48 protein-coding genes and 1 other RNA gene are annotated in these 57,671 nt (G+C 60.0%); 20 read left to right on the top strand and 29 right to left on the bottom strand.

Annotation, left to right across the window (positions count from 1 at the left end; genetic code table 11):
* Window positions 1–268: 268 nt before the first annotated feature.
* Window positions 269–1,453: a lytic murein transglycosylase B gene (mltB, locus tag GSQ93_RS25000; protein WP_158938330.1), complete on the top strand. Its 1,185-nt coding sequence runs from the start codon at window positions 269–271 to the stop codon at window positions 1,451–1,453.
* Window positions 1,454–1,552: 99 nt separating this feature from the next.
* On the opposite strand, the gene cysM is transcribed toward mltB, so the two are convergent.
* From cysM to gyrA, 17 genes are all read right to left on the bottom strand, one after another.
* A complete protein-coding gene (gene cysM / locus GSQ93_RS24995; RefSeq protein WP_158938329.1) occupies window positions 1,553–2,455 on the bottom strand; it encodes a cysteine synthase CysM in 903 nt (300 codons plus the stop codon).
* A gap of 180 nt (window positions 2,456–2,635) precedes the next feature.
* Window positions 2,636–2,959: a helix-hairpin-helix domain-containing protein gene (locus GSQ93_RS24990; protein ID WP_158938328.1), complete on the bottom strand. Its 324-nt coding sequence runs from the start codon at window positions 2,957–2,959 to the stop codon at window positions 2,636–2,638.
* Between the two features lie 74 nt (window positions 2,960–3,033).
* A complete protein-coding gene (gene rfaD / locus GSQ93_RS24985) occupies window positions 3,034–4,026 on the bottom strand; it encodes an ADP-glyceromanno-heptose 6-epimerase (RefSeq protein ID WP_158938327.1) in 993 nt (330 codons plus the stop codon).
* A gap of 19 nt (window positions 4,027–4,045) precedes the next feature.
* A complete protein-coding gene (rfaE1, locus tag GSQ93_RS24980) occupies window positions 4,046–5,035 on the bottom strand; it encodes a D-glycero-beta-D-manno-heptose-7-phosphate kinase (protein WP_158938326.1) in 990 nt (329 codons plus the stop codon).
* Window positions 5,013–6,404 carry a UDP-glucose/GDP-mannose dehydrogenase family protein gene (locus tag GSQ93_RS24975; RefSeq protein ID WP_158938325.1) on the bottom strand — a complete coding sequence of 464 codons (1,392 nt, stop codon included), beginning with the start codon at window positions 6,402–6,404 and terminating at the stop codon, window positions 5,013–5,015. Before GSQ93_RS24975 ends, rfaE1 begins: the two co-directional genes overlap by 23 nt.
* Before the next feature lie 153 nt (window positions 6,405–6,557).
* The gene (gene lapB, locus GSQ93_RS24970) at window positions 6,558–7,733 is read right to left on the bottom strand and encodes a lipopolysaccharide assembly protein LapB (protein WP_158938324.1); all 1,176 of its coding nucleotides are present in this window, start codon (window positions 7,731–7,733) and stop codon (window positions 6,558–6,560) included.
* A gap of 87 nt (window positions 7,734–7,820) precedes the next feature.
* Window positions 7,821–8,114 (bottom strand): lipopolysaccharide assembly LapA domain-containing protein, encoded by a 294-nt coding sequence (locus GSQ93_RS24965; RefSeq protein ID WP_158938323.1) that lies wholly within the window; start codon window positions 8,112–8,114, stop codon window positions 7,821–7,823.
* Between the two features lie 368 nt (window positions 8,115–8,482).
* Window positions 8,483–8,821, bottom strand: a complete 339-nt coding sequence (locus GSQ93_RS24960; RefSeq protein WP_158938322.1) for an integration host factor subunit beta — start codon at window positions 8,819–8,821, stop codon at window positions 8,483–8,485.
* A gap of 18 nt (window positions 8,822–8,839) precedes the next feature.
* Entirely contained in the window at window positions 8,840–10,555 is a 1,716-nt protein-coding gene (rpsA, locus tag GSQ93_RS24955; RefSeq protein ID WP_031361047.1) for a 30S ribosomal protein S1, read from the bottom strand.
* A 193-nt stretch (window positions 10,556–10,748) separates the two neighbouring features.
* The gene (cmk, locus tag GSQ93_RS24950; protein ID WP_158938321.1) at window positions 10,749–11,429 is read right to left on the bottom strand and encodes a (d)CMP kinase; all 681 of its coding nucleotides are present in this window, start codon (window positions 11,427–11,429) and stop codon (window positions 10,749–10,751) included.
* Between the two features lie 76 nt (window positions 11,430–11,505).
* A complete protein-coding gene (aroA, locus tag GSQ93_RS24945; RefSeq protein WP_158938320.1) occupies window positions 11,506–12,810 on the bottom strand; it encodes a 3-phosphoshikimate 1-carboxyvinyltransferase in 1,305 nt (434 codons plus the stop codon).
* Between the two features lie 16 nt (window positions 12,811–12,826).
* Complete coding sequence (locus GSQ93_RS24940; protein WP_158938319.1) at window positions 12,827–13,750, bottom strand: prephenate dehydrogenase/arogenate dehydrogenase family protein; 924 nt, start codon at window positions 13,748–13,750, stop codon at window positions 12,827–12,829.
* A gap of 87 nt (window positions 13,751–13,837) precedes the next feature.
* Window positions 13,838–14,953 carry a histidinol-phosphate transaminase gene (hisC, locus tag GSQ93_RS24935; protein ID WP_158938318.1) on the bottom strand — a complete coding sequence of 372 codons (1,116 nt, stop codon included), beginning with the start codon at window positions 14,951–14,953 and terminating at the stop codon, window positions 13,838–13,840.
* Between the two features lie 26 nt (window positions 14,954–14,979).
* Window positions 14,980–16,062 carry a prephenate dehydratase gene (gene pheA / locus GSQ93_RS24930; RefSeq protein WP_158938317.1) on the bottom strand — a complete coding sequence of 361 codons (1,083 nt, stop codon included), beginning with the start codon at window positions 16,060–16,062 and terminating at the stop codon, window positions 14,980–14,982.
* A 63-nt stretch (window positions 16,063–16,125) separates the two neighbouring features.
* Complete coding sequence (gene serC / locus GSQ93_RS24925; RefSeq protein WP_158938316.1) at window positions 16,126–17,208, bottom strand: 3-phosphoserine/phosphohydroxythreonine transaminase; 1,083 nt, start codon at window positions 17,206–17,208, stop codon at window positions 16,126–16,128.
* Window positions 17,209–17,410: 202 nt separating this feature from the next.
* Window positions 17,411–18,013 carry a DUF2059 domain-containing protein gene (locus tag GSQ93_RS24920; protein WP_089163319.1) on the bottom strand — a complete coding sequence of 201 codons (603 nt, stop codon included), beginning with the start codon at window positions 18,011–18,013 and terminating at the stop codon, window positions 17,411–17,413.
* A gap of 119 nt (window positions 18,014–18,132) precedes the next feature.
* Window positions 18,133–20,850, bottom strand: a complete 2,718-nt coding sequence (gene gyrA, locus GSQ93_RS24915; RefSeq protein ID WP_158938315.1) for a DNA gyrase subunit A — start codon at window positions 20,848–20,850, stop codon at window positions 18,133–18,135.
* Window positions 20,851–21,565: 715 nt separating this feature from the next.
* On the opposite strand from gyrA, the gene ompA reads away from it, so the two are divergent.
* From ompA to ssrA, 4 genes are all read left to right on the top strand, one after another.
* The gene (gene ompA, locus GSQ93_RS24910; RefSeq protein ID WP_158938314.1) at window positions 21,566–22,219 is read left to right on the top strand and encodes an outer membrane protein OmpA; all 654 of its coding nucleotides are present in this window, start codon (window positions 21,566–21,568) and stop codon (window positions 22,217–22,219) included.
* 227 nt (window positions 22,220–22,446) lie between these two features.
* Window positions 22,447–23,145, top strand: coding sequence for a bifunctional 2-polyprenyl-6-hydroxyphenol methylase/3-demethylubiquinol 3-O-methyltransferase UbiG (ubiG, locus tag GSQ93_RS24905; RefSeq protein ID WP_158938313.1), 699 nt, complete (start codon window positions 22,447–22,449; stop codon window positions 23,143–23,145).
* Between the two features lie 77 nt (window positions 23,146–23,222).
* Window positions 23,223–23,939, top strand: coding sequence for a phosphoglycolate phosphatase (gene gph / locus GSQ93_RS24900; RefSeq protein ID WP_158938354.1), 717 nt, complete (start codon window positions 23,223–23,225; stop codon window positions 23,937–23,939).
* 91 nt (window positions 23,940–24,030) lie between these two features.
* Window positions 24,031–24,399: a transfer-messenger RNA gene (gene ssrA / locus GSQ93_RS24895) on the top strand.
* 433 nt (window positions 24,400–24,832) lie between these two features.
* On the opposite strand, the gene GSQ93_RS24890 is transcribed toward ssrA, so the two are convergent.
* Both GSQ93_RS24890 and GSQ93_RS24885 read right to left on the bottom strand, forming a co-directional pair.
* On the bottom strand, window positions 24,833–25,096 hold the full coding sequence (locus tag GSQ93_RS24890) for a hypothetical protein (protein ID WP_158938312.1): 264 nt from the start codon (window positions 25,094–25,096) through the stop codon (window positions 24,833–24,835).
* Between the two features lie 180 nt (window positions 25,097–25,276).
* Window positions 25,277–26,365: a substrate-binding domain-containing protein gene (locus GSQ93_RS24885; RefSeq protein ID WP_158938311.1), complete on the bottom strand. Its 1,089-nt coding sequence runs from the start codon at window positions 26,363–26,365 to the stop codon at window positions 25,277–25,279.
* 139 nt (window positions 26,366–26,504) lie between these two features.
* Here GSQ93_RS24885 and GSQ93_RS24880 point away from each other — a divergent pair, with 139 nt between their 5' ends.
* The 4 genes from GSQ93_RS24880 to GSQ93_RS24865 are packed head-to-tail and all read left to right on the top strand — an operon-like array spanning window position 26,505 to window position 31,760.
* On the top strand, window positions 26,505–27,002 hold the full coding sequence (locus GSQ93_RS24880) for an NAD(P)H-dependent oxidoreductase subunit E (protein WP_158938353.1): 498 nt from the start codon (window positions 26,505–26,507) through the stop codon (window positions 27,000–27,002).
* Window positions 26,999–28,555 (top strand): NADH-quinone oxidoreductase subunit NuoF, encoded by a 1,557-nt coding sequence (locus GSQ93_RS24875; RefSeq protein ID WP_158938310.1) that lies wholly within the window; start codon window positions 26,999–27,001, stop codon window positions 28,553–28,555. Before GSQ93_RS24880 ends, GSQ93_RS24875 begins: the two co-directional genes overlap by 4 nt.
* Before the next feature lie 15 nt (window positions 28,556–28,570).
* The gene (gene fdhF, locus GSQ93_RS24870; RefSeq protein WP_158938309.1) at window positions 28,571–31,492 is read left to right on the top strand and encodes a formate dehydrogenase subunit alpha; all 2,922 of its coding nucleotides are present in this window, start codon (window positions 28,571–28,573) and stop codon (window positions 31,490–31,492) included.
* Between the two features lie 19 nt (window positions 31,493–31,511).
* Window positions 31,512–31,760 (top strand): formate dehydrogenase subunit delta, encoded by a 249-nt coding sequence (locus GSQ93_RS24865; RefSeq protein WP_158938308.1) that lies wholly within the window; start codon window positions 31,512–31,514, stop codon window positions 31,758–31,760.
* A gap of 4 nt (window positions 31,761–31,764) precedes the next feature.
* Here the strand turns inward: GSQ93_RS24865 and GSQ93_RS24860 are convergent, their stop codons facing one another.
* From GSQ93_RS24860 to GSQ93_RS24850, 3 genes are all read right to left on the bottom strand, one after another.
* A complete protein-coding gene (locus GSQ93_RS24860) occupies window positions 31,765–33,498 on the bottom strand; it encodes an FAD-dependent monooxygenase (RefSeq protein WP_158938307.1) in 1,734 nt (577 codons plus the stop codon).
* A gap of 64 nt (window positions 33,499–33,562) precedes the next feature.
* Complete coding sequence (locus GSQ93_RS24855; RefSeq protein ID WP_158938306.1) at window positions 33,563–34,582, bottom strand: cation diffusion facilitator family transporter; 1,020 nt, start codon at window positions 34,580–34,582, stop codon at window positions 33,563–33,565.
* Window positions 34,583–34,912, bottom strand: coding sequence for a helix-turn-helix transcriptional regulator (locus GSQ93_RS24850; protein ID WP_158938305.1), 330 nt, complete (start codon window positions 34,910–34,912; stop codon window positions 34,583–34,585).
* Window positions 34,913–35,049: 137 nt separating this feature from the next.
* Here GSQ93_RS24850 and GSQ93_RS24845 point away from each other — a divergent pair, with 137 nt between their 5' ends.
* On the top strand, window positions 35,050–36,918 hold the full coding sequence (locus GSQ93_RS24845) for a tetratricopeptide repeat protein (RefSeq protein ID WP_158938304.1): 1,869 nt from the start codon (window positions 35,050–35,052) through the stop codon (window positions 36,916–36,918).
* Window positions 36,919–36,995: 77 nt separating this feature from the next.
* Here GSQ93_RS24845 and GSQ93_RS24840 read toward each other — a convergent pair whose 3' ends face one another.
* Window positions 36,996–38,294 (bottom strand): MFS transporter, encoded by a 1,299-nt coding sequence (locus GSQ93_RS24840; RefSeq protein WP_158938303.1) that lies wholly within the window; start codon window positions 38,292–38,294, stop codon window positions 36,996–36,998.
* A gap of 336 nt (window positions 38,295–38,630) precedes the next feature.
* Here GSQ93_RS24840 and GSQ93_RS24835 point away from each other — a divergent pair, with 336 nt between their 5' ends.
* From GSQ93_RS24835 to GSQ93_RS24825, 3 genes are all read left to right on the top strand, one after another.
* Window positions 38,631–39,128: a GNAT family N-acetyltransferase gene (locus tag GSQ93_RS24835; RefSeq protein ID WP_254074044.1), complete on the top strand. Its 498-nt coding sequence runs from the start codon at window positions 38,631–38,633 to the stop codon at window positions 39,126–39,128.
* Between the two features lie 358 nt (window positions 39,129–39,486).
* Entirely contained in the window at window positions 39,487–40,779 is a 1,293-nt protein-coding gene (locus tag GSQ93_RS24830) for a hypothetical protein (protein WP_158938301.1), read from the top strand.
* Between the two features lie 106 nt (window positions 40,780–40,885).
* Window positions 40,886–41,590, top strand: coding sequence for a DUF2968 domain-containing protein (locus GSQ93_RS24825; protein ID WP_158938300.1), 705 nt, complete (start codon window positions 40,886–40,888; stop codon window positions 41,588–41,590).
* A gap of 148 nt (window positions 41,591–41,738) precedes the next feature.
* On the opposite strand, the gene GSQ93_RS24820 is transcribed toward GSQ93_RS24825, so the two are convergent.
* From GSQ93_RS24820 to GSQ93_RS24800, 5 genes are all read right to left on the bottom strand, one after another.
* Entirely contained in the window at window positions 41,739–43,223 is a 1,485-nt protein-coding gene (locus GSQ93_RS24820; protein ID WP_158938299.1) for a gamma-glutamyl-gamma-aminobutyrate hydrolase family protein, read from the bottom strand.
* A 119-nt stretch (window positions 43,224–43,342) separates the two neighbouring features.
* The gene (locus GSQ93_RS24815) at window positions 43,343–45,103 is read right to left on the bottom strand and encodes a cation:proton antiporter (RefSeq protein ID WP_158938298.1); all 1,761 of its coding nucleotides are present in this window, start codon (window positions 45,101–45,103) and stop codon (window positions 43,343–43,345) included.
* Between the two features lie 209 nt (window positions 45,104–45,312).
* Window positions 45,313–45,651, bottom strand: coding sequence for a P-II family nitrogen regulator (locus GSQ93_RS24810; RefSeq protein ID WP_031361078.1), 339 nt, complete (start codon window positions 45,649–45,651; stop codon window positions 45,313–45,315).
* Window positions 45,652–45,815: 164 nt separating this feature from the next.
* Window positions 45,816–47,867: an NAD(+) synthase gene (locus GSQ93_RS24805; RefSeq protein WP_158938297.1), complete on the bottom strand. Its 2,052-nt coding sequence runs from the start codon at window positions 47,865–47,867 to the stop codon at window positions 45,816–45,818.
* A gap of 196 nt (window positions 47,868–48,063) precedes the next feature.
* Entirely contained in the window at window positions 48,064–49,212 is a 1,149-nt protein-coding gene (locus tag GSQ93_RS24800; RefSeq protein WP_158938296.1) for a GNAT family N-acetyltransferase, read from the bottom strand.
* A gap of 176 nt (window positions 49,213–49,388) precedes the next feature.
* Between GSQ93_RS24800 and GSQ93_RS24795 the strand changes: the two genes are divergently transcribed.
* A complete protein-coding gene (locus GSQ93_RS24795; RefSeq protein WP_158938352.1) occupies window positions 49,389–49,748 on the top strand; it encodes a GIY-YIG nuclease family protein in 360 nt (119 codons plus the stop codon).
* Window positions 49,749–49,907: 159 nt separating this feature from the next.
* On the opposite strand, the gene ppa is transcribed toward GSQ93_RS24795, so the two are convergent.
* Window positions 49,908–50,435 (bottom strand): inorganic diphosphatase, encoded by a 528-nt coding sequence (ppa, locus tag GSQ93_RS24790; RefSeq protein ID WP_047844889.1) that lies wholly within the window; start codon window positions 50,433–50,435, stop codon window positions 49,908–49,910.
* Window positions 50,436–50,786: 351 nt separating this feature from the next.
* On the opposite strand from ppa, the gene GSQ93_RS24785 reads away from it, so the two are divergent.
* The 6 genes from GSQ93_RS24785 to GSQ93_RS24760 all read left to right on the top strand — a co-directional run.
* On the top strand, window positions 50,787–52,226 hold the full coding sequence (locus GSQ93_RS24785; RefSeq protein ID WP_158938295.1) for an aldehyde dehydrogenase family protein: 1,440 nt from the start codon (window positions 50,787–50,789) through the stop codon (window positions 52,224–52,226).
* Window positions 52,227–52,247: 21 nt separating this feature from the next.
* A complete protein-coding gene (locus tag GSQ93_RS24780; protein ID WP_158938294.1) occupies window positions 52,248–53,006 on the top strand; it encodes an SDR family oxidoreductase in 759 nt (252 codons plus the stop codon).
* Between the two features lie 192 nt (window positions 53,007–53,198).
* Window positions 53,199–54,518, top strand: a complete 1,320-nt coding sequence (locus GSQ93_RS24775) for an MFS transporter (RefSeq protein WP_158938293.1) — start codon at window positions 53,199–53,201, stop codon at window positions 54,516–54,518.
* A 217-nt stretch (window positions 54,519–54,735) separates the two neighbouring features.
* Complete coding sequence (locus GSQ93_RS24770) at window positions 54,736–56,250, top strand: Ig-like domain-containing protein (RefSeq protein ID WP_158938292.1); 1,515 nt, start codon at window positions 54,736–54,738, stop codon at window positions 56,248–56,250.
* Complete coding sequence (locus GSQ93_RS24765; protein ID WP_158938291.1) at window positions 56,251–56,601, top strand: hypothetical protein; 351 nt, start codon at window positions 56,251–56,253, stop codon at window positions 56,599–56,601.
* A 468-nt stretch (window positions 56,602–57,069) separates the two neighbouring features.
* Window positions 57,070–57,671 (top strand): transporter substrate-binding protein (locus tag GSQ93_RS24760; protein ID WP_158938290.1); only part of this gene is annotated, 602 nt, incomplete at its 3' end.

Genomic DNA, 57,671 nt, shown 5'->3' with positions numbered 1-57,671 from the left:
CTCGTATCGTTCAGATGTTTTTGTCGGTTGCGGTGCCACCTTCCTGCCGCCCGACTGTCAGCGGCCGAACGCCGCACCGCGCGGGTTCTTGTTAAGTTACCACACTGGAAATGACGCAGCCGCGCGGCACCGCTTTTGAGCGTCCGCACGCGCTCTGAAGGCTTTCGGGATGGTCCCGAAAACGCGTCGGTTATACTGATCCGACTCTCGTATGCCCTGCGCGCATTTCCCGCGCGCCTCGCGTTACACCGCCACAATTACGCACACTATGAACTTCAAGTTTGCTTCGACCGTCTTGCCTCTTTCGGCGCGAACCGCGCGCCTCGCCTCAGTCGCCGCCCTCGTTTGCGCACTTGGCACATTCGGTATAGGTCAGGCAGTCGCTCAGTCATTCGCGCAATCGCAACCCCAGCAGCCGACGCCGCAAGGGCAGATGTTCGAAGAAGAGATCGTGCCGCAACGCTACGCGAACAATCCCAATGTGGACGCGTTCATTAACGATCTTGTTGCGCGTTACGACTTCGATTCCGCCGCCTTGCACGACCTGTTCAATCGCGTGAGCTATTCGGCAACGGCCGTGAAACTGGTGCTGCCTTCGCCTACGCCGGCCACCAAGAACTGGCGCGCGTATCAGGGGCGTTTCGTAGAGCCGGTGCGGATTGCCGCCGGCGTCAAATTCTGGCGCGCGAACCAGGCTGCCCTGCAACGTGCATCGGATCAGTACGGCGTGCCGCCCGAAGCGATCGTCGGGATCATTGGCGTGGAGACCATCTATGGCAAGTACATGGGTAACTTCCGTGCACTCGATGCGCTGACCACGCTCACCTTCGATTATCCCAACACGCCGAACCGCGCAGAACGGCAAGCGACGTTCCGCAAGAATCTTGAAGACCTGCTGGTGTGGACGCACGACCAGCAAATCGATCCAACCACCGTGCTCGGTTCGTACACGGGCGCAATCGGCATTCCGCAATTCCTGCCGAGCAGCATCGTGCAGTACGCGGTGGATTTCGACGGTAACGGCCACATCGACTTGCGGAACAGTCCCGCCGATGCCATCGGCAGTGTCGCCAACTATTTGAAGCAGCACGGCTGGGAATCGGGACGGCCGGTGGTCTGGAAAATTGCCGGCGACACAGGCAGTCAAGGCATTGCGCAAGCCGCCGCCGATGGTCAGCCCGAGCCGCACTGGTCGCTCGCGCAGCTCACGAAAGCCGGCATGCTGATAAGCGAGCCGGGGCTCAACTCCGAAGCGGAAGCGGGCACGCCGGTAACGGTCGTCGACTTGCCGACGCCGGGCCGCCCAACCGAATACACGCTTGGCCTGAAGAACTTCTACGTGCTAACGCGTTACAACCGCAGCTTCTTCTATGCACTCGCCGTGTATCAGCTTGGCGAAGCGGTGAAGGCGCAGATGGCGGCGAGCAATGGTGGCGTTTCAGCATCGCAATGACGTAGCCGGAGGGCGTATTTGGTCTCGCGCACTATGCAAAAAGCCCGGTAGATGCCGGGCTTTTGTTTGTGCTCTGACTTAGCGAATGACCAAGCCGATTCAGGCCGGGAACACGCCCGTCGATAAGTACCGGTCACCACGATCACAGACGACGAACACGATAGTCGCGTTCTCCACCTGGCGCGCCACACGCAACGCTACTTCGCACGCGCCGGCAGCGGAAATTCCGCAGAAAATGCCTTCCACCGATGCCAGCCACCGCGCCATGGCTTCTGATGCGGCCTGACTGACGTTTTCCGTACGATCCACGCGGCTTCGATCAAAGATTTTCGGCAGATAGGCTTCGGGCCACTTGCGGATGCCGGGGATGCGCGAGCCTTCTTCCGGCTGGGCCCCAATGATCTCGATGTTCGCGTTCTGTTCTTTCAGATATTGCGACACGCCCATGATGGTGCCGGTCGTGCCCATAGCCGACACGAAATGCGTGATCTGGCCTTCGGTGTCGCGCCAGAGTTCCGGGCCGGTTGTCTCGTAGTGGGCGAGCGGATTATCCGGATTCGCGAACTGATCGAGGATGATGCCTTTGCCATCGCGCTGCATTTGCTCAGCGAGATCGCGGGCGTATTCCATGCCGCCAGTGACTGGCGTAAGTACGATTTCCGCTCCGTAGGCCGCCATGCTCTGGCGACGTTCGATCGACAGGTCTTCCGGCATGAGAAGCACCATCTTGTAGCCGCGAATGGCTGCGGCCATGGCGAGTGCGATACCGGTGTTGCCGCTTGTCGATTCGATCAGGGTGTCGCCGGGCTTGATGCGGCCGCGCTCTTCCGCCTTCTTGATCATCGAGAGTGCCGGACGGTCCTTCACTGAACCCGCCGGGTTGTTGCCCTCGAGCTTGCCGAGGATCACGTTGTTACGGCTGCGGATTTCGTCGTCCGGAATACGGACCAGTTGCACCAGCGGCGTATTGCCAATGGTGTCTTCGATTGTCTTGTAAGCCATAGCGGTCGTGGGGTTGCTGCGGTCGATAAGCTACTGATTGTAGCCCAGAGGGTTTCGGGGTGCCGGGCGGCCCTATTGGACGGAGGGGATGAGGTGCCGGCGCTCTGGAAAGCTCCAGGTTGCCGGCAAACGAAGGCGCATCAGGTCGACCGGCGCGCCGACCGATGCGCCACCACCGCGCTACTTCTTGACGACAACCGCGCCCGCAGCCGGCTTGGCACCGGTAACCGCCACTGGCGCCCCACCTGGTCCAATGGTCAGCCCTTCAGCCTGCAAGCGCTCAACCGTCTTGCCGCCCATACCCTTGACGCGTTTGCTCAACTCGGCCGCGTCCTTGAACGGACCGTGTGCTTCGCGCTCGTCGAGAATGGCTTTCGCCTTGGCCGGCCCAATGCCCTTGATGCCGCGTAACGCGTCGGAATTGGCGTTGTTGATATCCACGGCGGCGAACGCCGAACCGATTGATACAGCCAGCGTGAACGCCGCGAGAAGTTTCTTGATCATGTGAGTCTCCCTTGAAAACCGGTCCGCGATGATCGCTGACCGGGAGACCCAGTGTAGGAAAACGGCCAGTGCTTTTATAGCTGACCGAATAGCCAACGCACGTATCTGTCGACACCTTCCTGAACCGTCAGGAACGGTGCGTCATACCCGGCTTCGCGCAACTTCGACTGATTAGCCTGCGTGAAGCACTGGTACTTGCCGCGCAACGCGTCGGGGAACGGGATGTATTCGATCAAGCCACGCTGCACCAACTCCGCCAGCGACAACGGCGCTTCGCCATCCATTGCCCGCAGCGAGTTCACCACCGTTGACGCAATGTCGTTGAACGGCTGTGCGCGCCCCGTACCCAGGTTGAAAATACCCGACGTCTCCGGATGATCGAAGAAGTGCAGATTGACCTTCGTCACGTCTTCCACCGACACGAAATCACGCGTCTGCTCACCCGCGCCATAGCCGTTGTACTCGCCGAACAGCTTGACCTTGCCCTCGGCGCGGAACTGGTTGAAGTTGTGAAACGCGACAGACGCCATACGTCCCTTGTGATTCTCGCGCTGCCCATACACGTTGAAATAGCGGAAACCCGCAATCTGGGTACGTGCTTTCGGCAGGATCTGACGCACGATCTGATCGAAGAGAAATTTCGAATAGCCGTACACGTTCAACGGCTTTTCGACGTCGCGACGCTCCACGAATTCGCTCGATCCGCCATACACTGCCGCCGACGATGCATACAGGAATTGCACGCCCTGTTCCAGGCATGTGTCCAGCACGTCTCGGCTATAGCGGAAGTTGTTTTCCATCATGTAGCGGCCGTCGGTTTCCATCGTGTCCGAACACGCGCCTTCATGGAAAACAGCCTTGACCTTGCCGAAATCACCACGCTTGAAGCGCGTGACGAATTCGGTCTTGTCGAGGTAATCGTCGACTTCGCAATCGACCAGGTTCTTGAATTTGTCGGCGCGCGTGAGGTTATCGACGGCGATCACACGTTGCTCGCCACGCTCGTTGAGCGCCTTGACGATGTTGCTGCCGATAAACCCGGCCGCGCCGGTAACGATGATTGTCATGGTAGTTTTAGCCGCTAAGTCAGGCGAGAAGTTCGTTGTAGTCGACGGTCGCCGTACCCAGCTTCCCGACGACAATTCCTGCTGCCCGGTTGGCATAAGCGATGCAGTCGACCAGCGGCACACCCGCACCCAGCATAGTTGCAACGGTTGCAATGACTGTGTCGCCGGCACCCGAAACATCATACACTTCGCGCGCATCGGCCTGCGTGTGGACCACTTGGCCGGCGGTGAAGAGCGTCATGCCCTCCTCCGATCGCGTCAGCAGCAACGCACCGAGATCAAGCGATTCGCGCAGCGCCGTAACACGTGCAAGCAAATCTTCTTCCGAGCTCCAGCGCCCGACCACTTCGCGCAACTCCGCACGGTTCGGCGTGATCAGCGTGGCGCCGCGATAGCGATCCCAGTCATCGCCTTTCGGGTCAACCAGCACCGGTTTGCCGGCCCGCTTCGCGTCCGCGATCATTTGCGTCACATGCGTCAGACCGCCCTTCGCGTAATCCGACATCAGGATCACATCATGTTGCGGCAAGAGCGTTTCGAACCGGGCGAGGCATGCGCTCAGGACTTCGTGCGTCGGCGAATTCTCGAAGTCGACTCGCAGCAATTGCTGCTGCCGCGACAGCACGCGCAACTTGATGGTGGTGAGCAATTCGGGATCGCGTTCAAGGAACGCGGTGACCCGGCTCTCGCCCAGCAATGTCACGATGCGTTCGCCCGGCTCATCGTGACCGACCACGCACAGCAAGCCCGCCTGCGCGCCCAGCGCGGCTGCGTTGCGCGCCACGTTGGCCGCGCCGCCAAGCCGGTCTTCCTGGCGCTGAACGTGCACGACCGGCACAGGTGCTTCCGGGGAGATGCGGTTCACATCGCCGAACCAGTAGCGGTCGAGCATCACGTCGCCGACCACCAGCACACGTGCCGCCGCAATGCGCGCACGCGGAACCGGTGGGACGGGCGCGTGTGTAGCGACTGCGGGCACCGCTGCGTCAGGCGACAGGGAGTTCGACATGGGGACGTCCTATTGCAAAATAGTCGATGCCGAGTTCCGCCATCGCTTCGGGTTCGTACAGGTTGCGGCCATCGAAAATGACCGGCATTTTGAGCTCGCTCTTCAAATGCGCGAAGTCCGGGCTCTTGAATTCCTTCCACTCGGTCACGATCACGAGGGCGTCCGCGCCGGGCAACGCGTCCTTTTGTGAATCGACGAAATGCAGGCGTTCGAGTTGCTGGGGTTTATCGGCGAGATCGAGCGCAAATACGCGACGGCTTTCCGCCACCGCCACGGGGTCATAAGCGCGAACCGTCGCGCCGCGTTCGAGCAGCGCGCCAATCAACCGGCGGCTCGACGCTTCGCGCATGTCGTCGGTATTCGGCTTGAACGCCAGACCCCACACGGCAAACGTGCGGCCGCGCAAGTCTTCGCCCATGCGCTTCGTGATCTTGCCAACAAGCACTTCCTTTTGCAGATCGTTCACTTCTTCCACGGCTTCGAGAATCCGCAACCGATGCCCGTTCTCACGCGCCGTCTGCGCCAACGCCTGTACGTCCTTCGGGAAACACGAACCGCCGTAGCCGCAGCCGGCATACAGGAAGTGATAGCCAATACGCGGGTCCGAACCAATACCGCGACGCACCGCTTCGATATCCGCACCCACGGCATCGGCGAGATTGGACAGATCGTTCATGAACGAGATACGCGTGGCGAGCATGGCGTTCGCCGCGTACTTCGTGAACTCAGCCGAACGCACGTCCATATAAAGCGTGCGATCGTGATTGCGGTTGAACGGCGCGTAGAGGCGCTTGATCTTCTCGCGGGCAATCTGGCCGGCTTTGTCGTCGTCCACACCGAGCACGATACGGTCGGGACGCATGAAGTCGTCCACCGCCGCGCCTTCCTTCAGGAACTCCGGATTCGATAGAACCGAAAAGCCGTTCTTCCCCGTCGGCTCGATTCCGCGCGCCTTCAGTTCCTGCTCAACCACGTCGCGCACGTGCTGGGCTGTGCCGACCGGGACCGTCGATTTATCGACGATCACCTTGAAGCCGTTTGCGTAACGCCCGATGTTGCGCGCGGCCTCGAGCACGTACTGCAAGTCGGCGGAACCATCCTCGTCCGGCGGCGTTCCCACCGCGATGAACTGGATCTCGCCGTGCTCGACGCTTTCCTTGATATCTGTGGAAAAACGGATGCGGCCGGCAGCACGCGTACGTTTCAGTATCTCGTGCAAGCCCGGTTCGTGGATCGGCACGCCGCCGTTATTGAGGATGTCAATCTTGCGCGCATCGACGTCCAGGCACAGCACGTCGTTGCCAATTTCAGCAAGGCACGCGCCGGTCACTAGTCCGACGTAGCCCGTCCCGATGATGGATATTTTCATAAGCGTTCCGGAGAGACCGGTAATTGTCGAAGGATCAGGCCAAAACAGCCGCGGAGTCCGATCGTGTCAAACGTTGCGTGCCCTGAGCGGGCCGTGCCACCAAGAGCTGGGCCACGCGGGCCGCGCGTCAGTCCATGGTCACGCAACCCGCGTTCAGACGGACGCGGTGATCGGCTCGACGCGGCGTGGCGCATAGGTTTCCCAGCCGCTGCAGCCGGGACATTGCCAGTAAAAAAGTCGCGCGCGGAAACCGCAATTCTGGCACGTGTAGCGCGGCAGGTTCTTGGTCCGCTGCTTGACGAGCGTGCGCATCAGTTCAAGTTCGCTGCGACGCGGTTCCTCGGCCGTAGCCACTTGCGCTTCCAGCAGCCGCGTCATGCCGGCGACATTCGGCGATGTCTGCATCTGCTGCCGCGCAAGCGCGTGGGCCGCGTCCATGCCGCGCAATTGCGAGACGTGCTTGAACGCTACGTCGAGCAGATCGTTCGACGGGTAACGATTCACATAGTCGACCAACAAATCGACACCTTCAGCCGTACGGCCGAGTTGTTCGTAAGCCTGAACCAATTTTTCGGCCACTAGCGGCAAATAAGCCGCATTCTGCTCTTCCACGCGACGCCAGCACGCGATAGCCGCCTCCAGATCGCCACCGGCGGCATCCACGTCACCCACCAGAATGGTCGCGCGCACATTGTCGGGATTGGCCGCGAGCGCAAGCTTCAGTTCCGCCCGGGCGTCTGCCGGGTTCTTGCGCTGCAGCGCTTCCTGCGCGAGTTCGCAATGGAACTGGGCGACTTCCTTTTCAAGCGTCGCCGCGCCCATTTCCTGAATCCGGCCGGCGGTTGCAATCGACTTGTTCCAGTCTTTCTCGATCTCGTAGATGGTCAGCAACGCTCGTTGCGCACCGAGCGCATATTCGCCCGCTTCGAGCGACTTGAACGTCTCCTCGGCGCGATCCAGCAGACCCGCCTTCAAAAAATCCTGGCCGAGTTCGAACAGCGCGTGATCGCGTTCAGCGACTGGCAGGTCGGCGCGGCTCAGCAGGTTTTGATGCACGCGAATGGCCCGGTCCGTCTCACCGCGGCGGCGAAACAGGTTACCGAGCGCAAAGTGCAATTCGATAGTTTCAGGATCGAGCTTCGCAACTTCGATAAAGGCGTCGATGGCCTTGTCGTGCTGTTCGTTCAGCAGGAAATTGAGGCCGCGAAAATACGAGCGCGGCAGATTCGCGTTTTCGGACAGCAGCGTTTTCAGGTCATAGCGCGATGCCATCCAGCCGAGAGCGAACGCGACCGGAATGACAAGCAGCCACCAGAAGTCTAGATCCATGCGAATTCTTGGAAAGGGTTAAGGGCTAGCAAGGGCCGGAAGCAAGCGCCCGGCCGCAGCGGCACGGGGCCAGCAACGTGCGACCAGTCAGATCAGTGGCGGCATAGGCGGGTCCATCGGCACGACGGGGACATCGCGCGCCGTACGCAATTCACGCTTGAGCCGGGCATTTTCCATTCGCAGGCGAAACAGCGACGGCAGCGACGAGAGCAGTCCAGCAGCCAAGCCGACGATAAAAAACGCCAGGCCGATCAGGATCAGCGGTGCCTGCCAGAAGTAGCCGGCGAGAAAATTGAGCGTCGCACTTTGCGTATTGGCCAACGCGAGCACGAGCAGGAGCACGAAAACCAATACACGGATCAGCCAGACAAAAAATTTCATAAGGGTCTCTTTGACGGCAATAGCGGAACGCCGCACGAGGCAACGCAGACGGCGAGTACGAAACCGATATCCACGAGGGACGCAAAGCACGGGCCACGCTGCCCTTGGTCGTTGGCGTCCGGTATTGTAATTGAAGCCTATGAGGCAATGCGCAACGGCTTGGGCGATAGGCCGATCAACAGGACGTTTGCGGGAGTTTAGCGTCTTATGGTGAAGCGAAAAAAGACAGTGGCGAACGAGCGTGCAGAAACGTAGCGTCGTTGGCGTACGTTCGGCCGGGGCATAAAAAAAGCACCCTGGCGGGTGCTTTTTCCGGTCATTTGCCTCTGGCTGAAAGCGGCTTGAAGCTGGATGAACTCGGACGCGGGTCAAACATCGTCGTCTTCGTCACTATCCACCTCGTTCGACTGTTTCAGCGGCTCGCCCGCACGGCCGTCTACTCGTTCGCGCAACTCCTTGCCCGGCTTGAAGTGCGGTACGAATTTCTCCGGTACCAGCACCTTCTCCCCCGACTTGGGATTGCGGCCAACGCGCGACGGACGACGATTGAGGCCGAAACTGCCGAAGCCACGAATTTCGATACGATGGCCGTTGGCCAAAGCTTCCGACATCGCATCGAGCATCGTCTTCACCGCGAAATCCGCATCTTTAAGAACAAGTTGCGGAAATCGCAGCGCCAGTTGGGCGACCAATTCCGATTTGGTCATGCAGCAATGCCTTGCGGCTTAGCCGTTCTGGCCGTCGAGCTTGGCCTTCAACAGCGCGCCAAGGTTCGTCGTGCCGGTTGCAGCCGTGCTCGAGTCAGCCGAAGCCAGACCACGGATTGCTTCCTGCTGTTCAGCCGAATCCTTGGCCTTGATCGACAGGTTGATACCACGCGACTTGCGATCGATGTTGATAATCATCGCGTTGACCTTGTCGCCTTCCTTCAGCACGTTGCGAGCATCTTCCACGCGGTCCTGAGCGATTTCCGACGCGCGGAGATAACCTTCCACGTCTGCCGTCAACGTCACGACTGCGCCCTTCGCGTCAACCGACTTGACCACGCCGTCAACCGTCGCGCCCTTGTCGTTCATTGCCACGAAGTTGCTGAACGGATCGCCTTCGAGTTGCTTGATACCCAGCGAAATGCGTTCCTTCTCGACATCGATGCCCAACACGATAGCCTGGACTTCGTCGCCCTTCTTGTACTTGCGAACAGCTTCTTCGCCCGTTTCGCTCCACGACAGGTCCGAGAGGTGAACCAGACCGTCGATGCCGCCCGGCAAGCCGATGAACACGCCGAAGTCGGTGATCGACTTGATCGCGCCTTCCAGCTTGTCGCCCTTCTTGAAGTTGCGGCTGAAGTCGTCCCACGGGTTCGGCTTGCACTGCTTCATACCGAGGCTGATACGGCGGCGGTCTTCGTCGATTTCGAGAACCATGACTTCGACTTCGTCGCCGAGTTGCACAACCTTCGACGGTGCAACGTTCTTGTTCGTCCAGTCCATTTCCGACACGTGAACCAGGCCTTCGATGCCCGATTCCACTTCGACGAATGCGCCGTAGTCGGTGATGTTCGTAACCTTACCGAACAGGCGCGTGCCCGACGGGTAACGGCGGGAAATGCCTTCCCACGGATCGTCGCCGAGTTGCTTGATGCCCAGCGAAACGCGGTTCTTCTCTTGGTCGAACTTGAGGATCTTCGCGGTAACTTCCTGGCCAACCGACAGCACTTCGCTCGGGTGACGCACACGACGCCATGCGATGTCCGTGATGTGCAGCAGGCCGTCGATACCGCCGAGGTCCACGAATGCGCCGTAGTCCGTGATGTTCTTGACCACGCCTTCCACGATCGCGCCTTCCTTCAGCGTTTCGAGCAGCTTTGCGCGCTCTTCGCCTTGGGTCGCTTCGATCACAGCGCGGCGCGACAACACGACGTTGTTACGCTTGCGGTCAAGCTTGATCACGCGGAATTCGAGGGTCTTGCCTTCGTACGGAGTCGTGTCCTTGACCGGACGCGTATCAACCAGCGAACCCGGCAGGAACGCGCGGATGCCGTTGACCATGACGGTCATGCCGCCCTTGACCTTGCCCGTGATCGTGCCGGTCACGAGTTCGTTGTTGTCGAGCGCTTTTTCCAGCGACAGCCACGAAGCCAGACGCTTCGCCTTGTCGCGCGACAGGATCGTGTCGCCATAACCATTTTCCAGGGCGTCGATAGCCACTGAAACAAAGTCGCCCGCCTGCACTTCTACCTCGCCCGCGTCGTTCAGGAATTCTTCGAGCGGAATGTAGGCTTCGGACTTGAGACCCGCGTTGACAACCACGAAATTGTGGTCGACGCGCACGACTTCGGCGGAAATAACTTCACCCGCACGCATGTCCTGCTTGGTCAACGACTCTTCGAACAGAGCCGCAAAAGATTCGGTAATCGGGGTAGATGTTTGCAGGTCGGACATAAAAATCTATAGTTGCGCAGCTGCTTCGCGATGCCTGCCCGAACTGTTCGGGCCGATGGCAAAAAAGGCGAACGCCACACGGGGTTGAGGGGTTAAAACACGCTCCATGTTTCTCATGGAGCTCCAAAGCAAAGCCTTCGACATGTCGGCTTTTTCCAACAATTTCCTGCTTTTTACTGCTTCTTACTGATAACTACACGTGAATCGCATTAAACCAACCGATGATCTGATCGACCGCCTGGTCGATGGATAGTCCGGAGGTGTCCAGCGTCTTCGCGTCCACTGCAGGCTTGAGCGGCGCGGCTACACGGTTACTGTCCCGTGCGTCCCGCTCGCGCAAATCTCGCAGCAAGTCTTCCATATTAGCAGAAAAGCCTTTTTGTATCAATTGCTTATGCCGCCGCGCGGCCCGCGCTTCAACGCTGGCCGTGAGAAACACCTTGAGCGTTGCATCGGGGAAAATAACAGTGCCCATGTCGCGGCCGTCGGCTACCAGGCCCGGCGGCTTGCGGAACGCCCGCTGACGCGCAATCAGAGCGGTCCTAACCTGGCCGTGGACGGCAATCGCCGATGCACGGTTGCCGATTTCCTCGGCACGAATTTCCGTCGATACATCTACTCCGTCGAGCTGCGCGCAGCCTTCCCGGAACGTAATGTGGAGTTCTGCGACGAGTTCGGCGAGCGCGTCGCCGTCCTCGGGCTCGATGTTGTAGCGCGCGCTCGCGAGCGCGGTGAGCCGATACAGCGCGCCGCTATCGAGTAAATGGAAGCCGAGCGTGGCGGCGACTGACGCGGCGACAGTGCCTTTGCCCGACGCCGTCGGGCCGTCGATGGTGATAACCGGAGTCTGGTGAAACGGACGAGTGGGTTTCATCGAAGACGTCCGGATCGGCGAGCGGCTGCGCGCGGGGTCGGGGCTTTTATCGCGGTAGGTATATTGGTCATAGTCATCAGGCCTTCGCGAGCTTGGCGAACTGCTCGAAGTAATCCGGGAAGGTCTTGCCGACACATTTCGGGTCATTGATGCGCACCGGTACGCCCCCAAGGCTCACGAGCGAAAAACACATGGCCATGCGGTGGTCGTCATAAGTGTCGATAGCCGCGTTCGGCGTCAACGCGGCCGGCGGCGTGACAACCAGGTAATCCGCGCCCTCCTCGATCGTCGCGCCGACCTTGCGAAGCTCGGTGGCCATGGCAGCAATCCGGTCCGTCTCCTTCACGCGCCAGCTCGCAATATTGCGCAGCGTGGTCGTGCCGGTGGCGAACAGCGCGGCCACGGCAATGGTCATGGCGGCATCGGGGATCAGGTTGAAATCCATGTCGATAGCCATCAGCTTGCCGTCGTCGGATTCCACGCCGCGCACTTCGATCCAGTCGTCGCCCAGCATGACGTTCGCGCCCATGCGGATCAGCGCATCGGCGAAATTCACGTCGCCCTGAATGCTCGCGCGGCCCACACCCTCCACGCGCAGCGGACCACCGCCCAGCGCGCCGGCCGCGAGAAAATACGATGCGGACGACGCATCGCCTTCCACGGCAATCGTTCCCGGCGACGCGTAACGCGCGCCGGCCGGCAGCGTGAAACTCTTCCAACCGTCGCGTTCGACAGTCATCCCGAAACGCTCCATCAGCTTGATCGTGATGTCGATATACGGCTTCGAGATCAGCTCGCCATCCACTTCCACGACAATCGGACCACGCGTGTTCTGCGCCAATGGCAAGCTCATCAGCAACGCGGTCAGGAACTGGCTCGAAACGTCGCCACGCACGCGGATTGGCTGATCGACAGCGATTTCGGCCGGGTGAATCCGCAGCGGCGGGAAACCGTCGTTCGCTTCGTAATCGATTTTCGCGCCAATCTGACGCAAACCATCGACGAGATCGCCGATCGGCCGTTCGTGCATGCGCGGCACGCCATGCACGCGATATTCACCGCCGTTCAGCGCGAGCGCAGCCGTGAGCGGACGCACCGCGGTACCTGCGTTGCCGAGAAAAAGCTCCGCCGATTTCACAGGAAAGCGACCACCGGTGCCTTTTACGACGCAGCGCTCGGCATCGTTTTGCACGTCGACGCCCAACGTATTGAGCGCCGCGAGCATCACGCGGGTATCGTCGGAATCGAGCAGGTTCGTGATCACCGTTTCGCCCTCAGCCAGCGCGGCGAGCAGCAGGACACGGTTAGAAATGCTCTTCGATCCGGGCAGCCGGACCGTGCCGGACGCACGCGAAAAAGGTCCGAGATCGAGGTGTTCCATGATTAAGTCCAGTTAGCTATTGTGCAGATTCATCGGCGGCTTTGATCGCGCCGCCATGTTGCCATTCAGTTCGCGCCGTACGCGAGCGTTCGAAGGCCGCTTCGAGCGCGGCGCCGTCGGCGGTCTCGATGGCCTCTCGAAAACGCGCCAGCACGTTGGTATAAGCATCGATTTCAGTCAGCAGCGCCGCCCGGTTCGCGATGCATATGTCGCGCCACATTTCCGGACTCGACGCCGCGATGCGCGTGAAATCGCGGAACCCGCCGGCGGCGAACGAAAACTTGAGCGCGGCGTCGGGCGACTGCAGGATCATCTCGACCAGCGCGAACGACAACACGTGCGGTAAATGGCTCACCGACGCGAGCACGCCGTCATGCTGCTCGGCAGTCATTCGATGCACGCTGGCGCCGGTCGCAAGCCACATATCGGCGACACGCTCTACGGCTTCCGGCGGGTTCTCCGGCAACGGGCACAGCACAACGTTTCGATCGACGTAGAGATCGGGTATGGCGGCGTCCGGTCCACTTGATTCCCGGCCGGCGATCGGATGGCCCGGCACAAACTGCGCGATGCGGTCGCCCAACGCTGCACGCGCCGCCGCGACAACGTCATTTTTTGTGCTACCGGCATCGGTCACGATAGTGCGCGCATCCAGGAACGGCGCAATCCGCCGCAGCAGCGGCTCTGTCTGCGCCACCGGCGCGGCGACCAGCACGAAGTCGGCGTCACGCAGCGCGAGTTCGAGCGCGTGGTCGTCGTCGAGAAATACCGCCGAATCGATCACGCCGAGTTCCAGCGCACGCTCGACAGACTTGATCGAGCGCCCGACGCCGACGACTTCGCCCGATGCACCCGCGCGTTCGCGCAATGCGCGCGCGAGTGATCCGCCGATCAGGCCGACACCAAAAATGACGATTTTATTGAAAGAGAACGCGGCCACGGGACATCGATAAAAACGCGCCTTTCGGCGCGAGGGGTGAACAATCGGAACGACCCGTGCTTTTTTAGAAAAGCACGGGCGAAACAATCAAGCGGTCGCCGCCAACGACTTTTCGAGCGCCGCGATAAACGCGTCGTTCTCTTCCGGCAAGCCGATCGTGATACGCAGCCACGGCAACAAACCGTAGTTGGCGACCGGGCGCACGATCACGCCTTGCTTGAGCAACGCGAGATTTACGCGTTGCCCAGCGGCGTCGTCGTTACCTACGCGCACCATCACGAAATTGCCGTCGGACGGGACGTATTCCAGGCCGAGTTTGTCGAAGGCTTCCGTCAGCCGGCGATAACCCGCCGCGTTGATCTCAGCGCTCTTCGCGAGGAACGCCGTGTCCTTCAACGCGGCGATCGCGGCAGCTTGCGCCATCGAATTCACGTTGAACGGCTGGCGCAGGCGATTCAGCAGATCGGTTTGCTCGGGTTGCGCAATGGCGAAACCCACGCGCAGTCCAGCCAGCCCGAACGCCTTTGAAAACGTCCGCGACACGAGCAAGTTCGGATAACGGCGCACCCATTCGATGGAATCGTAGCGCTTGTCCTTCGACAAATATTCCGTGTACGCCTCGTCCAACACAACAGCCACATGACGCGGCACGCGTGCAATAAACGCCTCGAGCGTCCGGCCATCGATAAACGTGCCTGTCGGATTATTCGGATTCGCGACGAACACGAGGCGCGTGTCGTCGGCGATAGCAGCAAGCATGGCCTCGAGATCATGACCGTACTTCACGGCCGGCACGACAATCGCACGCGCGCCCAGACCTTGCGTGGCCAGCGCATAAACTGCGAACGAGTACTGCGAGTAGACAATCGACTGCCCCTTCTCGACGAACGCATGCGCCGCGATTTCGAGGATGTCGTTGCTGCCGTTGCCGAGCGTGATCCATTCCGGCGGCACGCCGTAACGTTCGCTCAACGCAGCCTTCAAATCGAAACCGTTCGCATCCGGATAACGGCCGAGTTCCGCGATTGCCTGCGCCATCGCAAGCTTCGCCGACTCAGGCATGCCGAGCGGATTTTCATTCGACGCGAGCTTCACGATGTCCGCTTCGTTCAGTCCGAATTCACGCGCCACTTCCGAGATCGGTTTGCCAGCAATATAAGGCGCGATCGCGCGCACGTAGGAAGGGCCGAATTGCGATGTCATGTTTTCTCCAACGAATTTTAAGAGGCTCAACGAGCGCGCGGGTACGAGCCAAGAATCTTGAGGAACTCGGCCTTTTCGCCCAGTTCCTTGAGCGCGGCGGCGACCGCTACGTCGTCGCGATGTCCTTCCACGTCGATATAAAAGTAGTATTCCCACGTGCCGACGCGCGCGGGACGCGACTCGAAGCGGGTCATCGATACCCCATGACGTGCCAGCGGTTCCAGCAATTTCAGCAACGCGCCGGGCTCGTTCGCCACCGACACGATCAGCGACGTCTGGTCATAGCCGCTCACGCCCGTGCGTTCCTTGCCAATCATCACGAAGCGCGTACGGTTGTGCGGGTCATCCTGGATCATCGTGCTAACCACGCCGAGTCCGTAATGCGTGGCCGCGCGGTCCCCCGCGATAGCCGCGATGGTCGGGTCACCCACCGCCAGCCGCGCCGCTTCAGCATTGCTCGATACCGCTTGGCGCGCGAGCGTGGGCGCATTTGCCGTCAGCCAGTGCTGGCATTGCGCGAGCGCTTGCGGATGCGCGAACACGCGCGTCACGCCATTGAGCGTGCCGGACGCCGTCAACAGATTGTGGTGAATCGGCAAAGCCAGTTCGCCGCCGATCACCAATGAGGTTTGCAGGAACAGATCGAGCGACCGCGAGACTGCGCCTTCCGCGGAATTCTCTACCGGCACCACGCCGAATTCGGCCGCGCCAGCTTCAACCGAGCGAAACACTTCGTCGATGGAAGGACACGGCACGCCTTCGATGGAATGTCCAAAATACTCGACCATCGCCTGCTCGCTGTAAGTCCCGACCGGACCGAGATAAGCCGCGCGCAGCGTTTTCTCGAGCGCACGGCTCGCGGCCATGATCTCGCGCCAGATCGAGCTGATGTGATCGTCGGCGAGCGGCCCTTCGCTCATTTCCTGGAGCCGCGCGATCACCTGCATCTCGCGCTCGGGGCGAAACACCGGCGCGTTGAAATGCTTCTTCACCTCGCCCACTTCAAGCGCCACGGCGGCGCGCTGGTTCAGGAGCGCGATGAGCTGCGCGTCGAGCGCGTCGATGCGTTCGCGCAGCGGTATGAGTCGTGAATTAAGGTCGTCGTCCATGCGTTGTATGAGATGAGTCGATCCGGCCTGGAGCCCCAAGCATCGGATGGGAGGCCAGGTCCCTTAGGCACCGGCCTGCTCGAATTCCTTCATATACTCGACGAGCGTCTTCACCGCTTCGAGCGGCACCGCGTTATAGATGGACGCGCGCATGCCGCCGACCGACTTGTGGCCTTTCAGCTGCAGCAGGCCGCGCGCTTTCGCGCCGGCCAGGAATGCTTCGTTACGGGATTCGTCGGCGAGAAAGAACGGTACGTTCATCCTCGAGCGCGACTGACGCTCGACTTTGTTCAGATAGAAACTGCTGGCGTCGATGGCGTTGTACAGCAGCGTCGACTTTTCGATACTGCGTGCTTCCATGGCTTCCAGCCCGCCCTGCTTTTTCAGCCACTTGAACACCAGGCCGGCAATGTAGATGGCGTAGGTGGGCGGCGTGTTGTACATGGAATTGTTCGCGGCGACCGTCTTCCATTCGAACGCCGACGGGCAGATCGCCAACGCGCGGTCGAGCAGATCCTCGCGCACGATCACGACCGTCACGCCCGCCATCCCGATGTTCTTCTGCGCGCCGCCGAACAGCACGCCATATTTCGCGATGTCCATCGGGCGGGAAAGAATGTGCGACGACGCGTCCGCAACCAGCGGCACCGAACCGAGATCGGGAATCTCAAAGGTCTCGACGCCGTCGATCGTTTCGTTCGTGCAGATATGAACGTAGGCCGGATCATCGGAGAGATGCCATTCGTCAATCTTCGGCACGTGCGTGAAACCCTGCTCCGTTTTGCCGTTGGCAGCAATGTGCGGCGTGCCGTACTTCTGCGCTTCCTTGAAAGACTTCTGCGACCACGAGCCGGTCACAACAAAGTCCGCGGTTTTACGCGCGCCCATCATGTTCAGCGGAACGATCGCGTTCTCGCCGATACCGCCGCCCTGCAGGAACAGGATCCTGTGCGACGCGGGTACTTTCAGCAGATCGCGGAGATCGGTCAGCGCGGCCTCATGAATGGACATGAACTCAGCGCCGCGATGACTCATTTCCATCACGCTCATGCCGCTACCGTGCCAATCGAGCATTTCGTCGGCGGCTTGACGGAGTACTTCTTCGGGCATTGCTGCAGGACCCGCGGAGAAATTGAAGACGCGCATCTGATAAACACCCCGAAAAACCGGACGCAATAAAGAGAACGCCAGCGGGAAAACGCCAGCCCGAAAGCTGGATAACGTCTAAACCACGCCGCGAAAAACAAATGGCTGTTTGCGTCTGAACGCAAACAGCCATTATCGCACCGTCCCGAAAACCCGCCAAACAACAGCCGCATGCGCGGCAGCGGGCTTTGGCAGCCTTAGCTTACTTCGGCTTGACGGCAGCCACTTCCTTGTCCGCTTGCGTGCGGGTGGCCTTGATCGATTGCGGCATGTACTTCTGCATCAGACCGTTCACCACGTCACGACCAACCTGGTCTTGAACCTGGATGAACTTGCGACCCGTCGGGCTCTTGTAGAACGTCGTCAGGTCTTTGATTTCAGCCGTCGTGTAGTACTTCGCGTAGGCGTCGTACTGAGCCTGCATAGCGTCTTGACGGAACGAGTCGGTCGCGAAGACCTGACCAGCGGAGTCCACCAGCTTCGGTACCGTGTCCTTCTGGAGCTGAGGAACAGCAGCTTGCTTCTGCTTGTCGTTCATCGTCTTGTTTTCGCTCAAAGCGTCAGACAAGATGGCCGGAACCAGTTGCTTCGACTGCATTTGTGCGCTGTTACCAATGGCGCCGACGAGCTTTTGCGCGTCGATTGCATCCAGCAGGTCCTTGATCGCAGCTTGCTTCGCCGGATCCGGTGCCGCTGTGGCTGCGTCTGCAGCCGGCGTCGTCGCTTGGCTCTGGAGTGATTGAGCCGATGCGAAAGCCGGTACCAAAGCAGCCAGCAACATCCATTGTTTAAACTGTTTTTGCATCATTACTCCCTTAAAAAATTTTCGCTTTCATCGCGGCGCGACTCGGCATTTGCTCAAGTCGCGCAGCTTATCCATTCAAGCTTTCAGAAACAGAACAGGCGCTCGCCGCGAACACTGGGTCAGGACGTGCTGTCCTCGTCGCCTTCCGACTTGTCGTCCGGCGTGTCGCCTGCGTCATTCGCTGCATCGGTTGAATCATCAGCCGCTGCGCTGGCCGACGGTTCGCCGGCGTCGTTTGCGTCGCCTGCATCACCTTCCAGATCGGCGTCGAGTTCGACTGCCACTTCCGCCTCGGCTATATGCTGCAAGCCGGACAGCTTCGTGCCGTCGTCAAGACTGATGAGTGTAACACCTTGGGTTGCACGGCCCATTTCACGGATCTCCGAGACCCGCGTGCGAATCAGCACGCCGGTATTGGTGATCAGCATGATCTCGCTTTCCGGTTCGACGAGCGTTGCGGCCACTACCTTGCCGTTACGTTCCGACGTCTGGATAGCGATCATGCCCTTCGTGCCACGGCCGTGACGCGTGTATTCCTCAATCGGCGTGCGCTTGCCGAAGCCGTTCTCGGTTGCGGTCAGCACCGACTGGTTTTCACCGCCGGCCACCAGCAACGCGATGACCTGCTGCCCTTCTTCCAGTTGCATGCCGCGCACGCCACGGGCTTCGCGGCCCATTCCACGCACGTCGTTCTCGTCGAAACGCACCGCCTTGCCCGAATCCGAGAACAGCATCACGTCATGCTGGCCGTCGGTAATCGCCGCGCCGATAAGGAAATCGCCGTCGTCCAGGCCGACTGCAATGATGCCCTTGCGCAGCGGCCGGCTGAAAGCTTCCAGCGGCGTCTTCTTGACCGTACCCAGCGAGGTCGCCATGAAGACATATTTGTCAGCGGAGAACTCCTTGATCGGCAGCACGACGTTGATCTTCTCGCCGTCCTGCAGCGGGAACATGTTCACGATCGGCCGGCCGCGCGAATTCCGCGAACCCTGCGGCACTTCGTAGACCTTGATCCAGTAAACGCGGCCACGGTTCGAGAAACACAGCATGTGGTCGTGCGTATTCGCGATGAAGAGCGTGTCGATCCAGTCGTCTTCCTTCATCTGCGTGGCCTGCTTGCCGCGGCCGCCACGCTTTTGCGCGCGATACTCGGACAGCGGCTGCGACTTCACATAGCCAGTGTGCGACATGGTCACGACCATTTCCTGCGGCGTGATCAGGTCTTCGGTGTTCAGTTCGGTCGCATTCAGTTCGATGCGCGAACGGCGGTCGTCGCCGAATTCGGCGCGAATGGACGCCAGTTCTTCGACGATGATCGCGCGAATCCGCTCCGGCCGCGCCAGGATGTCGAGCAAGTCGGCGATTTGCGCCATCACTTCCTTGTACTCGCCAACAATCTTGTCCTGCTCGAGCCCAGTCAGGCGTTGCAGGCGCATTTGCAGAATTTCCTGCGCCTGGACGTCGGACAGCTTGTACAAGCCATCGGCTTGCATGCCATACGCCGGATTCAGCCCTTCCGGCCGGTACGCCTGACGCCCGCCCGATTCCTCGGTTTCGGCGCGCGACAGCATTTCGCGCACGATTTCCGAGTCCCAGGCGTTGTTCATCAAGTCCTGCTTCGCGATCGGCGGAGTCGGCGCAGCCTTGATGATGCGGATGAATTCGTCGATATTCGCCAGCGCCACCGCCAGGCCTTCCAGCACGTGGCCACGATCCCGCGCCTTGCGCAGCTCGTATACAGTGCGCCGCGTCAGCACTTCCCGCCGATGCGACAGGAAGCACTCCAGCATCTGCTTCAGGTTCAGGAGGCGCGGCTGGCCGTCGACCAGCGCGACCATGTTGATGCCGAACGTGTCCTGGAGCTGCGTCATCTTGTACAGATTGTTCAGCACCACTTCCGGCACTTCGCCGCGCTTCAGCTCGACCACCACGCGCATGCCGCTCTTGTCGGATTCGTCGCGGATGTCCGAGATACCCTCGATCTTCTTCTCGTTCACCAGCTCGGCAATGCGCTCAAGCAACGTGCGCTTGTTCACCTGATACGGGATTTCGTCGACGATGATCGCCATCCGCTGGCCGCGGTCGATCTCTTCGAAGTGCGTGGTCGCGCGCATCACGACGCGCCCGCGACCCGTTCGATAGCCGTCCTTTACGCCCGAGACGCCGTAAATCACACCGTAGGTCGGAAAGTCCGGCCCCGGAACGATTTCCATCAGTTCGTCGATTGTGCTGTCGGGGTTGTTCAGCAGATGCATGCAGGCGTCGACGATTTCGCGCAGGTTATGCGGCGGAATGTTCGTCGCCATGCCCACGGCAATACCGGCCGAGCCATTGATCAGCAGATTGGGGATGCGCGCGGGCAGAACCAGCGGCTCGCTTTCGCTGCCGTCGTAGTTCGGGCCGAAGTCGACTGTTTCCTTGTCGATATCCGCCAGCAACTCATGACCGATCTTGGCCATGCGGATTTCGGTGTACCGCATGGCGGCGGCGTTGTCGCCGTCGACCGAACCGAAATTGCCTTGGCCGTCGACCAGCATGTAGCGCAGCGAGAACGGTTGCGCCATCCGCACGATGGTGTCGTAGACCGACTGGTCACCGTGGGGGTGATATTTACCGATGACGTCGCCCACAATACGCGCCGACTTCTTATAGGCGCGATTCCAGTCGTTGTTCAGTTCGTGCATGGAATACAACGCGCGACGGTGGACTGGCTTGAGGCCGTCGCGGACGTCGGGGAGCGCTCGCCCCACGATCACGCTCATCGCGTAATCGAGATATGAGCGGCGCATTTCCTCCTCAAGGGAGATTGGCAGGGTCTCTTTGGCGAATTGATCCATTTATCCGTGTCTTGAACTGTGCGGCGCCGGCGCGGAATAAAAGCCTCTTTTGCGGCGTTTAACCCGGATTCACCGTCGTTTAGCATCGGCATTGCGAACGCAACGCATCACGCGATTCTAACATGCGCGACATCCGCTCCCGGAGCCGCCGCGTATACATAGAGTCGGGATAGAGCGAATTGAGAAATCCAGGGCCAAAACAAGTCGGAACCGAAGCAAAGCGGAGGTATCGCGAGCCGATGACCAGCATGACGCGGGCCCGTTTAACCGAACAGTATCGAAAGCTTACAAATTGCTGCACGGAACAAAGTGAAAACGTCAGACTAACCCGCTATCATTCGCCCTCACGGGTTTTGTCGCCGCCAATTAATGCGCGAAAAACCGTCGAAAAAAATTGTATTGATGTTTTAGGGAAAAGTTCCGGGGTGGCACGCATTGTGCGCATGTTCGGCACGTATCAAACCCTGCGATTCCCATGCCCCGTCTTGTTGCGCATGCACCACATAAGGTTGCGGGCGTTAGGGCGCCAGGGATATTTTTATCGTTGCAAGGGAACGATATGGCAAAATGCGAACGCACAAAGTTAGACACTGCTCGAAGTCTACACACAGCGTTTTGTTCCGCGGTAATGTTATACTTCGAGCAATGTATGACTTGTCTTTGTCAACAAGGCTCGCAGTAAACCTGCGGTAATCTCAATTTCGAGAGGAGAAATATGAATAAACTTTCAAAGCTCGCGTTCATTGCAGCTACCGCAGTTATGGCTGCATCGGCTATGGCGCAATCGGTCCCGGCTTCGCGTCAGGCAGTGAACGACAACTGGGTTAACGGCACGGGCGAATACGTGTGGATGAACGGCACGAACGAGCTTTGCTGGCGTGACGCGTTCTGGACCCCGGCAACGGCCAACGCTAAGTGCGATGGCGCGCTGGTAGCCCAGGCACCGCAGCCGCCGGTCGCTCCTCCTGTCGCTCCGGTCATCCAGAGCCAGAAGGTTACGTACCAAGCTGACGCTCTGTTCGACTTCGACAAGGCCATCCTGAAGCCAGGCGGCAAGGCAAAGCTTGACGATCTCGCATCGAAGATTGGCGACCTGAACCTGGAAGTCGTGGTCGCAACGGGTTACACGGACCGTATCGGTTCGGACAAGTACAACGATCGCCTGTCCCTGCGTCGCGCACAAGCTGTCAAGGCATACTTGGTCAGCAAGGGCATCGAAGCCAACCGTATCTACACGGAAGGCAAGGGCAAGCGTAACCCGGTTACCACGGGTTGCAACCAGAAGAACCACAAGCAACTTATCGCCTGCCTCGCACCGGATCGTCGCGTGGAAGTCGAAGTTGTTGGAACCTCGCGTCAGCCGCAGTAATTCGCGACAGATTGCCGCAGGATCAAAGCCCCGCTTCGGCGGGGCTTTTTTTATGTGCGGCACATCTTGCTGAACCTTTGCTGAACTTTTGCCGCGCGCCTGCTAAACACCCGGATCATCCCCTTGCTTGGCCCGTCTGGGCTCGTGGCGCGTTTCACCGGCGCTCGCCACCGCCTATATACTGGTGCTTGACCGTTTCTGACCTTATGTTTCAAGGCTATCTGCACATGATCAATGCCGATCCCCACGAGCTTCAAAAATTCAGCGAGCTGGCTCATCGCTGGTGGGACCCGAATGCGGAGTTCAAGCCGCTGCACGAACTCAATCCCGTGCGGCTCGACTGGATTGACGCGCTTGCGCATCTGCCCGGCAAGCGCGCGCTGGATATCGGTTGCGGCGGCGGCATCCTGTCCGAATCGATGGCGGTGCGTGGCGCGAAGGTGAAAGGTGTGGATTTGTCATCAAGCGCGCTAGGCGTGGCCGACCTGCATAGCCTGGAAAGCGGCGTTGAGGTCGAATACGAAGAGATCGCCGCCGAGGCGCTGGCCGCGCGGGAACCCGGCAGCTATGACGTGGTGACCTGCATGGAGATGCTTGAGCATGTGCCAGATCCTTCGGGGATCGTGCAGGCGTGCGCCACGCTCGTCAAACCGGGCGGTTGGGTGTTCTTTTCTACGCTCAACCGCAATGCCAAGGCGTATTTGTTCGCGGTGATCGGCGCGGAATACATTGCCCGGATGCTGCCGCGCGGCACGCACGATTACGCGCGTTTTATCAAGCCGTCAGAACTTGCGCAATACGTGCGTTCTGCGCAACTTGATATCGTTGAAATCAAAGGGATTACGTACCGTCCGCTGAGCAAGCGCTTCGCACTCTCGGACGACTCCAGCATCAACTATCTGATGGCTTGCCGTCGCGTCGCCTGACGGGAACAGACATGAACGATCGCCCAAGTGATGCCGACCCCACGCCTCCGAGCGTCATCGAACCTGTACGGACTTTCATGAGCGACGACCCGACGCCCCTGCCCCAACATCAAACAGACAAGACCCGGCTGAAGCTCTGCCACGCGATTTTGTTCGACCTCGACGGTACGATCGCCGATACCGCGCCTGACCTCGTCGCCGCGGTCAACAAGATGCGGCACGACCGCGGGCTGGAAATGCGGCCGCTCGAAACCCTGAGGCCGCTGGCTTCGGCGGGTGCGCGCGGTTTGCTGGCCGGCGCGTTCGAGATCGAGCCGGAGCACCCCGATTACGCGTCCATGCGCGAGGAGTTTCTCGCCAACTATGAAGCGGATTTGTGCATCGAGACAACGCTGTTTCCGGGTATCGACGAATTGCTCGATCAACTCGATGCACGCGGCGTGCGCTGGGGCATCGTGACCAACAAAGCAACGCGGCTGGCCGAACCGCTGGTGGCGCTGCTTGGACTGGCTGAGCGCGCGGCCTGTGTTGTTTGCGGCGATACCACCCCGCATTCGAAGCCTCATCCGGCGCCGTTGCTGCATGCGGCTGAATTGATGGAAGAGAAGCCCGAGCGTGTGGTGTACGTGGGCGACGACCTGCGCGACGTCCAGGCCGGTTTCGCGGCCGGCATGGTCACGGTGGCGGCCGCCTACGGGTATTGCGGGACGGACTTGCCGCCAACCCGGTGGCACGCCGATCACGTGGTGGAAACGACAATTGAGTTGCAACATCTGCTACGCGACGTGCAGTAGCGTGCATCTGGGCGCCGTGGGCGATGCGTCAATCCGGACGGTCTTTCCGGCGAAAACGCGGACGAAACTGTGAGATAATGATCAATGCTTCGGGGGCGACCTGGTTTCGACAGGGGTTGCGAAGCGGCTAGGGCATACCGAGGACCCGTCACCTCGTAAATCAATGGGAAAAACGTAACTGCAAACGACGAAACGTTCGCACTGGCAGCCTAAGGGCCGCCTGCCTCTCCCTAGTTTACTGACGGACTAGAGTCGCAAGACCGGTAGCAATACCGCGAGAGGTCATATACGTCAGATAAGCCTTGGTGGCGTCATGACATCCGGGTCGAAAATTTAGTGAATCGCCGAAGCGAAGCGTGTTCGTCCGCGTCGCCAGGTTAAATCAAATGATAGAACTAAGTATGTAGAACTGGTCGTAGAGCGCTACTGGACGCGGGTTCGATTCCCGCCGCCTCCACCAAATAGCCTTCTGGTATCACTAAAGTTTGACCAAGAACCCCTGCCCGGCGTCAGCTGCGTGGGGGTTTTTGTTTGTGGGCGATAGCGGGTCTGACCGTCCACTGCGAGAGAGCAAACTGACCGCCCCGATCTGCCCTGGAGCTTTCCCATGCCCTTATTCGCGGGCGATCTGCATCATGCCGCGTGCGCGAGCGAAGTCGCAAAGGACCTTCGCGATAAAACTGGCATCGTCGCCGGCCTTCGAAAGCAGCCTTGATGTAGAGAAGTATTCCGTGCGCAGAAATAACCGGTAAAAACAAACCGTTCTGTCAGATGGCTGTTTCAAGCTGTGGGGCAGTGTAACGGTTTTAAGCCAAGGCACACAGCGAACCACCGGCTTCTTTACCAGCCGCCCTGTGCAAACCCTGGACTTCATCGGCAGCGGTCCTGCAGGCTTATTGGTCCTGCGGGCACTGCAAGTTACAGCCGTTCGGATCGCCCAGATCGCCGCGCTTGCGCTTCGCCGACACGCCATTCTGATATTTATCTGAAGGCGCTGACGCAGCAAACTGCAGCTGCGGATGTTCTTTCAGGCGAAACTGATCTTGCAGGATGCCACCGGGAACACCCGGGGAATTCTGGGCAAAAGCGACGGGCACAAAGGCAACAGCGCTAACAACGAACGCGATCAACGCGGCAACACTCAAAAGCAATTTCATGGCAGCAGTAACGGTGAGTAAAACGGTCGTCGGTTAAACGTTGGGGCAGCGGCATCTCCGGCGCGGTGAACGGCAACAAAACGTGCCACGCAACACCACCCGTATTCCCCGCTAACCATCAGGTTAACGTAATTCTAAACGTAAGGCTTCGGATCGGCCGGAGAGACCCAGTCTAAATGGTTACCGCACGTTTCCGGTCGCTCCGCTGAGCGCCGCCTCAAGCTCAAGCAGTTGCCCGCAAAAAGCCGGATCGTAGCCCTCCAGATGCGCCACGCCGTCCCGGTACACGTCGCTGCGTAGTACCTCAAGCAGGCCGCTGAGCCCCGCGTCGTTGAGTTTGTCGCGATCGCACGCGAACAAATAGTCCTCGTCGATCACCGGAATGAAGTCCAGCGCAAACTGCTGCGCGGCCGGCTGTACGCCGAAGCCAAGATCGGCCATGCCGCTCGCGACGAACGCAGCGATGGCCGAATGCGTCAGTTCGGCAGTGGCGTAGCCGTTGATGCTCGCGGGATCGACGCCTATCTTGCGTAGCGCCAGATCCAGCAGCATGCGCGTACCCGATCCGGGCTGGCGGTTGACGAAGCGGATGTCGTCGCGGGCGAGATCGTGCAAGCCGCGTATGCCTTTTGGATTGCCCTTCGGCAGAAACAGGCCCTGCGTGCGCCGCGTCAGATGAATCAGCCGATGCCGCCCAGCGTCCAGCCACGGGCGGTAAATCTCGGCGCAACTCGCACGGAATTCGCCGATCGGCAAGTGAAAACCCGCCAGCTCGCACTCGCCGCGCGCGAGCGCGCTGACGGCTTCAGCGCTCTCGCGGTATTTGATATCGGCGGGAATCTGCTTCGCGGCCAGCGCGCCGACCAGCCCCGCGACGGCGTCCCCGGGCGACGCGTGAATACAAATACCGCCAACGGCCCGCGACAACCGCCGGTTCAGCTCGCCGGCCACTTCGCTGGCCAGCGCCTGAAGCGGCCCGTCGAGCCGCTCGTTGGACAACCGCTGCGCCCGCAGCACTGCTTCGCCGAGCTCGGACAGCACCGACCCGCGGCCACGCGACTTGGTGATCAGCGCGCAGCCCAACCGCGTCTCTATGTCGCGCAAAAGACCCCACGCGTGCCGATAGGACAAACCCTTAGCCGACGCAGCCTGCGCGATGCTGCCGGTCTGCGAAACCAGCAGCAGAAGCGGCACGGCCGCGCTGAGACTGGCTTCGCGGCCCGCGGCGTCGCGCAGGACGAGCTCGGTACGGCATTCGACATCGATCATATGTAGTCCTAGTTCCTATTGCCATCGACCGATTAGCCTCGTATCTTGCATATCACGGGCTCGGTGCAGCAAATTATAAGACCGATATATGCATTTATAAAACATATGCCGAGCGATGGAGACTCCCCAAATGGTCCAGATGCCTCATAAACACCAGAATCAGCCCGCCGGTACGCCCGATGAGCGCGTCGCGCGCCATCTGAAAAAGGGCGCGTCGCTGCTCGCCGTGCTGCACGCCATTCAAGACGAAGCCGGTTACATTCCCGCCGACCTCATCGCCCCGCTCGCTCAGGCCATGTCGCTGTCGCGCGCGGAAGTGCACGGTGTGATTACGTATTACCACCATTTTCGCTCCGAGCCGCCTGCGCGCGTGACCGTACAGTTGTGCCGTGCCGAGGCCTGCAAGAGCATGGGAACGGAAGCGCTGGCGTCGCATATCGAAGGGCATACGGGGTGCAAGTTCGACTCCGGTCATCAAGTTGATACCGAGCTTGAGACCGTGTATTGCCTCGGGCAATGCGCGTTGTCGCCAGCCATGACCATCAACGGCGAGTTGCATGCTCGCGTTACGCCGCAGAAATTCGAACGGCTGTATGAAGCGGCGCGCGTTCATGCGAGCGCGGAGGACCTGGTATGACGCGCATCTACGTACCCTGCGATTCGTCGGCACTGGCGCTCGGCGCTGATCGTGTCGCGCTGGCAGTTGCGGCCGAAGCTCAGAAACGCGGTATCGAAGTTGAAGTTGTGCGAAACGGTTCGCGCGGCATGCTGTGGCTGGAACCCCTGGTCGAAGTGGAGACGGCAGAAGGCCGTATCGGCTATTCGAATGTGGATGAAGACGATGTCGCCGCGCTCTTCGATGCCGATCTGGCAAATGGCGGCGCGCATAAAAAGCGTCTTGGCGTGGTCGACACCCTGCCGTGGCTCGCGAAACAGCAACGCCTGACGTTTGCACGCATCGGCATTACAGACCCGCTATCCACCGACGACTACGTGAAGCACGGTGGCCTCGAAGGTTTGCGCAAAGCGCTTGAAACCGATGGCGACGCCGCCTGCGAAGCGCTGCTCGAATCGGGCCTGCGAGGACGCGGCGGTGCAGCGTTCCCGGCCGGTATCAAATGGCGCACGGTGCGGGCCGCATTGGCGCCGCAAAAGTACATCGTCTGCAATGCTGATGAAGGAGACTCCGGCACGTTCTCGGACCGGCTGGTCATGGAAAGCGATCCGTACATGTTGATCGAAGGGATGATCATCGCCGGGATCGTGACCAAGGCGACGAAGGGTTATATCTATGTGCGCAGTGAATATCCGCATGCGATTGCGACGCTGAACCGTGCCATCGATAAAGCCCGCGATGCAGGTTGGCTCGGCGCAAGCGTGCTCGGCAGCGACAAAGCGTTCGAACTGGAAGTGGCCAAAGGCGCCGGTTCGTATGTGTGTGGTGAGGAAACGGCGTTGCTGGAATCGCTGGAAGGCAAACGCGGCGTGGTCCGCGCGAAACCGCCGGTGCCTGCTTTAGTCGGTTTGTTCGGCCAGCCGACCGTGATCAATAACGTCATTACTTTGGCAACCGTGCCAATCATCTTCGCCAAGGGCGCGGCGTTTTATCGCGACTTCGGCATGGGCCGCTCACGCGGCACGCTGCCGTTCCAGATTGCGGGCAACGTGAAGCAAGGCGGCCTCGTGGAACTGGCATTCGGCGTGACGCTGCGTGAACTAATCTATGAATATGGCGGCGGCACGGCAAGCGGCAGGCCGGCGCGCACAGCGCAAGTCGGTGGTCCGCTCGGAACGTATCTGCCGGAAAGTCAGTGGGACATTCCCATGGACTACGAAGCCTATGCAGCGGTCGGCGCGGTGGTCGGGCACGGCGGTATCGTGATTCATGACGATACGTCGAATCTCGCCGATCTCGCGCAATACGCGATGCACTTCTGCGCCGTGGAATCTTGCGGTAAGTGCACGCCGTGCCGCATTGGATCCACGCGCGGCGTTGAAGTCATCGCGAAGATCCGTGCAGGAGACACATCGCCGAAACAAGTCACCCTGCTGCGCGATCTCTGCGACACGATGGTTTCCGGCTCTCTCTGCGCGATGGGCGGCATGACGCCGTATCCGGTGCTGTCGGCACTCGACCATTTTCCTGAAGACTTCGGTCTTTCCAAAAAGCCGTCGCAGAAAGCGGCTTAAAAGAAGGAACACAACATGTCCAACTCATCCTGCGGTTCCGGCAATTGCGCGTGCAAGACGAAACTGCGCGATCCCTTCGACGATACCGACTACGGCACGCCGCTGCGCCATGCGGATATCGACGTGACTTTAGATATTGATGGCACGTCAGTGACCGTACCGGCGGGGACGTCGGTGATGCGCGCCGCGATCGAAGCCGGCGTCAACGTACCAAAACTTTGCGCGACGGATTCGCTCGAGCCGTTTGGTTCGTGCCGTCTGTGCCTGGTTGAAATTGAAGGCAAGCGGGGTTATCCGGCGTCGTGCACCACGCCCGTGGAAGCCGGGATGAAGGTTCGCACGCAGACGAACAAGCTGCAGTCGCTGCGCAAGAACGTGATGGAGTTGTATATCTCCGATCACCCGCTCGACTGCCTCACCTGCCCCGCCAACGGCGATTGCGAGTTGCAGGACATGGCGGGCGTAGTCGGCTTGCGCGAAGTCCGCTACGGATACGAAGGCGCGAATCACCTGAAGGACAAGAAGGACGAATCGAATCCGTATTTCACGTACGACGCGTCGAAGTGCATTGTGTGTAATCGATGCGTGCGCGCGTGCGAGGAAACGCAGGGCACGTTCGCGCTGACCATCGCGGGACGGGGTTTCGAATCGCGCGTGGCCGCGAGTGAAAACCAGCCGTTCATGGAATCGGAATGTGTCTCGTGCGGCGCGTGCGTGGCGGCTTGCCCGACCGCAACGCTGCAGGAAAAAACCGTGATCATGCTCGGTCAGCCCGAGCATTCGGTCGTGACGACGTGCGCGTATTGCGGCGTCGGCTGTTCGTTGAAAGCGGAGATGAAAGGCAGCGAAGTCGTGCGCATGGTGCCGAATAAAAACGGCGACGCAAACGATGGTCACGCGTGCGTCAAGGGCCGCTTTGCATGGGGTTACGCCACGCACAAGGACCGCATCACCAAGCCGATGATCCGCGCCAAGATTACTGACCCGTGGCGCGAAGTCAGCTGGGAGGAAGCGCTCTCGTATGCTGCCAGCGAATTCCGTCGCATCCAGGACAAGCATGGCGTCGATTCGATTGGCGGGATTACGTCGTCGAGATGTACGAACGAGGAAACCTACCTCGTGCAGAAACTCGTGCGTGCAGCTTTCGGCAACAATAATGTCGATACCTGTGCCCGTGTTTGTCACTCGCCGACCGGTTATGGCCTGAAGACGACGCTCGGTGAATCGGCGGGAACGCAGACCTTCGCGTCCGTCGAGAAGGCCGATGTGATTGTTGTGATCGGCGCGAATCCGACCGATGGCCACCCGGTGTTTGCATCGCGGCTGAAGCGGCGTGTGCGTGAAGGGGCGCAGCTGATCGTGGTGGACCCGCGTCGTATCGATATCGTAGATACGCCGCACGTGAAGGCGTCGCATCATCTGGCATTGCGACCGGGTACGAACGTCGCGATGGTCAACGCACTCGCGCACGTGATCGTGACCGAAGGCCTGGTGAAGGAAGATTTCGTCGCCGAGCGCTGCGAACCACGTGCGTTCCAGCAATGGCGCGATTTCGTGACGCTTGACGAGAACTCACCAGAAGCCATGGAAGCCATCACGGGCGTCCCGGCTCAATCCGTGCGCGAAGCCGCGCGCATCTATGCGAATGCCGGCAACGGGGCGATCTACTACGGCCTCGGCGTGACGGAACATGCGCAAGGCTCGACGACGGTCATGGGTATCGCGAACCTCGCGATGGCCACCGGCAACGTGGGCCGTGAAGGCGTGGGCGTGAATCCGCTGCGTGGTCAGAACAATGTGCAGGGTTCGTGCGACATGGGTTCGTTCCCGCACGAGTTGCCGGGTTATCGCCATATCAGCGACGCGGCAGTGCGCGCGTTGTTCGAAGAAGCGTGGAGCGTGAAGCTGCAATCGGAGCCGGGCCTGCGGATTCCGAACATGTTCGATGCCGCCGTTCATGGCAGCTTCTTGGGCCTTTACTGCCAGGGCGAGGACATCGTTCAATCCGATCCGAATACGCAACACGTGTCGAAGGCGTTGTCGTCGATGGAATGCATCGTCGTGCAGGACATCTTCCTGAACGAGACGGCGAAGTACGCGCATGTGTTCCTGCCGGGTTCATCGTTCCTTGAAAAGGACGGCACGTTCACCAACGCCGAACGCCGTATCTCGCGGGTGCGCAAGGTCATGCCGCCGCTGCCGGGTCTGGCCGACTGGGAAGTGACGATCAAGCTGGCTCGCGCGCTCGGTTATGAAATGAACTACACGCATCCGTCGCAGATCATGGACGAGATCGCGAGTCTCACGCCGACGTTCACCGGCGTGTCGTACAAGCGTCTCGATGAACTCGGCAGCATCCAGTGGCCGTGCAACGCGCAGGCGCCTAACGGCACGCCGACGATGCACATCGACGAATTCGTGCGCGGCAAGGGCCGCTTCGTCATCACGAAGTTCATCGCGACGCCGGAGAAAGTCACGCGCAAGTTCCCGCTGCTGCTCACCACGGGCCGCATCTTGTCGCAGTACAACGTGGGCGCGCAGACGCGGCGCACGGAGAACTCGCGCTGGCATGACGAGGATCGGCTGGAGATTCATCCGCATGACGCCGAGGACCGCGGCATCAAGGCGGACGATTGGGTCGGGATCGAATCGCGCGCCGGGCAGACCGTGCTGCGCGCGAAAATCACCGAGCGGATGCAGCCGGGCGTGGTGTACACGACGTTCCACTTCCCTGAGTCCGGCGCGAACGTGATCACGACCGATTCTTCCGATTGGGCCACGAATTGTCCTGAGTACAAGGTGACGGCGGTGCAGGTCATGCCGGTGGAACAGCCGTCGCAATGGCAGAAGGATTATTCGCGCTTCAATACGCAGCAGCTGGAGTTTCTCGGGTTGCGTGATTCAACGGAGGCGCCGGTGACGTCGTCGGGGAAATGAGCATGGATGGGAATAAATCATGGATGTGAACAGTTTGGTCGAGATGGCGAACCAGATCGGTGAATTCTTCGATTCAATGCCGGATCGCGAGGAGGCGGTGGATGGCGTGGCCGATCACATTCACCGGTTCTGGGCGCCCCGCATGCGGATTGCGCTGCTCAACGGACTGGACGATCCGGAGGTTGCTTCCGAGCTCAAACCGATTGTGCTGGAAGCGCTGACGAAACATCGGGTGGCGCTGACGCCGGCGGGGGCGGTGGTGACTTAACCCCTCACCCCTCCCCTCGCGGCTGCGTCGAACCGAACCAGGTGTCGCAATGCCGCAGCAGCGCCTGCGTATCCGATGGCGCTCGCCCTCTCGCCGCAATATATCCATCCGGGCGCACAAGATAAAAGCAAGGCCGCGTGCGTCCGTACGCATCCGTCAGCGAGTTCGCGCTGTCGCTGTCGTTATCGGTGATACGCCACACGCGCACCGCATTCGGCAACACTTCTTCGACCAATACCGCCAGCTCGTCCAGATCCTTATCGCGGATAGCGTGCGCGACGGTGAGCGTCGCGGGCGCCAGCGCAGTATCGTTTTCCTGCGCCGGGTTCACCAGCAAGAACAGTGAAAAACACGCAGGATCGTGGAGATCGAACAGACAGCCCACGCCCGGCGCCCGTCCAAGCGGGCCATCGATGACATGCACCCACGCGTCCGGCGCGCGTTCACCCGCACGCGGACCGCCGTCGAGCGAGCGATCCAGCGTGAGCGGACTGCGCCGGTATTGAATCGACAACTCGCTGACCGTGCGTCGAGCGGCATCGCGCAACGGGCCGATAGCCGATAAAGCCGGCATCACGTGATCGCGGATCAGCTTCATCGGCCCATGCTCCGCAGCGGCCATTTGCGTCATGAAGCTGGACTGCCGCAGCACTTCGCGCTCAATCGGATGACGCTCGTCGTGATACGTATCGAGCAAGCGATCCGGCGCGACCCCGGCGAGCATCCGCGCGATCTTCCAGCCGAGGTTGAACGCTTCCTGAATGCCCGTGTTCATACCCTGCGCGCCGGCCGGACTGTGGACATGCGCGGCGTCGCCGGCCAGAAAAATGCGGCCCGAACGCAGCCGGTCGGCCATGCGGTTGTTCAGATGAAAATACGACGACCATTGAAGGTTCGTCGCCGTCACACGATGATGAATACGCCGTTCGATAATCGCCCGGCATTCGTCGAGCGTCGGCCCCGCGTTTTTATCGGGACTGTCCGCCGCGTGGTCGGGTGCTGCGCCGGGTGCCGCACCCAAAGTCACTCGCTTATCCGCGATCAGGCGCGTACGGCCACCGCCCATCGGAAACAAGGTTGCGATTCCCTCGCCGGACGCGAAGATATGGAATTCGTCGTCGGGCCATTCGGTATCGGTGTGAAGATCCGCGAGCAGGAAGGTTTGCTCGAAGGTCTTGCCCGTGAACTCGATGTCCAGACCGTGGCGCACCGTGCTGTGCGCCCCGTCCGCTCCAATCAGATAAGACGGGTGAATCGATTCTTCCGCGCCGTTTGGATGCCGCAGCGCCGTCTCCAGCCCCGCCGAGCCTTGCCGGAAACGCATCAATTCGACGCCGCGTTCAACGCGCACGCCGAACGACGCGAGGTGTTCCGTCATTAGGCGTTCGGTGACGGATTGATCGAGGAACAGCAGATACGGATACCGCGTTTGCAAGGGATCGAAGTCGAGCCGCGCGAGGCGCTGGCCATTCGAATAAAGATTCGCGACCCGCGCCCGGTGACCGAGTTCGAGAAACGGTTCAACCAGCCGATGCTGCTCGAAGAGCTCAAGCGTGCGTGCCTGGATGCCGATGGCGCGTGACCACGGCGAGGGTTCGGGGGCTTTATCGATGAGACGCACCGGAATACCGGCACGAGAAAGGCTCATCGCGGCGGCGAGGCCCGTTGGACCGGCACCGGCGATCAGAACCGGTGGCACGTTGAGGACTTTGTGTCGATTCGGCGTCTGCGCGAGCATGCGCTTCTCCCTCAAACTTCACAGTGCCAAGTGTACGCCGGTCGCCTCGCGAACGACTACGCACTCAATGCGTGTGCGCGTGAGGCTGAGCCTGTTCTGGCGAACGTTCATGCAGCGCACAGTGATGCTCCGTCGTGCCCCTTTCCACTTGCAGTGTGGCGTGGGTCATCGCGTGATCGCGGCGCAAGGTCGCCACGATACCGTCCACGAAAACATCGCCGGGATGACCGTCCGGCATCACCAGATGTGCGGTCATCGCATTCTCCGTAGTGGACAGCGCCCAGACGTGGAGATCGTGAACATCGGTGACGCCGTGCACCTCCGCCAGATATCGTTCGATACCCGGCTTGTCCACGCCCGGCGGGACCGCGTTCATCGCGAGGCGCATGGCGTCGCGGCCAAGACTCCACGTGCCCACCACGATCACGCCGACCACAACAATACTCATCACCGGATCGACCCAGCTCGCGCCGGTGAACAGGATCACGAGGCCGCTGATGGCAACCGCGGCGGAGATACCGGCGTCGGCAGCCATGTGCAGGAAAGCGCCGCGCACGTTCAGGTCCTCCTTGCTGCCGCGCATGAAGAGCCATGCCGAGAACCCGTTCACGACCATGCCGATCGTCGCAACGATAAACACGTCGAGACCCGCGACGGGCGCCGGATTGAGCAGGCGCTGCACGGCTTCGAGCACGATCGCGCCGCAGGCAAAGAGCAGCAGTGCGGCGTTGGCGAGCGAAGCGAGTATCGACGAGCTGCCTAACCCAAACGTGTAACGCTCCGACGGTTTGCGCGTGCCCAACCAGACGGCGCCCCAGGCGAGCAGCAGGCCGAGGACGTCGGAGAGATTGTGGCCGGCGTCGGCAAGCAGCGCGGTGGAATGGGCGATAAAACCGTACACCGCCTGCACCACCACGATCAGCATGTTCAGCCCGACTGCAATCGCAAATGTACGGCCCTGCCCCGCTTGCGGCGCGTGATGGTGATGGTGTCCGCCGGCGCCGTGGTTATAGGCGTGAGCGTGTCCTTGTTCATGCTTGTGGTCGTGGTCATGATCATGCTGGTGCTTCGATTGAGGTTCCATTTATTCGTTATCCGGTCGGAAGTCGGTTTGCGGCTCGGCAACGTGTTCGAGCAATTCGGCCAACATGGCGCTGATGTGGTTATCGGCGGCGAGATAGAAAACCTGCTTGCCTTCACGCTCGGCGCGTACGATCCGCGCCGCCCGCAGCAAACGCAGGTGATGACTGACGAGCGAAGCCGACAATCCCAGCGATTCCGCTATTGCGCCCACCGCGCAGCGCCGGTCGACGCACGTCAGCACAATCCGCAAGCGCGTGGGATCGCCCAAGAGGCGGAACAGGTCGGCAAGCGGAACAACGCGCTCATCGGTTGCTACAAAGGGAGAAGACAAAATAGGCTAGCCAACAATTGAACAGGTGTTCATATGTTACAGATATGAATCCGGCTGCGTCAATGCCAAATTCCGCAAAATTCGGGATCGGCGGCGTACGTGTGTAAAAATGAGGCGTTTGCATTCGATTTTCCTCAATGGATACAGTTTTTGCGCGTGGCTTCGCGGCGCATCGCGATGGCCGCCTCACCGAAGCGGAACGCGACTATCAAGCCGCGCTTGCCGCAGAGCCCTCCCACGTCGACGCACTTCATCTGCTCGGCGTGCTGCGCCATCAACAAGGCCAGCACGCGGAAGCAGCCGAACTGGTGCGTCGCGCGGTGGACCTGCGCCCCGCCGATGCCGGCCTGCAGCTCAATCTTGGCAACGCGCTGAAGGCGCTGGGCCGGATCGACGACGCCATCGAGCGATTCCGTAACGCGCTGCATCTGGAACCCGGTTTCTCGCTTGCGCAGTACAACCTCGGCAACGCGTACGCGGCGGCGGGCCGTCACGAAGACGCCGCCGATGCCTTCGAAAAAGCGCTGCGCCTGCAGCCGCTGGACGCCGCGACCTGGAATAACTTCGGCAATGCGCTGCTCGGCATGCGTCGATACGAAGAAGGCGCGAAGGCGTTTCACCGCGCGCTGCAGATCCGTCCCGGCCACGCGGGCGCGCACAACAATCTCGGCATGGCGCTCAATTCACTCGGCGACACCCACGGCGCGATCGAGCAATTCCGTGCCGCCATTGCGGTCGAGCCGAACTATGTCGCGGCGCATTTCAACCTGGGCAATCTCCTCGATGCCGTCGGCCAATCGCACGAAGCCGTGCCGGTGCTCCAGAAAGTGCTGCGTATGCAGCCGCAATTCGCGCCGGCGCACTTCGGCCTGGGCCACGCGCTTGCGGCTATCGGTTCGCACGAGACGGCGTTACCGCAATTCGAGCGTGCAGTCGGGCTCGACCCGAAATACGGCGTTGCGTGGCTGGGCCTCGGCAACGCTCAATTGGCACTCGGTGCACACAAGCCCGCGCTGCGTGCATTCGATCAAGCCTTGCGGCTCGATCCCGGCCTCGTCGCGGCGAATTTGAATCGGGCGCTGACGCTGCTGGCACTCGGCGATTACACGCGCGGCCTGCCCGCCTACGAATGGCGTCTGCGCACGCCGGGCAGCATTGCGCTGCCGTCGCGGCCGAAGTGGAACGGCGAGCCGCTGCCACGCCAGACGCTGCAGATTCGCGCGGAACAAGGTTTCGGCGATACCTTGCAGTTCGTCCGTTTCGTCCCCTTCGCGGCGAAGCTCGTTGGACAGATCGTGCTTGAAGTACAGCCAGAACTCGTCGCGTTGCTGGAGCCCGCGGCGCACGCGGCGGGCGTCTTGCTGAAGAGCACGGCCCATGGTTCGGCCAACGCAGCCCCGCTCGCCGATGCAGACGCGTTCTCGCCGTTGCTGAGCTTGCCCCTGGCGCTGGGTGTATCGAGCGTTGACAAGGTGCCTTCACGCACGCCGTATCTCGTGGTGCCGGCGGCGTACAGGAAGAAGTGGCGCGGCTCGCTCGGCGGTCAGTCGAAACGCAAGCTGGGCATTGCCTGGTCCGGGCGCATTCAGCCGGGCGAAACCCGCTCGGCGCCGCTTGGGATACTCGAACCGTTGTTCAGGCTGGAAGGTATCGACTGGATCGTCTTGCAGCCCACCTTGACCGACGAAGAGCGCGCGTTGCTGGACATTCATCCGCGCGCCCGCTTTATCCAGCGGCTGGAAGGCAAGCTCGACGATTTCGCGGATACGGCCGCGATCGTGGATCGGCTGGACGGCGTGGTATCCGTCGATACCGCCGTTGCTCACCTGACCGGCGCGTTAGGAAAGCCGTTATGGCTGATGCTGCCGTTCGCGGCCGACTGGCGCTGGGGTATCGATACCGCATCGACTCCGTGGTACCCGAAAGCGCGCTTGTTCCGCCAACCGAAACCCGGCGCGTGGGACGATGTGGTCCAACGCGTGGCTGGAGGAATAGGCGCGTCGTAAAACAGTATTTACGTTGAAGGCACAAACAAAAATCCCTCGCCATGGCGAGGGATTTTTCGTTTCAACACTGACAAATATCAAGCCGTCTTGTATTGACTCCGCGCTTCCGTGGATCGATACAAAACCAGCGTCGCGATCAACCCGCAGACCGCGGCAACGCCCATCCATGCACCCGGCGCCGCCTTGTTGCCGGTCGCGTGAATCAGGTACGTGGAGATAGCTGGCGTGAAGCCGCCGATAGTCGTCGCCAGGCTATAAGCCAGCGAAAAACCTGTCGTGCGGACTTCAACGGGCATGACTTCGGTGAGCGCCACGACCATCGCGCCGTTATAGCTGCCGTACAGGAACGACAGCCACATCTCCACGCCGAGCAAGCGCAGGAACGACGGATCCGCGACCAGCCATTGAACGGCCGGATACGACGTGAGAATGGTAAGGATCGTGAAGAACAGCAGCACCGGACGACGTCCGATGCGGTCGGAAATCGCGCCGGAAAGTGGCAGCCACACGAGATTCGACAAGCCGATGAACACCGTCACCACCAGCGCATCGATGGAAGAAAGCTTGAGCACTTCCTTGCCGAAGGTCGGCGTATAAGCCGTGATCATGTAGAACGACACCGTGGTCATGATGACCATGCCCATGCCGGCAAGCACGATGCCCCAGTTCGAGAGCATCGACTTCATGATCTCGCCCATCGCCGGACGATGCTTGCGCGCGAGGAACTCTTCGGTTTCCTGCAGCGAACGGCGAATGATGAACAGGAACGGCACGATCAGGCAGCCGATGATGAACGGCACACGCCATCCCCATGAAGTCATCTGGTCAGGCGGCAGGATCCGGCTCATGCCCACGCCGATCAACGCGGCAAACACCACGGCCACTTGCTGGCTACCCGACTGCCATGAGCAGTAGAAGCCCTTGTTGCCCTTGGTCGCGATCTCGGAGAGATACACCGAGACGCCACCCAGTTCCACACCAGCCGAGAAGCCTTGCAGCAGACGTCCGAGCAACACGATGATCGGCGCGGCTATGCCGATAGTCGCGTACCCCGGAATCACTGCAACGAGCAAGGTGCCGACGGCCATCATGGCCAGCGTGAGGATCAGGCCTTTGCGTCGTCCGTGATGATCGATGTAAGCGCCGAGCACGATGGCGCCGATCGGCCGCATCAGGAAGCCTGCGCCGAATACGGACAACGCGAGCATCAGCGACGCAAATTCGTCACCGCTCGGAAAGTAGGTCTTCGCAATGGCCGAGGCGTAATAGCCATAGACCATGAAGTCGTACATTTCGAGAAAATTGCCGCTGACAACGCGGAACACCGACTTCGCCTTCGACTCGTTCGCTGGCGTTGCATGTGACGGGCTGGACATGGCTATCTCTAAAAACAGTGGCCGGATTCCGCAGCTGATGCGCCGTGAATCGACCGGATGTTGACGACGACCCGATAGCACTGCACCGGATGCCTGTGTAAGCTTCGCCGTGATCAAACCGGCGAAAAATGCTCAAAACGATGCGAAAGCGCGCCGGATCACCGCGAACAAGGGTTAACCATCGCGGCACTAAAACCATGCACGATGCCAATGTTACAGCGGGAAAGTGAAATCCGCCTATTCGGAACATCGCTCATATGTGTGTAAAACCACCTTAAAATTAGATTACATATGTCTATCTATAAGCCTACATTTTCTGATCCGTCATGGCCTTTCATGCTGCGGCAGGCAACGTCGACCGATGCACAACTCATCGCCGAGATGCATGCGCAAAGTTGGGCGTCGGCGTATCGCGGGATCCTGCCGGACGACTTTCTCGATCACGAGATGTCGGCCGAACGCGAAACGCACTGGCAGACACGATTCGAAGGACTGGCTGCGGGAGCGGGCGAGGTATTGATCGCTGTACAAGATGATCGGCCGATCGGTTTCATTTGCCTGGTTGCCCCCGATGAAGACGGCAGCGTGCTCGTGGACAATCTGCACGCGCTACCGGGAGCCAAAGGCAGCGGATTGGGCACCGCCATGCTGAGCGTCGCCGCGCAATGGGCACGCGATCGTGGCGCGGCCAGCCTGCATTTGTCGGTACTAGAGCCGAACGTTGCAGCTATTGGTTTCTATGAGTCTCGCGGATGGCAACTGGCTGGCCGCGAAGACGACACAATGGGCGGCATTGAGATCATCGCGCTGCGTTATGTCCTGCCATTAGGCTGATACCCCGGCGTTTCTTTTGCCTTCGCGGATGGGGCGTTGTAATCTCATTTAACGCCTGTACGCCGACTGCAAAAACACGTCTCCGGGGAGTCAGGCGTCGCGCACTGAAACGTCCGATGCGTCCGTGTCGAATCAGCGAATTTTTTTCACTCCGAACGCCTCTTATTCAAGGAACTAAGAAGGTTCTGAGCGACGCGCCAAGCTGGCGCTGGGTATCATCGAGGGCTGTTCTGTGGCGGGTCCGGGAAAGGTGAAGTATTCATCACCTTTGCGGCAACAACCGGGCGACGTCCACACGGCTGCCCCGCTTGTTCGTTCGTTGAGCAGTCCTGACGCCCGCTTTCGGAAATGAGAAAAGATGAATGCTCCTCTGGTCGTTGTACAAGGCGATCTGCTTCTGCCGACGCTGTTCCCGCTTGCCGGTATGCCCAACGCCGTTTATGGCGAAGAGTGGACGTTAACCGGCACGCGTCCGGTATTGACTGAATATGAAATACCGTTTTACGCGGCTCGTTTCCTCACGGCCTATATCAGCGCGCTTTCTCTTCGCGACGATCGTTTCCCGTATACGCCCGCCAGTCTCTGGGGAAAGTTCAAACGCAACGACGAAGTCAATCACGCCGAGCAAGGCATTGGGATTCCCCCGGTTCCCGTCAACGAAGCACCGCCAGCCGCCGAGCCGGCGCCGTTCGCGTTCGAGCCGTTCACCGCGCCCGACGACCGGCATGTGAAAGCACCGGCAGCTAATCACGATCATCGCAAGCAGTTTGCTGGTGGAGCGATTGCGCTGGCATGCGCTGCGTTTATTGCATGGGCATTGTTTGGTACGAAAATCGGCCATCAGGATGCCGAAACGCAAAAGCCCAAGATCGTGTTGAGCGCTATCCCGGTGATCAAACCGACAGCCGATTCTGATTCTGATTCTGAAACGGTTCATGCATCCGGTGCGTCGAGCGCAACGGTGGTGGTTGCTTCGCCTTCGGCTTCGAATGGCGCTTCGACTGTGGCTTCAGCGGCGGCCAAGACTGCTGCTTCGGCCGAAGCTTCTGCCACTCGCTCCGCCGCCGCCGCGATTGCCGCTTTGCCTGCGGTGCAAAAAGCTGTCGATCTAAGTAGCGCCAACGGCAACAGCAACAGCAAGCCGCCGGTTAGCATGGCCACGACTACGAGCGCCATCGCTAGTAATAGCCGGGCCACCGCGCCCAATACCGTGTCGGAACGCGCAACCAAAGCGCGGACAGTTGCGCAACCTCTGGAACGCCATGGTTCGAAAGCCAAGGCGAAGAGCAAGCGCGATGCGCACCGGTACGAGGTGATGCATCGGCGCCATGGCCATGAGTATCACGGCGAGCCGGTTTATCGCAGCACCGGGCATGAAGCTCCCCTCACGTCGCCGGGCCGCCGTACGCTCACACGCAATGACACGCGCTCAAACACGGCAAGCTCATCGCTTAGCGTCACCGATATGTACAACATGCTCGCGCACTCCGCCGTACTCGATGACAACAGCGGCTCAGCCCGCCAGCCAGTTCGCGTAGCGCCCAGAGCAGCGGCGGCTTTGCCTTCCCCCCGCTCCAGCGATGCACCCAGCTGGAATTCCGACTTGAGCCAACGTCGCGTCACTGACACGCCCACGCAATTTTCCAAGTGACCGGCCGCCCTCATGGCGACATCGTGCAGCGCGTTTTCACCCCGCACGCGGCACGATGCATCGTCATTCGGTAGCCGAAACTTACTTAATCTTGAAGCCTCGCCCTATGAAGCACGCCTCCCTCTCCACCCTCCTGAACGCGCTGTTCGTTGCTGTGATCGCGCTTGGCTCATCCGTCGCGACGGCTTATCAGCCAGTTGGCACGCTGCTCTCGACAACAGGCCTCGCCGATCCCATCCGGCAACCTACCGCTAACGGTTCCATGGATGATTTTCAGGACGGCTCCGACGCTGCGTCGAACGGCCAGACACCGGGCAATGTGTCGGAACTCATGCAGATGGTCCAGGCCCATAAGGTGACTGAATTGCGTGTCACGTACAACGGCAACTATGGCGCGGCGCTGTTTTTCTATCCGCAAGACATGGTGTATTACGTCGCGTTGTTCCAGGACAAGAACTTCTGGCGCGTGGTGAAATCGCAGGACGACGCGCGTGCCGAAACGGTGTATGCGCAGTTCGCCCGCAAGAGCTATGCGCTCGCGGAGGGCGAGATCAAACGCACGCGGTTGCAGGCGCAAAAGGCGCTGCTCGAACGCGTCATTGCGGTATCGAATGATCGGGCGCAGCGCCTGACCACTGATCTTTCCATTGCACGGGTGCAGGAAAGCGAAGTGTCGCAACGTCAGCAACAGATGCAGGTGGAATCGGCGGCATTGCTGAATGAAAAATCCGTCGCCGAGCGCAAGTTGCTTATGTTGCAGCGGCAGGTTCAGCAACTCCAGGATCAGAGTGAAGCAGGACTCGTTCAGTAACGCTCAAGCTCGATCTGGCATTCGATCCAGGCGACCGCGTGGCAACTAAAAGGCCGTTCCAACTTTCATGTTGGAACGGCCTTTTGTGTTTTAGTCATTACTATACGTACGCTCACTTCCCGCGGTTCGCGAATCAACCCACGTACATCTAGAAACGTGTTTCGCGTGCCACGCGCAGGAAGGTATCGAGTAAAGGTGTGCAATCGAGCAACTCGTCGCCGCCCGCGCGATGGAACTCCGGATGCCATTGCACGCCCATCACGAACGGTGCACGCCGATAACGCACCGCTTCAATAATGCCGTCGTGCGCCGACACAGCCTCGATGTTCAGGTCACGGCCGATCGTCTTCACCGCCTGATGATGGATCGAGTTGACGAGCGCTTCGCGGTGGCCCGGAAACATGTTGACGAGCGTTGAGCCATCGGGGAAACGAATCGGGTGGCGATGCTGATCGTATTGCTCGTTCACATGCACGCCGGCCGTGGGGACATCGGTCGCAATGTCCTGGTACAGCGTCCCGCCGAACGCGACGTTGATCAGCTGGCATCCGCGGCACACACCAAGTACAGGCTTGCCCGCCTCGATGAATTCATGCAACAGTTCCAGTTCGTACATGTCCCGCACGCGGTCGCCGGGCCATTCGTGACGCGTGGCCGCTTCCGTATAGGATTGCGGCGATACGTCAGCGCCACCTTGCAGCAGCAGGCCGTCCAGCTGTTTCGCGTAGTCGCGCAAGCGGATGTTGCTCGGATGCAGCATGCCCTGATGGCCGACCGTTGGAATCATGAAGACGAGCACGTCGCGCGACATCACCCAATGCGCAATCGATTCCTCCAGATACTGCAACGTCTTGCCGCGCAGTCCTTTAGCGCCCGGTTCAGGATGAAAAATCCGCGCCGACACGCCAATTCTCAATGTCCTCTGCGTGATCCGCTGACCGGCACGATCGAAGATCTGACGCGCACGCGCCTTGATCACGCGGCCGAACACCGACCACGCGGAATCGCTGTTACGCAGATAAGCAGGCGGCGACTTCGCATCGGCTGAGTCGGGCTGCATGGGTGGCGGACGGAATGTGCCGAAATCCGGTGCGGTCGAAAATCCCGGCGGCAGACTGGAAGGTGGCTTCGACGTGACGCTTTCTGTTGCGCTGTCTGTTGCGTTAACGCCTTCGGCCTCCGCGGCTTGCGCCTCGGTGGCGTTTTCAAGCTCCGCTGCGAGACTCGCCTCCGCTTGCGTCGCGGTCTCGACCTGCGCTGCAAGACTAGCCTTGGCATCGAGCGTTTTGTTCGCAGCAGACGTGGCCGTTGCCTGCGTCGATGTCAACTTCGCCTTCGCAGCCGATGCGCGGGCCTCGGCTGCATCGTCACGTTGCGCTTTGGCGGTATCGATAGGTTCTACCGTCGACGCGCTGTCGGGCGCATCCGTCGACGCCCGTTCAGCCGCCGTCTCTTTCGGACCAGGCTGCGCGGCGGCAGGAGGAATATCAGCGCTCTTTGAGGATGAGGTGGGAGGGACCGCAGGCGTATGGCTTCCCGGGACGGAACCCGAAGAATCGGCTCCCGGAGAACCCGTGCCGGGCGTGCCCGGCGCTATCGACTCATTTGATTCGTTTGACTTGTTTTCGCTCATTCCAATATAGGCGCGAGGCGCTGTGAGAATGGTCAGAGTTTAATTATCCGCCTCTGGTCCGGGGGCGGCAAACCATCAAACAATTGCTCACATTATCGGGGAAAACAAAGGTTTCATGCTCAAGGATGATCTCTTGGCTCTTCGAATGTTTCTCGCAGCGCAATCTGCATGGTCGCGTGGATTTTGACGCACCAACGCCACAATACCGTGAGCAATAACGCCGCGCAGACGAGCACCGCGATCATCAAGCCGAACCGCGGCAGGATACCGCCCGAGAGCACTGTCACCAGCAGGAAAACACCGAACATCGCGAGAATGGGGATCAGGCCGGAAATGGCCGATCGCAATGCCCGCGTGAAACGTCCGGCCTTCGCGGGCTGCACGCTCACTTCGGCGAGCATCAATGCGAGCGACCCCAGTTTGCGATACACCGCCACCAGGAACGGCATGGACACCAGCAAGGCCACGCTCCAGAGCGCGACACGCTGGGCATCGTTGGTGGGCAACCAGCGCGACAAATATTCAATGGCAAACGGCGCTGCGTAAGACGCAGTGAGGAAGATGGCGGCCACCAGCGCAAGATTCACCGCGATCTGAACCACGATCCGGCGCGTCATGCTGAACAACGTCGGGCCGCCGGTGTCGGGCGAAAGGCTCGCGAGCCATTGCGAATACAGGCCGAAGGTGTTCGCAACGGGAACAGGCATGGAGCGGGCAATGCGGCGCGTGATCGGATCCGCGGCCTTGATCAGATACGGCGTGAACAGCGTGGTCAACGCGGAAACCGCGACAGCGATCGGATACAAGAAGCTGCTGGTCACTTTCAGCGACAGCCCCAGCGACGCGATGATGAACGAGAACTCGCCGATCTGCGCGACGCTCATGCCTACACGCATCGACGTGCGCCCGTCCCTGCCCGCGAGGAAAGTGCCAAGCCCACACGACACGATCTTGCCGAATACGACCGCGATCGTGATGACCGCGATCGGCCACCAGTAGTCCACGAGCACCGCGGGGTTCAGCATCAGGCCGATGGTCACAAAGAAGATGGCAGAGAACATGTCTCGAACCGGTGCAATCAGATGTTCGATGCGTTGCAGGTTGCGCGATTCGGCCATGATCGCGCCGATCAGGAACGCGCCGAGCGCGATGCTGTAGTCGAGCTTCACGACCAGCAGGCAGAAGCCGAAACAAAATCCGAGCACAGTGACGAGCAGCATTTCGTCGCTCTTGGCCTTCGCCACATAGTCGAGCGCGCGCGGCACGATCAGGATGCCGACGACCATGGAGACCGTCATGAACAAAAGCAGCTTGCCCAGCGTGACGAACGCCACGCCCGCCGAGACAGAACCCGTCTGCGCAATACCCGAAAGCAGCACAAGCATGGCTATGGCCAGAATGTCCTCGACGATCAAGATGCCGAAGATCAGCTGCGCGAACGGCTCGCCCTTCATGCCGAGTTCGGAGAGCGCCTTGACGATGATCGTTGTGGACGAGATGGCGAGCATGGCGCCGAGGAACAGCGAATCCATTGCGTTCCAGCCGAACCACTGGCCGATCTCGTAGCCAATCCAGATCATCAGCACGATCTCAGACGCCGCTGCCACGAACGCCGTCGCGCCGACCTTGAACAGCTTCTTCAGGCTGAATTCGAGCCCGAGCGAAAACATCAGGAATACCACGCCGAGTTCGCCGAGCGTCTGGATGGTGGCTTCGTCGTGGATAAGCTGAAACGGCGGCGTGTACGGCCCGATAATCACGCCCGCCACGATGTACCCCAACACGACCGGCTGCTTCAGACGGTGAAATAAAACCGTGACGACGCCCGCAATCGCCATGATTACCGCTAAATCTTGAATGAAGCCAATCGCGTGATGCATCCACAAATCCTTACAAATAGCACACAGGGATGCTGATAGTACCGCAATGGTTTTTTACATTGATGACGAAAATGGTCTGACGAGGGGCAAAGCGGGAGACGCCACCAGGCAGGGCCGATGGCGGTATGACACGCGGTCTTTAGGTATCCGCGACCAGAGACACTATCCGGCCTGATACGGGATCAGGCCGGTTTCGGACGAACGCAGCCTTAGACAGCCGCTTCGTCCTCTTCGCCCGTGCGGATGCGGATGACGCGTTCGACGTCGGTCACGAAAATCTTGCCGTCGCCGATCTTGCCGGTTCGGGCCGCACCGATGATTGCGTCGATGACCTGATCCGTCTGTGAGTCGGCCACGACCACTTCGATCTTCACCTTCGGCAGGAAGTCCACCACGTATTCCGCCCCGCGATACAGTTCCGTGTGGCCCTTCTGCCGCCCGAAGCCCTTGACCTCGGTCACTGTCAGACCGGTGAGCCCGGCGCCGGCGAGTGCTTCACGGACTTCGTCAAGCTTGAACGGTTTGATGACTGCGGTGATGCGTTTCATGGCGCGCCTCTTGGAAAATTGTACGAATAAGCGAGAAAAACGGAGTTGGGAATCGATGTATTGATTCTAGCTGCGTTTTCATAGTTAATCGCAGAGATCTCGCGCCATAGCACCGGGATCACGGTGTTATCGGCGCATTTACGCGCAGATATGGTGCAAACGCCTCAATCCACCGGAATATTCTTCAAATCGTTCACCCAGACGACCGATTCCGAATCGCTCGGCGCACGCCAGTCGCCCCGGGGCGACAACGAACCGCCGGTCCCTACTTTCGGCGCATTCGGCACGCAAGACCGTTTGAACTGGCTCGTCCGGAAAAACCGGTCGAGGAAGATACCCAGGTTGTGCTTGATGGCCGGCAACGCGTATTCGTTGCGCGCGACATGCGCGCCTTCGGGCCAGTCGCCCGCGTCACGATCCTTCCACGCTGTGTATGCAAGAAACGCTACTTTTGTTGGCGCAAAACCAAAGCGCAAAGTGTAATACAAGTTGAAATCCTGCAACTCGTACGGTCCGATGACGCTCTCCGTTTTTTGTTCCGGATTGCCGTTTGATTTACCCGGAACAAGTTCCGGGCTGATATCGGTATTCAGGATATTGATCAGGACGTCAGAACCCGAGTTGCCGATTTGCCCCGTTTCCGCGACCCACCGGACCAGATGCGTGATCAGCGTTTTCGGGACGCTGGCGTTGACGTTGTAGTGCGACATGTGATCGCCCACGCCATACGTGCACCAGCCAAGCGCGAGTTCGCTCAGGTCACCTGTGCCGACGACGATTCCACCCTTGAAATTCGCGAGCCGGAACAGATGATTCGTGCGCTCGCCTGCCTGCACATTCTCGAATGTGATGTCGTATTCCTCTTTGCCCGACGCATACGGGTGGCCGAGATCCTTCAGCATCTGCTCGCAACTTGGCCGGATGTCGATCTCGCTCGCCGAACAACCCACGATCTCCATTAGTTGACGCGCCTGCAGGAGCGTCCGGTCGCTCGTGGCGAATCCGGGCATGGTCACGCCGAGAATATTCGTGCGCGGCAGCTTCAGCCGGTCCATGGCCTTCGCGCAGACAAGCAGCGCGTGAGTTGAATCCAGGCCGCCCGAAATGCCGATCACGACCTTCGATATGCCGCTGGCCGAGAGCCGTTGCACCAGTGCCTGCACCTGGATGTTGTAGACCTCGTTGCAGCGTTCGTCGCGGCGCTTAGGGTCGGACGGAACGTAGGGGAACCGTTCCACGACCCGGTCCAACGGCAATGCACGGCTGATCGGCAGATCAAGATTGAAGCACACCGTTTCGAATTTCGATACTTCGTCGGCATGTCGGCGCACCGACTGGCCGAACGTGGTCTGGCGCATGCGTTCACGCGAGAGGCGCTCGAGGTCGACATCGGCGAAAACAAGATGGGAGGTGTCCAGGAAGCGCTCGGACTCGGCGAGCAGTTCGCCGTTTTCGTAGATCACCGCCTGCCCGTCCCAGGCGAGATCCGTGGTGGACTCTCCCCTTCCCGCCGATGTGTACAAATACGCCGAAAGGCACCGGGCGGATTGCTGGCCGACCAGTTGATGCCGGTAACTCGCCTTGCCGACCACCACGTTCGATGCCGACAGGTTCACCAGCACCGTCGCGCCCGCGAGCGCTGCGAACGACGACGGGGGCACCGGCACCCAGACGTCCTCGCAGATTTCCACGTGGAAGCGGAACAGCGGCATGTTGGCGATTTCAAACAGCAGCGCCGATCCGAACGGTACGTCGGTACCCAGCAGCGTGACCCGATCCGTTGACGCATTCTCAGCCGCGCTGAACTGGCGCGCTTCGTAGAACTCGCCGTAGTTCGGCAGATAACTCTTCGGCACGACGCCCTGAATCTGTCCGCCCGCGACCACCACGGCACAGTTGAAGAGCGTATGGTCGACGCGCAGCGGCATGCCCACGATCATCGTGATGGCAAGGTTCTTCGATGCCGCCACGACCGACGCGAGCGCCTCTTCGCAGGCATCGAGCAAGGCCCGCTGGTGGAACAGGTCGTCGCAGGTGTAAGCCGGAAGCCCGAGCTCCGGGAACGCGACCAGCACCGCACCGTTCGCCGCCGCCTGCTTCGCCAGGTCGATGGTTTCGGCCGCGTTGAACGCTGGATCGGCAACACGGCAACGGGGCACGCCTACCGCCACGCGAGCGAAATCATGGCTGTAGAGATTGAAGAATCGGTTTTTCATCTTGAGCTTGTCCATACGATGCCCCGCATTCGGGGATCCTGTTCCGGCGCATAACGAGTTAAGGGCGGGTTACGAGTTACCGCTGTGAAAGCGAAAGCATTTCGACATGATGATAAGTCGAGTTGCAGTTTCCGGGCATCTATTGGATCAAGCGTTAGCCATTCGGTCAGGTTTCGAGCCCGTTGGACACCCTGCCCTATGCCTTTTTCCTGAAGGGCGTATGCGCTTCCAGCTCCTGGATATGCTGGTCCATCGCCGCCGTTTCTTCATCGAGGAATTCACTGATCGCGTGTGCGAACCGCGGGTCCGCGACCCAATGCGCCGACCACGTAGGAGTGGGCTGCATGCCGCGCGACATCTTGTGCACGCCCTGCGCACCGCCCTCGAAACGGGCAAGCCGGTTCTCGATGCAATACTGGATTCCCTGCATGTAGCAGGTTTCAAAGTGCAGTCCCGAGATGAATTCTTTCGTGCCCCAGTAGCGGCCGAACATCACGTCGCCGCCGATCATGTTCAGCGCGCACGCGAGCCGCTGGCCGTCCGCTTCGGCGATCACGAGCAAGATGCTGTCGGGCGCGGCCCTGTGGATCTGGTCGAAGAATTCGCGCGACAAATACGGCGGATTCCAATGCTCGCGGTAGGTATTTTCATAACAGGCGTAGAAAAAATCGAGCGCTGCCTCGTCTATCTGCGCGCCGCGCAGCCACGTGTAGGTGACGCCGGCATCGGCCACGCGCCGACGATCCTGCTTCACCTTCTTGCGCTTGTCGTGGCTCATGGTCGCGAGGAATGCGTCGAAGGTCTCGTAGCCGCCGGGTGCGCCGGGTGCATTCTCCCAGTGAAACTGCACGCCTTCGCGCAGCATGTAGCCAGCTTCGGTCAGCGCTTCGAGATCCTGCTCTTGTGGAAACAGTACGTGCAGGGAAGACAGTTCCAGCTGCTTCGTCAACTCGATCGCACCGCGTGCGAGCATCACGCGCTCCTCGTGCGTGGCGGCGATCAGGCGCGGCCCGGTCACCGGCGAAAACGGCACCGCCGATAGCCCCTTCGGATAGTACTTAAGGCCGTTCCGCTCGAAGGCGTCGGCCCAAGCGTGGTCGAAGACGTACTCGCCACGAGAATGTTTCTTGAGATAGAGCGGCATGGCGCCGGTTAACTTGCCGTCACGCTTGAGCAGCAGGAAATGCGGCCGCCAGCCGGTGCGGGCGACCGCGCAGCCTGTGTCCTGCAATGCCGACAGGAATTCGTGCCGGACGAAGGGGTTATCGCCGGCGAGACGGTTCCATTCGTCCGGGGTCACGGAATCGAGCGAATCGACCACATGTATTTCGACCTTGCGGTTCAACAGGCTTACCTCGCTTCGGGCTTGTTCGGGCTAACGGCAGAGCGCTTGGTGCAGCGCGGAACAGTTATTCTCGCCGAAGTCGCAGGATTTTGTTCGAAAGGGGTTTGTGGCCGGGGCTTGAGGGATAATGCGCGGCATTGCGGCTGTCACCTTTCTCGCCTTTTTCACTCTTCCCCATGCCCTGGTTCCTGTATCTCATCGAATGCGCCGACGGAAGTCTCTATACGGGGATTGCGACCGATGTCGAGGCGCGGTTTGCCAAGCATGTCAGCGGCGATGGCGCGAGATATACCCGTTCGCGCAAGCCGGTGGCCGTGCGGGCTTCGTTTGAGCTGAGCGGACGCGCTGAGGCGTCGCGTGCCGAGTATTGGGTGAAGCGGCTGAAAGTGACGCGGAAATGGCAGTTGGTACGGGGAGATCTGGCATTGGCGGCCGTTATGCCGCCGGTGGAAGCAGAAGCCGACTCCAGCACGATTGCAGAGCCGGATGAAGCCGGCGAACAGACTGACGTTGACGCTGGAATTGACGCTCGATGAACGACGAGGTTCGCGCGGCACCCTTAGCTGCGTTAAAACAGGGCGGCGTTTAAGATTGCTGACTCACGAACGGTACTCATAACAAACAAAAAAGGCCGCCCGGCCTCGCCTTTCAGGCAAGACCGGGCGGCCTTTTTGAAAATCTGCGCTTTTGCCAGCTTACTTCTTGAAGTTAGCCACGCCTTCCGTGATTTCCTTGTGTGCGGCTTCCACGCCCTGCCAGCCTTCGACCTTCACCCATTTGCCCTTCTCCAGCGCCTTGTAGTGCTCGAAGAAATGCTTGATCTGGTCTTTCAGGTATTCAGGCACGTCATCAACCGTCTTCATGTGCGCCGTCATCGGACAGATTTTGTCGTGAGCGACCGCGACCAGCTTCGCATCGACACCCGATTCATCCGTCATCTGCAGCATCCCCAATGCGCGTGCCCGAACCACCGAGCCGGCCAGCAGCGGGAACGGTGTGATCACCAGGACATCGACCGGATCGCCGTCGCCGGAAAGCGTCTGCGGAATGAAACCGTAGTTCGCCGGGTAACGCATGCCCGTTCCAATGAAACGGTCGACCACGAGCAGGCCCATGTCCTTGTCCGCTTCGTACTTCACCGGATCGCTTTGCGCCGGGATCTCGATGATCACATTGAAATCCTGCGGAAGATCCTTGCCTGCGGGTACGTTGTTAAAGCTCATGTGCACTCTCTTCAAAGTGAAAATTCGGTGTCGGAGATAAACGCATTCGGTGCGCGCTGACGTCACGTTTTGCTGCATTGCGACAATACATGCGAAAGCGCGAAGGTCCTGGCTGCGACGCTGCGCCAAGGCGTTACGTTCGCCCATGAAACCGCGCAATTACGTCATTATAGCCAATCGAGATGCACGTCCCGGAGTCAGCGGTCAGCCAGGAAATCGGCGCAAAATAGGCTGTCAGCAATGTGATCGGTAACGTAAATGACCGCAAACGAAGGCAAATGAAGCACCGCGCAATCGGATGAAGCGATAGTACGGCACCCCCGAAAACAGCCACGGAGACAGGAGTCAGGCATGGAAGAGGCAAAGCATTTCATCGGCAACCAGTGGATAACGACGGCAAGCCACGAGACCATTCCCGTCATCGATCCGTCCGACGGCCAGGTCTTCGCGCAACTCGCGCGCGGCAACGCAGCCGATATCGACCGTGCCGTTCATGCAGCGCGCCAGGCTTACGAGGGCCCGTGGGGCCACGCAAGCGCCGCCGATCGAGGACGCGTGCTTTACAGGCTTTCGATGATCATCGCCACCCATCAAGACGAACTGGCGCATCTCGAAGCACGCGACACCGGCAAACCCCTGAAACAAGCCCACGCGGACGCGGCCGGTATCGCGCGGTATTTCGAGTTCTACGCAGGCGCCGCCGACAAGCTCCATGGCGAAACACTGCCCTATCAAACCGGCTACACCGTCCTCACGATCCGCGAACCGCACGGCGTGACCGGGCATATCGTGCCCTGGAACTATCCGCTGCAGATTTTCGGTCGCAGCGTCGGCGCGGCCCTCGCGGCCGGCAACGCGTGCGTGGTCAAGCCGGCGGAAGACGCGTGTTTATCGATACTGCGCATAGCCGAACTCGCCGCCGAAGCGGGTTTGCCGGAAGGCGCGCTGAACATCGTCACCGGTTATGGATACGAAGCGGGCGCGGCGTTAGCAAGACATCCGGGCATCGATCACATCTCGTTCACGGGATCGCCGGCGACGGGCGCGGCGGTGGTCAAAATGGCCGCCGATAACCACGTTCCCGTCACGCTCGAACTGGGCGGCAAGTCGCCGCAGATCGTTTTCGCCGATGCCGACTTCGACGCCGCCCTGCCCGTGCTCGTTTCGGCGATCGTGCAGAACGCGGGGCAGACGTGCTCGGCGGGCAGCCGCGTATTGATCGAGCGATCGGCGTACGAGCCGTTGCTCGAGCGGTTATCGGAGGCGTTCAGCGCGTTGAAGGTTGGGCCGAGCAAACTCGATCTCGATTGCGGTCCGCTGATCAGCGCGAAGCAGCAGCAACGCGTGTGGGATTTTCTCTCCGATGCCCAACACGACGGCATCGCCATGGCCGCCCACGGTGAGGTGATTGCGGAAGCGCCGGAATCAGGCTTTTACCAGGCGCCGACGCTCTTGCGCGACGTCCCGCCGGCGCATCGTCTGGCGCGCGAAGAAGTGTTCGGTCCGGTGCTCTGCGCGATGCCCTTCGATGACGAAGCCGACGCGCTGAAGCTTGCGAATGGCACGGACTTCGGGCTGGTCGCGGGCATCTGGACACGCGATGGCGGCCGCCAGATGCGCATTGCCCGCAAGGTGCGCTCGGGGCAAGTATTTATCAATAACTATGGTGCGGGCGGCGGCGTGGAGTTGCCGTTTGGTGGCGTCAAACATTCGGGCCACGGCCGCGAAAAAGGCTTCGAAGCGCTGTATGGATTCACGGTGCTCAAAACCATCGCCATCAAACATGGCTAAGCAGCAAACAAAGGAGACGACATGAGACTGCAAGGAAAGACCGCGATTGTGACCGGCGGCGGATCGGGATTCGGCGAAGGAATCGCGAAGACATTTGCGCGCGAAGGCGCGAACGTTGTGGTGAACGACCTCAACGGTGCGGCGGCGGAGCGCGTGGCGAGTGAGATTGCGGTGAGCGGTGGCAAGGCGATCGCGGTCCCCGGCGACGTGACGAAACAAGCCGACTGGCAAACGCTCTTCGATGCCGCCATCGAAGACTTCGGCAGCGTGCAGGTCGTGGTGAATAACGCGGGCACGACGCACCGGAACAAGCCGGTGATGGAAATTACCGAAGCCGAATTCGATCGGGTTTATGCGGTGAACGTGAAGAGCATCTACTTCAGCGTCGCGCAATTCGTGCCCTACTTTCGCAAGGTTGGCGGCGGTGTGTTCATCAACATTGCATCGACAGCAGGCGTGAGGCCGCGACCCGGTCTGATCTGGTACAACGGCAGCAAGGCGGCGGTGATTATCGCGAGCAAGGCGTTGGCGGTTGAGCTTGGGCCGGACCGGATTCGCGTCAACTGCATTAACCCCGTGATGGGCGAAACGGGTTTGCTGTCCGAGTTCATGGGCATGGAAGACACGCCGGCGAACCGTCAGAAGTTCCTCGCAACCATTCCGCTAGGACGGCTTTCGACGCCGCAGGACATCGCGAATGCAGCTTTGTACCTTGCCTCCGATGACGCCGAATTCATCACCGGTGTGGCGCTGGAAGTGGATGGCGGACGGTGCGTTTGACGGCTTGATTTCTCGCTGACAGCCCCTGCGTTTCAAAGGGCGGGTCAAGAAGCATCCAGTAGCGGTATCCGATCGCTTCCGGATACGTTTGATCGGTGTTTTCCCCATAGAAAACAGGCGGTTGCGGCTTGGAGCAAGCGGCTAGAATCGGACAGCACGTTTTCCCATCGATAAAAATAGTCAGGAGACAACATGGCCAGTACTGCGGGTGATTTGCATCGACCGGGCGCGGGCGCACCGCCGTCGGCGTTCGAGGCGGCTACGTATAAGAAGGTCGCGTGGCGGCTCTCGCCGTTGCTGTTGCTTTGTTATGTGGTGGCGTATCTGGATCGTGTGAATGTGGGCTTTGCCAAGCTTCAGATGACCACGGATCTGGGCCTGAGCGATGCCGTCTATGGCTTCGGCGCGGGCATCTTTTTCTTCGGTTATTTCATCTTCGAAATACCGAGCAATGTCATCCTGCATAAGGTCGGCGCGCGCGTGTGGATCGCGCGAATCATGATCACGTGGGGCATCATTTCCGCCCTCACGATGTTCATCACCACGCCTACCATGTTCTATGTCATGCGGTTCATGCTCGGAGTGGCCGAAGCGGGATTTTTCCCCGGCATCATCTTGTATCTCACGTACTGGTTTCCGGCTGAACGACGCGGACGGATGACAACATTGTTCATGACGGCGATTGCGTTATCAGGCTTGATCGGCGGTCCGGTATCGGGCTGGATCATGAAGAACTTCGATGGCGTCAACGGCTGGCATTCGTGGCAATGGCTGTTCTTGCTCGAAGGCATTCCGTCGATCGTCGTCGGTATTGTCGTGTTCATCTTCATGGACGACCGGATTGCGAAAGCGAAGTGGCTTACCGCTGAAGAGCGCGAACTGCTGGAGCGGAATATCGCAAAGGACAATGTCGAGAAGGTGGATATGCCCGTGCGTGAAGTGCTCAAAAGCGGTCGGGTTTGGTTGATGAGCCTGACGTACTTCTCGTTCGTGATGGGACTGTATGGCGTGAGCTTCTGGCTGCCGACGATTATCAAGGCGACCGGGGTAAAGGATGCGCTAGACATCGGATTGTTGTCCGCGATTCCGTTTGGCGCAGCGGTGATTGCGATGTTGCTCGTTGCACGTAGTGCCGATAAAAGAGGCGAGCGGCGGTGGCATATCGCCCTTCCTGCGGCTGTGGGCGCGCTGGGTCTGGTGTTGTCGGTGGTGTGGTCGACGAACACGCCAATGGCGATGCTCGGGCTGACGTTGGCGACGATGGGCATTCTCACTACATTGCCGTTGTTCTGGAGTTTGCCGACAGCGTTTTTGGCCGGGACGGGTGCTGCTGCCGGGATCGCGATGATTAACTCGCTCGGGAATCTCGCGGGGTTTTTGAGTCCTTATCTGGTGGGATGGTTGAAGCAAGTGACGGCATCCAATGCTAGCGGGATGTATATGCTCGCCGCGTTTATGGTGTTGGGTGGCTTGCTCGCGTTGAGCGTGCCGAAGCGGATGGTGAATCGGTAGATTTCGCTGATTTATCAAGATAGGCATCCGCATCAACTACACGGAAAACTCCTCCGATAAATAGGAGTTTTCTTGTATCGCCTTTCAATCACATTATTCAGAATCGTCCGTTGGATCGTTTGCGGTTTTTTAACTATCGCAGGGGATTTCCATCGGGCGGGAGTTTTGCGCACACGCGTCTGCACCGCCCATAAACAACAATTAAAACGGGGCAAACATGTCAGAAGCACGATCGTTGGACGTGGGGTATTCGTCGGTTGCGATAGGTTCTGGGAGCGCCGGCTTTCCCAGTGAAGCGGGTTCGATCGGGATTAATGGACCAAGCTCAATCGATCATGGCCAAACAGATTTGACGCGCAACGTTATCGACACGCTCAGCTTGGCTGCAGATCACGGGCCTTCGTTATCGGCACTGGATCCGTTGGCATACAGTGACGTTGCCGCATTTGTAGCCTACGACGCGAGCGCTGGAATTCAGCCCATCCGTTTGAACGGCAACGACGCAATTGGCATCGACCAAACGGGTTTGCCGCTTGGCAAAGCACCCGCTTTCTCGCTGCTTCCGGTGACGGAATTGCCGGCAATCGATCCGCGCATATCGCTTGGTTGGAACGACGGTTTAAGCCAACTCATGCCACTGGCGTCGGACGGCCGTATTTCGGCTGAGGGTGCGTCATCTTCCTTCGTTGCGAGTGAGGGGGCGTCAATTTCCCGCGGTGACCTTGGCGGGCGCGATACAAGGTCAGTGGACACGGGAAATGCATCGATCTCGAACGGCTCGAATTCCGGTTTCAATGGATTGGGTGGCGACTTACCCATCACGATTGGCAAAGGCCAAGCGGATTTGCCGTCTAGCGGCATCGTCGTTCCGTCGCTGCTGCCCTCGTGGGAAATTCCGGGATCCGATCCAAGCATCAGCCTTGGATCGAACGGCGCATTGCACCGTTATCCTTACCACCCATCGTTTCTTTTCGGCGGTGCGCCACTGATCACCGCCATCGGCAACGTGGCCGAAACGGGAGACTATCGGTCTGCAAATACCATCGACATCAACACGTCCGTGCCATCAATGACCGGATCGGGTCAGGCCGGCACTGTGCTCTCGGTCTTCCACAATGCGACGCTGATCGGCTCGACAACGGTGCAGTCGGGCGGAACGTGGAGCTTCAGCACACCTGCGCTCGCCGCTGGACGGCACGACTTTTCCGTCAGCACGGTTAGCCCGGAAAGCGGCACCCTGCTCGAGTCGAATCATCTTGATGTACGGGTCGTAAGCGCTCATGTTGAGCCGCTGCTGGACATATCGTCCACGCGCCTCATGTTGAGCGATGGCGCGTTGATGCTCGACGTGCAGGCGCTGACGCCTTCGAAATCCGGCAGCAGCGCGGCCGCTTTGGATCTGTCGGCGGAATTGATCGTCGCTGGCAAGACAGTCGCGGTGCTCGCGGTCACGGGCGACGAAAATGGCATCGTGTCATTTGCTGCGGATTGGAAAACCGTGGCCGCAGCGCATCCGGAAGCGACGTTGAAAGTCTCTGCGCACACTGGCACGGACGACGCCATCCAGATCTTGGACAAGCACACGCTCAGTGCGCTGCTTGGGCAGACGGATCGCTGGGTATCGATGACGTCGTCGGGAGAAAGCGCCGCGTTTTTCGATGCAGCGGATCGAGGTGCGCATATCCACGGCGGCGCTGGCCTCAACACCGTTTCGATCGCGAACGATCATTAGTTGATTGACTTGACTTCGCTGACGGGTAAAACGATTGGCTCGACCATCATGGGCATCGACACAATTGATCTGGGCGGACAGCACAACACGTTGAAGATCGCGATGATCGATGTGCTGAATCTCGGAGAGACGGATCTGTTCCGTATCGATGGGAAACAGCAGTTAATGGTGAATGGCAAGGCGGGGGATTCGGTGAAGTTGTCGAATACGCGTGTTGCGGGGATTGCCGATGGCGAATGGGAACAACAAGCGGAAACGAAGGTTGGAGGAGTTACGTACGACGTCTATGAACATTCGACGGCGCATGTAGAGCTGATGGTTCAACAAGGCGTGCAGTTGACTATACACTGATCCAGATAGATCGAACATCAAGGCGCGCAGGCCCGTAAAGCCTGCGCCTAAGGATTGCGTTGAGTTGGATTCAATCCCTTGTAGCGCCTCTAACCCCGCCGCAGCTTATTAGTCCGAGTGGCGATTATCTGAGCGCCCGGCCCTCACGGACGTTGACGCGCACGCAATACCCTTTCAGCAAGAACGTGACCGCGCCCAAGCTACGGCCAGATGCGGAAGTCCGCGCTAAAACTGTCGTCTCGCGCACCGCGACAAAGCGCCGCTATCGTCATTGCACCAAACTCGTGCTCAAAGCAGCGAGGACGCCGGCCCACAAAGCCTCTTGTCGTCTATAAACCGCAGCGCACCAGCATCTATTACTCATTGGCATACCCCTTGCAGTGTCCAAACGACTGACTCTCCGTCAGCGATATAAAAAAGCCCACAAGACACTCGCCTCCAACAAACATATCGGCAAGGGGAAAGACAATGAAACGACGCAGTCTTCTGAAGTTCGGCTCTATGTCGGGCGCGCTCGCGATTGCGGGACAACTGCCCATTTCAAAAGCACATGCCGCCGATACCGGCCCCATCAAAGTGGGTGTACTGCATTCCCTGTCCGGCACGATGGCGATCTCGGAAACGTCGCTTAAAGACACGGCGCTGATGACCATTGCGCAGATCAATGCAAGCGGCGGCGTGCTTGGCCGCCAACTGGAACCGGTCGTGGTCGACCCCGCTTCGAACTGGCCGCTGTTCGCCGAGAAAGCGCGTCAACTGATCTCGCAAGACAAGGTCGCGGTGACCTTCGGCTGCTGGACGTCTGTCTCGCGTAAATCGGTGCTGCCGGTGTTCGAGGAACTCAACGGCTTGCTCTTCTACCCGGTGCAGTACGAGGGTGAAGAGATGTCGAGGAACGTGTTCTACACGGGCGCTGCGCCGAATCAACAAGCCATTCCCGCGACCGAATACCTGATGAGCAAGGAAGGCGGGGCCGCCAAGCGCTTCTTCCTGCTGGGCACCGACTACGTCTATCCGCGCACGACCAACAAGATCCTGCGCTCGTTCCTGCACTCGAAGGGCGTGAAGGA

Origin of the sequence: Burkholderia sp. S171 (assembly GCF_009766085.1) — a bacterium.
Taxonomy (GTDB): domain Bacteria; phylum Pseudomonadota; class Gammaproteobacteria; order Burkholderiales; family Burkholderiaceae; genus Caballeronia.
Note: the sequence above shows the minus strand (reverse complement) of the source record. Positions and strands in the feature narration are given on the sequence as shown.

Excerpts from the sequence above, each read along its gene's own strand:
- GSQ93_RS24825 (WP_158938300.1), top strand. The coding sequence starts at position 40,886 with ATGAAGCACGCCTCCCTCTCCACCCTCCTGAACGCGCTGTTCGTTGCT.
- GSQ93_RS24840 (WP_158938303.1), bottom strand. The coding sequence starts at position 38,294 with ATGTCCAGCCCGTCACATGCAACGCCAGCGAACGAGTCGAAGGCGAAG.
- pheA (WP_158938317.1), bottom strand. The coding sequence starts at position 16,062 with ATGGACGACGACCTTAATTCACGACTCATACCGCTGCGCGAACGCATC.
- GSQ93_RS24855 (WP_158938306.1), bottom strand. The coding sequence starts at position 34,582 with ATGGAACCTCAATCGAAGCACCAGCATGATCATGACCACGACCACAAG.
- GSQ93_RS24865 (WP_158938308.1), top strand. The coding sequence starts at position 31,512 with ATGGATGTGAACAGTTTGGTCGAGATGGCGAACCAGATCGGTGAATTC.
- GSQ93_RS24835 (WP_254074044.1), top strand. The coding sequence starts at position 38,631 with ATGCTGCGGCAGGCAACGTCGACCGATGCACAACTCATCGCCGAGATG.
- serC (WP_158938316.1), bottom strand. The coding sequence starts at position 17,208 with ATGCGCGTCTTCAATTTCTCCGCGGGTCCTGCAGCAATGCCCGAAGAA.
- GSQ93_RS24820 (WP_158938299.1), bottom strand. The coding sequence starts at position 43,223 with ATGAGCGAAAACAAGTCAAACGAATCAAATGAGTCGATAGCGCCGGGC.
- GSQ93_RS24770 (WP_158938292.1), top strand. The coding sequence starts at position 54,736 with ATGTCAGAAGCACGATCGTTGGACGTGGGGTATTCGTCGGTTGCGATA.
- ompA (WP_158938314.1), top strand. The coding sequence starts at position 21,566 with ATGAATAAACTTTCAAAGCTCGCGTTCATTGCAGCTACCGCAGTTATG.
- GSQ93_RS24965 (WP_158938323.1), bottom strand. The coding sequence starts at position 8,114 with ATGAAATTTTTTGTCTGGCTGATCCGTGTATTGGTTTTCGTGCTCCTG.
- GSQ93_RS24975 (WP_158938325.1), bottom strand. The coding sequence starts at position 6,404 with ATGAAAATATCCATCATCGGGACGGGCTACGTCGGACTAGTGACCGGC.
- rfaD (WP_158938327.1), bottom strand. The coding sequence starts at position 4,026 with ATGACAATCATCGTTACCGGCGCGGCCGGGTTTATCGGCAGCAACATC.
- GSQ93_RS24795 (WP_158938352.1), top strand. The coding sequence starts at position 49,389 with ATGCCCTGGTTCCTGTATCTCATCGAATGCGCCGACGGAAGTCTCTAT.
- cysM (WP_158938329.1), bottom strand. The coding sequence starts at position 2,455 with ATGGCTTACAAGACAATCGAAGACACCATTGGCAATACGCCGCTGGTG.
- ubiG (WP_158938313.1), top strand. The coding sequence starts at position 22,447 with ATGATCAATGCCGATCCCCACGAGCTTCAAAAATTCAGCGAGCTGGCT.
- GSQ93_RS24880 (WP_158938353.1), top strand. The coding sequence starts at position 26,505 with ATGCCTCATAAACACCAGAATCAGCCCGCCGGTACGCCCGATGAGCGC.
- rfaE1 (WP_158938326.1), bottom strand. The coding sequence starts at position 5,035 with ATGTCGAACTCCCTGTCGCCTGACGCAGCGGTGCCCGCAGTCGCTACA.
- GSQ93_RS24845 (WP_158938304.1), top strand. The coding sequence starts at position 35,050 with ATGGATACAGTTTTTGCGCGTGGCTTCGCGGCGCATCGCGATGGCCGC.
- rpsA (WP_031361047.1), bottom strand. The coding sequence starts at position 10,555 with ATGTCCGACCTGCAAACATCTACCCCGATTACCGAATCTTTTGCGGCT.
- GSQ93_RS24920 (WP_089163319.1), bottom strand. The coding sequence starts at position 18,013 with ATGCAAAAACAGTTTAAACAATGGATGTTGCTGGCTGCTTTGGTACCG.
- ppa (WP_047844889.1), bottom strand. The coding sequence starts at position 50,435 with ATGAGCTTTAACAACGTACCCGCAGGCAAGGATCTTCCGCAGGATTTC.
- GSQ93_RS24960 (WP_158938322.1), bottom strand. The coding sequence starts at position 8,821 with ATGACCAAATCGGAATTGGTCGCCCAACTGGCGCTGCGATTTCCGCAA.
- lapB (WP_158938324.1), bottom strand. The coding sequence starts at position 7,733 with ATGGATCTAGACTTCTGGTGGCTGCTTGTCATTCCGGTCGCGTTCGCT.
- GSQ93_RS24875 (WP_158938310.1), top strand. The coding sequence starts at position 26,999 with ATGACGCGCATCTACGTACCCTGCGATTCGTCGGCACTGGCGCTCGGC.
- gyrA (WP_158938315.1), bottom strand. The coding sequence starts at position 20,850 with ATGGATCAATTCGCCAAAGAGACCCTGCCAATCTCCCTTGAGGAGGAA.
- GSQ93_RS24890 (WP_158938312.1), bottom strand. The coding sequence starts at position 25,096 with ATGAAATTGCTTTTGAGTGTTGCCGCGTTGATCGCGTTCGTTGTTAGC.
- GSQ93_RS24810 (WP_031361078.1), bottom strand. The coding sequence starts at position 45,651 with ATGAAACGCATCACCGCAGTCATCAAACCGTTCAAGCTTGACGAAGTC.
- cmk (WP_158938321.1), bottom strand. The coding sequence starts at position 11,429 with ATGAAACCCACTCGTCCGTTTCACCAGACTCCGGTTATCACCATCGAC.
- aroA (WP_158938320.1), bottom strand. The coding sequence starts at position 12,810 with ATGGAACACCTCGATCTCGGACCTTTTTCGCGTGCGTCCGGCACGGTC.
- GSQ93_RS24990 (WP_158938328.1), bottom strand. The coding sequence starts at position 2,959 with ATGATCAAGAAACTTCTCGCGGCGTTCACGCTGGCTGTATCAATCGGT.
- GSQ93_RS24780 (WP_158938294.1), top strand. The coding sequence starts at position 52,248 with ATGAGACTGCAAGGAAAGACCGCGATTGTGACCGGCGGCGGATCGGGA.
- GSQ93_RS24775 (WP_158938293.1), top strand. The coding sequence starts at position 53,199 with ATGGCCAGTACTGCGGGTGATTTGCATCGACCGGGCGCGGGCGCACCG.
- GSQ93_RS24885 (WP_158938311.1), bottom strand. The coding sequence starts at position 26,365 with ATGATCGATGTCGAATGCCGTACCGAGCTCGTCCTGCGCGACGCCGCG.
- hisC (WP_158938318.1), bottom strand. The coding sequence starts at position 14,953 with ATGACATCGCAATTCGGCCCTTCCTACGTGCGCGCGATCGCGCCTTAT.
- GSQ93_RS24815 (WP_158938298.1), bottom strand. The coding sequence starts at position 45,103 with ATGCATCACGCGATTGGCTTCATTCAAGATTTAGCGGTAATCATGGCG.
- fdhF (WP_158938309.1), top strand. The coding sequence starts at position 28,571 with ATGTCCAACTCATCCTGCGGTTCCGGCAATTGCGCGTGCAAGACGAAA.
- gph (WP_158938354.1), top strand. The coding sequence starts at position 23,223 with ATGAGCGACGACCCGACGCCCCTGCCCCAACATCAAACAGACAAGACC.
- GSQ93_RS24805 (WP_158938297.1), bottom strand. The coding sequence starts at position 47,867 with ATGAAAAACCGATTCTTCAATCTCTACAGCCATGATTTCGCTCGCGTG.
- GSQ93_RS24785 (WP_158938295.1), top strand. The coding sequence starts at position 50,787 with ATGGAAGAGGCAAAGCATTTCATCGGCAACCAGTGGATAACGACGGCA.
- GSQ93_RS24830 (WP_158938301.1), top strand. The coding sequence starts at position 39,487 with ATGAATGCTCCTCTGGTCGTTGTACAAGGCGATCTGCTTCTGCCGACG.
- mltB (WP_158938330.1), top strand. The coding sequence starts at position 269 with ATGAACTTCAAGTTTGCTTCGACCGTCTTGCCTCTTTCGGCGCGAACC.
- GSQ93_RS24860 (WP_158938307.1), bottom strand. The coding sequence starts at position 33,498 with ATGCTCGCGCAGACGCCGAATCGACACAAAGTCCTCAACGTGCCACCG.